This window comes from Escherichia sp. MOD1-EC6842 (assembly GCF_002965705.1).
GTDB lineage: Bacteria > Pseudomonadota > Gammaproteobacteria > Enterobacterales > Enterobacteriaceae > Escherichia > Escherichia ruysiae.
This window is the reverse complement of the sequence record NZ_PTRF01000004.1, coordinates 1-57,671: the sequence shown is the minus strand read 5'-3', so window position 1 is coordinate 57,671 and position 57,671 is coordinate 1. Positions and strand designations below refer to the sequence as shown.

At 51.7% G+C, this 57,671-nt stretch carries 45 protein-coding genes and 3 pseudogenes (1 of these 48 running past the window's edge); 19 read left to right on the top strand and 29 right to left on the bottom strand.

All coding sequences use genetic code 11. The features are described 5' to 3' along the window. Together A7Z29_RS06070 and narP are read left to right on the top strand one after the other, a co-directional pair. Nucleotides 1–451 carry the 3' portion of a hypothetical protein gene (locus tag A7Z29_RS06070; RefSeq protein ID WP_105289942.1) on the top strand. The gene continues 1,301 nt to the left of window position 1, outside the view, so the window shows 451 of its 1,752 coding nt (coding positions 1,302–1,752); its start codon lies beyond the left edge, outside the window; the stop codon is at nt 449–451. Between the two features lie 600 nt (nt 452–1,051). Further along, the gene (narP, locus tag A7Z29_RS06065; RefSeq protein WP_010348111.1) at nt 1,052–1,699 is read left to right on the top strand and encodes a nitrate/nitrite response regulator protein NarP; all 648 of its coding nucleotides are present in this window, start codon (nt 1,052–1,054) and stop codon (nt 1,697–1,699) included. Nucleotides 1,700–1,911: 212 nt separating this feature from the next. Here the strand turns inward: narP and ccmH are convergent, their stop codons facing one another. The 15 genes from ccmH to napF are packed head-to-tail and all read right to left on the bottom strand — an operon-like array spanning nt 1,912 to nt 14,051. Next, nucleotides 1,912–2,964, bottom strand: a complete 1,053-nt coding sequence (ccmH, locus tag A7Z29_RS06060; RefSeq protein WP_001211595.1) for a cytochrome c-type biogenesis thiol:disulfide oxidoreductase CcmH — start codon at nt 2,962–2,964, stop codon at nt 1,912–1,914. Further along, the gene (gene dsbE / locus A7Z29_RS06055) at nt 2,961–3,518 is read right to left on the bottom strand and encodes a thiol:disulfide interchange protein DsbE (RefSeq protein WP_000824453.1); all 558 of its coding nucleotides are present in this window, start codon (nt 3,516–3,518) and stop codon (nt 2,961–2,963) included. The genes ccmH and dsbE overlap by 4 nt, the downstream gene beginning before the upstream one ends. After that, nucleotides 3,515–5,458: a cytochrome c-type biogenesis heme lyase CcmF gene (gene ccmF / locus A7Z29_RS06050; RefSeq protein WP_000982467.1), complete on the bottom strand. Its 1,944-nt coding sequence runs from the start codon at nt 5,456–5,458 to the stop codon at nt 3,515–3,517. Before ccmF ends, dsbE begins: the two co-directional genes overlap by 4 nt. Then, nucleotides 5,455–5,934 carry a cytochrome c maturation protein CcmE gene (gene ccmE / locus A7Z29_RS06045; protein WP_001026418.1) on the bottom strand — a complete coding sequence of 160 codons (480 nt, stop codon included), beginning with the start codon at nt 5,932–5,934 and terminating at the stop codon, nt 5,455–5,457. Before ccmE ends, ccmF begins: the two co-directional genes overlap by 4 nt. Further along, nucleotides 5,931–6,140, bottom strand: coding sequence for a heme exporter protein CcmD (gene ccmD / locus A7Z29_RS06040; RefSeq protein WP_000186547.1), 210 nt, complete (start codon nt 6,138–6,140; stop codon nt 5,931–5,933). The genes ccmE and ccmD overlap by 4 nt, the downstream gene beginning before the upstream one ends. Beyond that, nucleotides 6,137–6,874, bottom strand: coding sequence for a heme exporter protein CcmC (ccmC, locus tag A7Z29_RS06035; RefSeq protein WP_001295447.1), 738 nt, complete (start codon nt 6,872–6,874; stop codon nt 6,137–6,139). Before ccmC ends, ccmD begins: the two co-directional genes overlap by 4 nt. A gap of 41 nt (nt 6,875–6,915) precedes the next feature. Next, nucleotides 6,916–7,578, bottom strand: a complete 663-nt coding sequence (ccmB, locus tag A7Z29_RS06030) for a heme exporter protein CcmB (RefSeq protein ID WP_000971739.1) — start codon at nt 7,576–7,578, stop codon at nt 6,916–6,918. After that, entirely contained in the window at nt 7,575–8,198 is a 624-nt protein-coding gene (gene ccmA, locus A7Z29_RS06025) for a cytochrome c biogenesis heme-transporting ATPase CcmA (protein ID WP_105289941.1), read from the bottom strand. The genes ccmB and ccmA overlap by 4 nt, the downstream gene beginning before the upstream one ends. Nucleotides 8,199–8,210: 12 nt before the next feature. Then, nucleotides 8,211–8,813, bottom strand: coding sequence for a cytochrome c-type protein NapC (gene napC / locus A7Z29_RS06020; RefSeq protein ID WP_000528376.1), 603 nt, complete (start codon nt 8,811–8,813; stop codon nt 8,211–8,213). 9 nt (nt 8,814–8,822) lie between these two features. Beyond that, nucleotides 8,823–9,272 (bottom strand): nitrate reductase cytochrome c-type subunit, encoded by a 450-nt coding sequence (gene napB, locus A7Z29_RS06015; RefSeq protein WP_000835177.1) that lies wholly within the window; start codon nt 9,270–9,272, stop codon nt 8,823–8,825. Beyond that, the gene (gene napH, locus A7Z29_RS06010; protein ID WP_000013515.1) at nt 9,269–10,132 is read right to left on the bottom strand and encodes a quinol dehydrogenase ferredoxin subunit NapH; all 864 of its coding nucleotides are present in this window, start codon (nt 10,130–10,132) and stop codon (nt 9,269–9,271) included. Before napH ends, napB begins: the two co-directional genes overlap by 4 nt. Continuing rightward, entirely contained in the window at nt 10,119–10,814 is a 696-nt protein-coding gene (gene napG, locus A7Z29_RS06005; RefSeq protein WP_000091291.1) for a ferredoxin-type protein NapG, read from the bottom strand. The genes napH and napG overlap by 14 nt, the downstream gene beginning before the upstream one ends. A gap of 6 nt (nt 10,815–10,820) precedes the next feature. Then, a complete protein-coding gene (napA, locus tag A7Z29_RS06000; protein WP_000778064.1) occupies nt 10,821–13,307 on the bottom strand; it encodes a periplasmic nitrate reductase subunit alpha in 2,487 nt (828 codons plus the stop codon). Further along, on the bottom strand, nt 13,304–13,567 hold the full coding sequence (napD, locus tag A7Z29_RS05995) for a chaperone NapD (RefSeq protein ID WP_000557378.1): 264 nt from the start codon (nt 13,565–13,567) through the stop codon (nt 13,304–13,306). Before napD ends, napA begins: the two co-directional genes overlap by 4 nt. After that, nucleotides 13,557–14,051: a ferredoxin-type protein NapF gene (gene napF / locus A7Z29_RS05990; RefSeq protein ID WP_105289940.1), complete on the bottom strand. Its 495-nt coding sequence runs from the start codon at nt 14,049–14,051 to the stop codon at nt 13,557–13,559. Before napF ends, napD begins: the two co-directional genes overlap by 11 nt. Before the next feature lie 108 nt (nt 14,052–14,159). Between napF and A7Z29_RS23370 the strand changes: the two genes are divergently transcribed. Together A7Z29_RS23370 and eco are read left to right on the top strand one after the other, a co-directional pair. Continuing rightward, a complete protein-coding gene (locus A7Z29_RS23370) occupies nt 14,160–14,324 on the top strand; it encodes a hypothetical protein (protein ID WP_021551082.1) in 165 nt (54 codons plus the stop codon). Nucleotides 14,325–14,456: 132 nt separating this feature from the next. Continuing rightward, nucleotides 14,457–14,945, top strand: a complete 489-nt coding sequence (gene eco / locus A7Z29_RS05980; RefSeq protein ID WP_032225728.1) for a serine protease inhibitor ecotin — start codon at nt 14,457–14,459, stop codon at nt 14,943–14,945. Nucleotides 14,946–15,094: 149 nt separating this feature from the next. Here eco and mqo read toward each other — a convergent pair whose 3' ends face one another. From mqo to ompC, 6 genes and pseudogenes are all read right to left on the bottom strand, one after another. Beyond that, the gene (gene mqo / locus A7Z29_RS05975) at nt 15,095–16,741 is read right to left on the bottom strand and encodes a malate dehydrogenase (quinone) (protein ID WP_105289939.1); all 1,647 of its coding nucleotides are present in this window, start codon (nt 16,739–16,741) and stop codon (nt 15,095–15,097) included. A gap of 217 nt (nt 16,742–16,958) precedes the next feature. Further along, nucleotides 16,959–18,602, bottom strand: a complete 1,644-nt coding sequence (gene yojI, locus A7Z29_RS05970) for a microcin J25 efflux ABC transporter YojI (protein WP_105289938.1) — start codon at nt 18,600–18,602, stop codon at nt 16,959–16,961. Between the two features lie 75 nt (nt 18,603–18,677). Continuing rightward, nucleotides 18,678–19,328 (bottom strand): DNA oxidative demethylase AlkB, encoded by a 651-nt coding sequence (gene alkB, locus A7Z29_RS05965; protein WP_105289937.1) that lies wholly within the window; start codon nt 19,326–19,328, stop codon nt 18,678–18,680. Further along, nucleotides 19,328–20,391 (bottom strand): annotated as a pseudogene (gene ada / locus A7Z29_RS05960) (bifunctional DNA-binding transcriptional regulator/O6-methylguanine-DNA methyltransferase Ada). Before ada ends, alkB begins: the two are co-directional and overlap by 1 nt. A 73-nt stretch (nt 20,392–20,464) precedes the next feature. Then, nucleotides 20,465–21,520 (bottom strand): FAD:protein FMN transferase ApbE, encoded by a 1,056-nt coding sequence (gene apbE, locus A7Z29_RS05955; RefSeq protein WP_085460952.1) that lies wholly within the window; start codon nt 21,518–21,520, stop codon nt 20,465–20,467. 111 nt (nt 21,521–21,631) lie between these two features. After that, nucleotides 21,632–22,738 (bottom strand): porin OmpC, encoded by a 1,107-nt coding sequence (gene ompC / locus A7Z29_RS05950; protein WP_105281376.1) that lies wholly within the window; start codon nt 22,736–22,738, stop codon nt 21,632–21,634. Between the two features lie 738 nt (nt 22,739–23,476). Between ompC and rcsD the strand changes: the two genes are divergently transcribed. After that, entirely contained in the window at nt 23,477–26,149 is a 2,673-nt protein-coding gene (rcsD, locus tag A7Z29_RS05945) for a phosphotransferase RcsD (RefSeq protein ID WP_085460953.1), read from the top strand. A 16-nt stretch (nt 26,150–26,165) separates the two neighbouring features. Next, entirely contained in the window at nt 26,166–26,816 is a 651-nt protein-coding gene (gene rcsB, locus A7Z29_RS05940) for a response regulator transcription factor RcsB (RefSeq protein ID WP_001516743.1), read from the top strand. A gap of 147 nt (nt 26,817–26,963) precedes the next feature. Here the strand turns inward: rcsB and rcsC are convergent, their stop codons facing one another. Next, nucleotides 26,964–29,813, bottom strand: coding sequence for a two-component system sensor histidine kinase RcsC (rcsC, locus tag A7Z29_RS05935; RefSeq protein ID WP_000876095.1), 2,850 nt, complete (start codon nt 29,811–29,813; stop codon nt 26,964–26,966). Between the two features lie 166 nt (nt 29,814–29,979). On the opposite strand from rcsC, the gene atoS reads away from it, so the two are divergent. From atoS to atoB, 6 genes are all read left to right on the top strand, one after another. Continuing rightward, complete coding sequence (atoS, locus tag A7Z29_RS05930) at nt 29,980–31,806, top strand: two-component system sensor histidine kinase AtoS (protein ID WP_105289936.1); 1,827 nt, start codon at nt 29,980–29,982, stop codon at nt 31,804–31,806. Beyond that, complete coding sequence (gene atoC, locus A7Z29_RS05925; protein ID WP_032225738.1) at nt 31,803–33,188, top strand: acetoacetate metabolism transcriptional regulator AtoC; 1,386 nt, start codon at nt 31,803–31,805, stop codon at nt 33,186–33,188. The genes atoS and atoC overlap by 4 nt, the downstream gene beginning before the upstream one ends. Before the next feature lie 194 nt (nt 33,189–33,382). Then, nucleotides 33,383–34,045, top strand: a complete 663-nt coding sequence (gene atoD, locus A7Z29_RS05920; protein ID WP_000850524.1) for an acetate CoA-transferase subunit alpha — start codon at nt 33,383–33,385, stop codon at nt 34,043–34,045. Continuing rightward, nucleotides 34,045–34,695 carry an acetate CoA-transferase subunit beta gene (gene atoA, locus A7Z29_RS05915; protein WP_000339060.1) on the top strand — a complete coding sequence of 217 codons (651 nt, stop codon included), beginning with the start codon at nt 34,045–34,047 and terminating at the stop codon, nt 34,693–34,695. Before atoD ends, atoA begins: the two co-directional genes overlap by 1 nt. Continuing rightward, on the top strand, nt 34,692–36,014 hold the full coding sequence (locus A7Z29_RS05910) for a TIGR00366 family protein (protein ID WP_000580275.1): 1,323 nt from the start codon (nt 34,692–34,694) through the stop codon (nt 36,012–36,014). Before atoA ends, A7Z29_RS05910 begins: the two co-directional genes overlap by 4 nt. A 30-nt stretch (nt 36,015–36,044) precedes the next feature. After that, a complete protein-coding gene (gene atoB / locus A7Z29_RS05905) occupies nt 36,045–37,229 on the top strand; it encodes an acetyl-CoA acetyltransferase (protein WP_105289935.1) in 1,185 nt (394 codons plus the stop codon). A gap of 73 nt (nt 37,230–37,302) precedes the next feature. On the opposite strand, the pseudogene A7Z29_RS05900 reads toward atoB, so the two are convergent. From A7Z29_RS05900 to gyrA, 3 genes and pseudogenes are all read right to left on the bottom strand, one after another. Next, nucleotides 37,303–37,752 (bottom strand): annotated as a pseudogene (locus tag A7Z29_RS05900) (YfaP family protein); the annotation flags it as partial. After that, nucleotides 37,743–37,832, bottom strand: a pseudogene (locus tag A7Z29_RS23635) (hypothetical protein); the annotation flags it as partial. The pseudogenes A7Z29_RS05900 and A7Z29_RS23635, both read right to left, overlap by 10 nt. Before the next feature lie 159 nt (nt 37,833–37,991). Continuing rightward, complete coding sequence (gene gyrA, locus A7Z29_RS05890; RefSeq protein ID WP_001281237.1) at nt 37,992–40,619, bottom strand: DNA topoisomerase (ATP-hydrolyzing) subunit A; 2,628 nt, start codon at nt 40,617–40,619, stop codon at nt 37,992–37,994. Nucleotides 40,620–40,765: 146 nt separating this feature from the next. Here gyrA and ubiG point away from each other — a divergent pair, with 146 nt between their 5' ends. Then, the gene (ubiG, locus tag A7Z29_RS05885; protein WP_000990776.1) at nt 40,766–41,488 is read left to right on the top strand and encodes a bifunctional 2-polyprenyl-6-hydroxyphenol methylase/3-demethylubiquinol 3-O-methyltransferase UbiG; all 723 of its coding nucleotides are present in this window, start codon (nt 40,766–40,768) and stop codon (nt 41,486–41,488) included. Nucleotides 41,489–41,630: 142 nt separating this feature from the next. Here ubiG and yfaL read toward each other — a convergent pair whose 3' ends face one another. Continuing rightward, a complete protein-coding gene (gene yfaL / locus A7Z29_RS05880; RefSeq protein ID WP_105289934.1) occupies nt 41,631–45,359 on the bottom strand; it encodes an AIDA-I family autotransporter adhesin YfaL/EhaC in 3,729 nt (1,242 codons plus the stop codon). 680 nt (nt 45,360–46,039) lie between these two features. Between yfaL and nrdA the strand changes: the two genes are divergently transcribed. The 3 genes from nrdA to yfaE all read left to right on the top strand — a co-directional run bounded on the left by nrdA (nt 46,040) and on the right by yfaE (nt 49,798). Beyond that, on the top strand, nt 46,040–48,325 hold the full coding sequence (gene nrdA / locus A7Z29_RS05870; RefSeq protein WP_001075191.1) for a class 1a ribonucleoside-diphosphate reductase subunit alpha: 2,286 nt from the start codon (nt 46,040–46,042) through the stop codon (nt 48,323–48,325). Between the two features lie 88 nt (nt 48,326–48,413). Then, nucleotides 48,414–49,544, top strand: coding sequence for a class Ia ribonucleoside-diphosphate reductase subunit beta (gene nrdB / locus A7Z29_RS05865; RefSeq protein WP_000332038.1), 1,131 nt, complete (start codon nt 48,414–48,416; stop codon nt 49,542–49,544). Next, a complete protein-coding gene (gene yfaE, locus A7Z29_RS05860) occupies nt 49,544–49,798 on the top strand; it encodes a ferredoxin-like diferric-tyrosyl radical cofactor maintenance protein YfaE (RefSeq protein ID WP_096979870.1) in 255 nt (84 codons plus the stop codon). The genes nrdB and yfaE overlap by 1 nt, the downstream gene beginning before the upstream one ends. A 53-nt stretch (nt 49,799–49,851) precedes the next feature. On the opposite strand, the gene inaA is transcribed toward yfaE, so the two are convergent. From inaA to glpT, 3 genes are all read right to left on the bottom strand, one after another. Then, nucleotides 49,852–50,502 carry a lipopolysaccharide kinase InaA gene (gene inaA, locus A7Z29_RS05855; protein ID WP_105289933.1) on the bottom strand — a complete coding sequence of 217 codons (651 nt, stop codon included), beginning with the start codon at nt 50,500–50,502 and terminating at the stop codon, nt 49,852–49,854. 239 nt (nt 50,503–50,741) lie between these two features. After that, nucleotides 50,742–51,818 (bottom strand): glycerophosphodiester phosphodiesterase, encoded by a 1,077-nt coding sequence (gene glpQ, locus A7Z29_RS05850; RefSeq protein WP_105289932.1) that lies wholly within the window; start codon nt 51,816–51,818, stop codon nt 50,742–50,744. 4 nt (nt 51,819–51,822) lie between these two features. Further along, on the bottom strand, nt 51,823–53,181 hold the full coding sequence (gene glpT / locus A7Z29_RS05845) for a glycerol-3-phosphate transporter (protein ID WP_105289931.1): 1,359 nt from the start codon (nt 53,179–53,181) through the stop codon (nt 51,823–51,825). Nucleotides 53,182–53,454: 273 nt separating this feature from the next. Here glpT and glpA point away from each other — a divergent pair, with 273 nt between their 5' ends. From glpA to glpC, 3 genes are read left to right on the top strand one after another with little or no spacing between them, the layout of a single operon-like run. Next, nucleotides 53,455–55,083: an anaerobic glycerol-3-phosphate dehydrogenase subunit A gene (gene glpA, locus A7Z29_RS05840; RefSeq protein ID WP_000857252.1), complete on the top strand. Its 1,629-nt coding sequence runs from the start codon at nt 53,455–53,457 to the stop codon at nt 55,081–55,083. Further along, on the top strand, nt 55,073–56,332 hold the full coding sequence (glpB, locus tag A7Z29_RS05835; protein ID WP_001209913.1) for a glycerol-3-phosphate dehydrogenase subunit GlpB: 1,260 nt from the start codon (nt 55,073–55,075) through the stop codon (nt 56,330–56,332). Before glpA ends, glpB begins: the two co-directional genes overlap by 11 nt. Continuing rightward, nucleotides 56,329–57,519 carry an anaerobic glycerol-3-phosphate dehydrogenase subunit GlpC gene (gene glpC, locus A7Z29_RS05830; RefSeq protein WP_065227295.1) on the top strand — a complete coding sequence of 397 codons (1,191 nt, stop codon included), beginning with the start codon at nt 56,329–56,331 and terminating at the stop codon, nt 57,517–57,519. Before glpB ends, glpC begins: the two co-directional genes overlap by 4 nt. The last annotated feature ends 152 nt before the right edge of the window (nt 57,520–57,671 follow it).

Genomic DNA, 57,671 nt, shown 5'->3' with positions numbered 1-57,671 from the left:
GCAAGAACCGGATTTTTTGAATAGATGTAAGACTATTAATGAGATTTTAAATAAGATTAAATCAGGCTCTTTAAAAAAATTATTAATTGCAATGGGTGTTAATAAATCAGACATCGAAAAATTCCAAACTCTGAAACTACTTCAATCATTACTTAACCTTATCGAGCCAATTATTGAACAGAATGAAGACTCATCTGTACTTAAGCACGCCACAGAATTTGCAGATTTTAAAACTCAAAATAAAAAAGTGGCATCGTTTTTTATAAATAATGATTTAAGAAATGCTGAAGCTCATGAAGCAGTAAACAAATCAATTGAGCATTTAGCAAAACTAGGATTTGATTCAGCTACTTTAGCAATTGGTTATAGTAACGCTCTTGATTTTGTATTTGACGGTGTAATTAATAGCTTATCAGAAATAAATACAAACATTGAGAAGGCATTAGAATGAATACTTATCCAGTATAGATCTGGCTAATGCATAGTTTGTATGTCACGAATAGCAGGTGATGCATCTATAATTTAAAACGAACACAGTCGCAAAATTCCCGCAGGCGGTGCCTGCGGGTGATGGGTTGTCCTGAAGAAGAAAACATGAATTTATAAAACTCCTTCAACTGACATTTTCTTGTTAGTTTCCATGTAGAGGCCAATGGAGTGGCTTCAGTAAAGCTCAACACTACTTGTGGCATGGGGAGAAACCACCACCTAAGTCATTGATGTATATAGAACGGATTTTGCTAAAAAAGCACTGTTTGTTTATACATGCGAATAGTACCTACCACCAGCGATTGCGCGGTTCTCAGCATTTTTCAAGCGGCGTCATGGGGTGTCGGGGGTCGGAGGTTCAAATCCTCTCGTGCCGACCAAAAATCCCAAGAAAACCAACCTTTAAGGTTGGTTTTTTTATATCCACAGCATTGTCTTGCTACCCTCACTTGCAGTTTTACTACATGCCCATACATAAAATGGGGTAACATTCACGCGCCTGGTAGCGTTACCAACGCTACGCTCAAACATAATGATTCTAATAAAACCTCAGGAGACTACTATGCCTGAAGCAACGCCTTTTCAGGTGATGATTGTGGATGATCATCCACTTATGCGACGCGGTGTTCGTCAGTTACTGGAGCTTGATCCTGGTTTTGAAGTGGTCGCCGAAGCAGGCGACGGCGCTAGTGCTATCGATCTGGCTAATCGACTGGATATCGACGTTATCTTGCTGGATCTCAATATGAAAGGTATGAGTGGCCTGGATACCCTCAATGCCTTGCGCAGGGATGGCGTTACCGCGCAAATTATTATCCTGACCGTATCAGATGCCTCCAGCGATGTCTTTGCACTGATAGACGCAGGCGCAGACGGCTATCTGCTAAAAGACAGCGACCCGGAAGTATTGCTGGAAGCAATTCGCGCCGGAGCAAAAGGCAGCAAAGTCTTTAGCGAACGCGTCAATCAGTACTTGCGCGAACGTGAAATGTTCGGTGCGGAAGAAGATCCCTTCAGCGTGCTGACGGAACGTGAGCTGGATGTTCTGCACGAGCTGGCGCAAGGGCTGTCGAATAAGCAAATTGCCTCGGTGTTGAATATTTCTGAGCAGACGGTAAAAGTGCACATTCGCAATCTGCTGCGTAAACTCAATGTCCGCTCACGCGTGGCGGCCACCATTCTGTTCCTGCAACAACGCGGGACACAATAAAAAATAGCCCGATGGATTTATCATCGGGCTGAGATTGATGACAAACGCAAAACTGCCTGATGCGCTATGCTTATCAGGCCTACTCAGATCGAGCAATGTATTGAATTTGCACGATTTTGTAGGCCGAATAAGGCGATCACGCCGCATCCGGCATAAACATAGCGCACGTTGTCATCCGCCTGGCTCCAATGGCGTCACCATCGGGCTTCTTCTTACTTACTCTCCTGCGGCGACAAATGCTGCATCGCCTGCGCGATACTGCGCTCAATCACCGCACGGCGAGTATCGTTGGCAGGCAAGAGTTTCAACATCATCTCCCACGCGGCAACGGCTTCGCCAAATCGCTGCTGCTCAAAGGCGTTAAACGCATACATGCTCAGCACGCGAATATTGCTGTGGTCACTTCTCACCAGTTGACGCAACAACTCGCCGCCCAGGCGGTTATCGTTGGGGTCAGAAGAACGCGTTAATGCCTCCGCGTAACCTAGCGCAGCATCACTGTTTTTCGGATCGAGGCGATACGCAGTGGCATATGCATCGGTCGCGATACTGGCGTTACCCAGCGCCATGCCAACGCGGCCCAACATAATCCAGCCTTCTATATCTCCCGGATTTTTTTGCAGTTGAGTACGCATCCCCAGCGCAAGACGTGACATCTCTTCTTCGTTGAGCGGATCGGCTTTCGGATCGAGCGCCCTGTCCAGCAACGCCGGAGCCTGTGCCGTGGCCTGCTGCCAAACTTTTACCTGCTGATAATTGCCAGTCTGGTAGTAGCTGACGCCTGCCACAATTAACGCCACCACAATACCCGGCAGATAAACAACATATCCGGCACGCTTACCTTCCGGCACGCTTTGTTCAGGAAACTCCTCCTGCGCCACATGCACCCGACGCCGCGAGCGGGAGTAAATCACCCAGCCGCCGATACCAATAGCGACAACTGGCAGCACCCACAGCAGCACGGTCAGCGGTGTTAATGGCGGATCGTAAGTGACGAAGTTGCCGTAACGCGCCACCATATAATCAACAATCTCTTTCTTGCTTTTACCTTCCTGCATCAGTTCATACACTTTCTGGCGCAGGTCAGTGGCAATCATCGAGTTGGAATCGGCAATACTGTTGTTCTGGCATTTCGGGCAGCGCAGTTCTTCCGTGAGCTGGCGGAACTGCTGTTCCTGTGCTTCATCTTTAAACTGCAACACGTCGATGGTCGCCAGCGCCGAGCCGGAGATCATCAGCATCAGCACGCCCAATAAAAACCTCATTGTGCGGCCTCCTTACTGTATTTCTCCCACAGCGGCTTGATCTCTTCTTCCCAGACGCGAGGATTGAGATCGCCCGCATGGCGATAGCGAATGATGCCGTTGCCATCGATGAGAAACGTTTCTGGCGCGCCATACACGCCAAGATCCAACCCTAACATGCCGTCGCCATCAAACAGGCTTAGCGCGTAAGGATTGCCCAGTTCTTTCAGCCAGCTAATTGCTTTCTGCCTGTCGTCTTTATAGTTCATACCCACCACGCGGATGCCCTGCGCAGAAAGCTGATTCAGATATTGATGTTCCGCACGGCAGGTCGGACACCAGGTCGCCCAGACGTTAAGCAGCACCGGTTTACCCTGAGTCAGCACGTCCGCCTGATAAAACTGACCGGGATTATCCAGTGATTCGAGGCGAAACGTCGGCACTGGCTTGCCAATGAGCGCCGATTCCAGATTGGTCGGATCATCCCCTTCGGCATTACGCGCCAGCTGCCACAGCAATGCTGCGGCAATCGCCAGGAAGATAATCAAAGGAATTAACAATACTTTGCGCTTCATACAGCCTCCGGCGCAGTTTTTTGCGGGTTCACGCGCTTGCGATAGCGAGGATCAAACAGGCACAGCAGCCCGCCCAACGCCATCATCAGCCCACCCGCCCAGATCCAGCGAACAAACGGTTTGTAGTAAAGACGAACTGCCCACGCGCCGTTTTCCAGCTCTTCGCCGAGCGCAGCGTACAGGTCACGAGTGATGCCGCCGTCAATCGCTGCTTCGGTCATCATCGACCCGGCAGTGTTGTAATAACGTTTTTCCGCATACAGCACCGTTTCCGGCTTGCCATCACGCGTTACGCCGATAGTCGCCACACCGCCACGCCAGTTCGGGCCAGTCACCTCTTTGACATCACGGAAGGTGAAGCGATATTCATGAATATCGACGCTATCGCCAGACTTCATGCGCACATCACGCTCAACGCTATAGTTCTGGCTGAAGGCAATGCCAACAATTGTCACCGCCAGTCCCAGATGAGCCGCCACCATCCCCCAATAACTGAAGGTGGTTTTCGTGCCGCGTGAAATACGCAGCGCAGCTTCCGCAATTGCCAGCACCGCAATCCAGCAGGCCATTGCCAGGCCAAGCACCGTCATCGCCACAACTTTGCTTTCGAACAGCCACGGCAACAGCAGAGACAGCACCAGCGTTGAGATGAAGGCGATAATCAACAAATTGCGGATTTTACGCGGGCGATCGCGTCCCCAGCGCACCAGAGGGCCGACGCCAAGCAACAGCGCAAACGGCACCATTAGCCAGGTAAACATGGTGTTGAAGAACGGTTCGCCAATCGAAATACTGCCCAGCCCCAGTTGTTTATGCACCAGCGGCAGCAGCGTCCCCAGCAACACCACCAGCATCGCGGCGACCAGCAAAACGTTGTTCGCTAACAGCAGAGATTCCCGCGACCACAGCGCATTATTTACGCGCGAGCGAACTTTGTGTCCACGCGCGGCAAACAGCAGCAGCGAACCGCCAATCACCAGTACCATAAAGGCGAGGATAAACATACCGCGCGCCGGATCAGACGCAAACGCGTGTACCGATACCAGCACGCCGGAACGCACCAGGAAAGTCCCCAGCAGACACAGCGAGAAGGCACTGATTGCCAACAGTAATGTCCACGCTTTGAAGCTGGCGCGTTGTTCAGTGACCGCCAGTGAGTGCATCAGCGCAGTCCCCACCAGCCACGGCATAAACGAGGCGTTTTCTACCGGATCCCAGAACCACCAGCCGCCCCAGCCGAGTTCGTAATAGGCCCATGCGGAACCAAGCACAATGCCGAGCGTCAGGAAGATCCACGCCGCCAGCGTCCACGGACGGGTAAAACGTGCGTAAGTGCTGTCCAGACGCCCACTCAACAAAGAAGCGATGGCAAAAGCAAACGCCACCGAGAAACCGACGTAGCCCATATAGAGCAGAGGCGGATGGAAGATCAGCCCCGGATCCTGCAACAGTGGGTTAAGATCGCGCCCTTCAATCGGGAAGTTCGGCAGCGTGCGGGAGAACGGGTTTGAGGTAAAGAGAATGAACAGCAAAAATCCGACGCTAACCATCCCCATTATCGCCAGTACGCGAGCAACAATATCCAGCGGAATACGCTGGCTAAAAATCGCTACCGCAAACGTCCAGCCGCTCATCAGCAACACCCACAGCAGCAGTGAACCTTCATGCGCGCCCCAGGTCGCCGCCACGCGATACCATACCGGAAGCTGGGTATTCGAGTTGCTGGCAACATAGGTGACGGTAAAGTCGTTGACCACGAAAGCATTGACCAGCACCAGAAATGCGCCAGCCACAGTCATGAACAGTAGCCAGGCAAACAAGCGGGAAGACGCCATCATGCGCGCATCTCCGCGCGCCACGCCCCATAACGGATACACGGACAGCAGCAGCGCAATTCCTAGCGCCAGGCACAGCAGCCCGTTACCAATTTCTGGCATCATGATGCTGGATCCTTATAAACACTCGCCGGGCGACGGTGATTCGCTTCCATCGCTTTTTCGACTTCTGGCGGCGTATAGTTTTCATCGTGTTTCGCCAGCACTTCTTTCGCGAGGATATGATTGCCTTTTTCCAGTTCGCCCTGCACCACAACGCCCTGCCCTTCACGGAACAGATCCGGCAAAATGCCTTCATAAGAGACATCCACTGAGCCTTCAGCGTCGTAAATGGTGAACGTTACTTTCAGCGAATTGGGATCGCGCTGCACGCTCCCCGGCATCACCATTCCGCCGACGCGCAGGCGCTGCCCGACTTCCGGCATCTGTTGGGTTTCACGTTTGCCGTAGAGAATCTCCCCCGGCGTATAAAAAAGATCGATATTCGAGCGCAGCGCATATAGCACCAGGCCAATCGTCAGCGCCAGCCCCGCCAGCACGGCACAGGCAATCCACAAGCGGTTTTTACGGCGAATATTCATGCAGCCTCCTGCTGTTGCGCAGCACGTAAACGCGCCTCACGCGCCCGCTGTTGCGCCACGCCACGCAGAATTGCGCGATGCTGCATCACCGAGTGCACGACCAAAACCACCAGCGGAATAACGGTCATCACCACCGCCAGCCAGACATAAAAGGCGTAACCGCCCATTGCGAAAAATTCATTCCAGGAAGCAAATGCAGGGGTCATTTACGGCCTCTTTTCAGTATCAGTTCACTCACCCACGGACGGCGTTTTTCCATCAGCAAAATCAAATTACGCATCCGCATCAGCGTCAGCGTGGCAGACAGCAGCAGGAAGCCGAAAATCGACCAGCGCAGCGGCGAACGCATCGCCGGATCGATACTTTGCTGCATTCGCGTTGATCCCTGATGCAGGGTGTTCCACCACTCCACGGAGTAATGAATAATCGGCAGATTCACCACGCCAATCAGCACCAGGATACCTGCCGCACGGCCCGCCAGACGGCGGTCGTCGAAGGCGTGCCACAGGGCAATCACACCCACATACAAAAACAGCAGCACCAGTTCAGAAGTCAGGCGTGCGTCCCATACCCACCAGGTGCCCCACATCGGTTTTCCCCACGCAGAACCGGTGACCAGGGCAATAAAGGTAAACACGGCACCAATGGGCGCCATCGCCGCCACCGCCAGGTTGGCCATTTTCATCTGCCAGACCAGGCCGATAAACGCGGCCACCGCCATTGAGGCATAAATCCCCATTGACCAGATCGCCGCAGGCACATGCAAGTAGATAATGCGGTAGCTATTTCCCTGTTGATAATCAGCGGGGGCAAAGCCGAATCCCCAGATCCAGCCGACGGTAAGCACAACCACACTGGCGATTGCCAGCCACGGTATAAACCAGCCACAGATTTGGTACAGCCGTGGTGGGATCGCCAGTTGATGCAGTGTTTTCCACATAGTTTCGATACCAGACTTGAACAAAAATCAGTAATCCAGCGTTATTGAATGCTGATTCTTAACGCTGCCGCCGTCGCAAAAGGACTTAATGTCGCGGTGCCTGCCAGCAACGCGCCTAAAATTGCCAGATACCCGTCAACGGGCAAATGCATCGAAGCCGCGTCCATCGCGGCGGTGGCAAAGATGAGTAATGGGATAGTCAGCGGTAACACCAGAATGCTCAATAGCACGCCGCCGCGCTTAAGCCCCACCGTCAGCGCCACGCCAGGTGCGCCGAGAAAGCCAAGCGTTGGGGTTCCCAGCAGCAGCGTCAGCGCCATCACTTGCCAGCCATAAACGTCCATTCCCAGTAGCAATGCCACCAGAGGCGAGAGGATGAGTAACGGCAGACCGGTTACCATCCAGTGCGCCATCACCTTCGCCAGCACAACGGCAGGCAAGGGTAACGGCAACAACATCAATTGTTCAAGACTGCCGTCCTGCAAATCGTCACGGAACAGTCGCTCCAGCGCCAGCAGTGAAGAAAGCAGCGCCGCAACCCAGATAACTCCCGGTGCAATACGCGCCAGCAGCTGCGGCTCCGGGCCAATACTGAGCGGAAAAAGGGTAATAACAATCAGGAAGAACCACAGCGGATTAGCGATTTCGGCACTATGGCGAAACGCCACGCGCAGCTCAAGACGGAAAATGCGCCAGAACATCATGCGGCCCTCGTTTGCGTCAGTGAAATGCGGCGAATTTTACTTTCAGCAACGTTGAGCGGCTGGTGAGTGGTCAGAATCACAATCCCCCCCTGCTCCGTATGTTGCGCCATTCGCTGGGTCAGACGATCGACGCCGTTAACGTCAATCGCGGTAAAAGGTTCGTCGAGGATCCATAACGTGGCACGGGTCAGCCACAGACGCGCTAAAGCGACGCGGCGTTGTTGCCCGGCAGAAAGTTGATTTACGGGAATATCTTCGAATCCGGCAAGCCCGGCCTGCGCCAGGGCGTCCAGACATTGTGCGGTATCACCATCGCGATGATAAAAGTGCAGATTTTCTAACGCCGTCAGCCGGGTTTTGATCCCCGGCTGATGGCCTATCCATAACAGGTTTTGATGGTAGCTGTCGCGTACCTGATGCAAGGGCTGCCCTTGCCAGAGAACGTCACCCGCATCAGGGCGAGACAACCCCGACAGCAAACGGAGAAGCGTTGTCTTCCCCGCGCCGTTGCTACCGGTGATTTGTACCCACTCTCCTGCGTTCAGCGTAAATGATAAACCACTAAATAAGGTTCGTTCATCCCGCTCACAAAGTAACTCTCTGGCTTCAAGCATACCCAAGCAATAACCCTGTTAAAAACCTGGCTCGACTTCACGCATATCGGGCAGCTTGTGCGCTATCCCTTTATGGCAATCAATACAGGTTTGCCCATCTTTCACCGCCTGGTCATGCATCTTCGCGGCAACCGATTTCTGGGCGGTTGTATCCATATACTCGAAGTTGTGACAGTTACGGCACTCCTGCGAGTTATTGTCCTTCATGCGCCGCCACTCATTCTGTGCCATCGTCAGGCGATGAGCTTCAAATTTCTGCGGCGTGTCAATAACGCCAAAAATTTTACCATACAGCTCTTTACTTGCTTTGAGCTTGCGTATCATCTTCGGCACAAACTCGTGCGGAACGTGACAATCCGGGCAGGTCGCACGCACGCCGCTACGGTTGTTGTAGTGCACGGAATCCATGTATTCCTGATACACCGTGTTACGCATTTCGTGGCAGCTAATGCAGAACTCTTCGGTGTTGGCTTTTTCCATACCGGTGTTAAAGCCGCCCCAGAAGACGATGCCGCCGACAAAACCGATCAACAGCAGCGTCCCCAGCGCCAGACGGCTGGGGGTACGCCACCATTTCCACAGGCGCTTAATCAGACCAGGCTTACGGTCAGAATTTCCCATAATAACCTCTTATTTCCCGTAACCTTTTGATGGGGTAAAGGTATTCCCCACGATTGGCGCGGTATCGGCCTGCGGCACGTGACATTGCAGACAGAAGTAACGACGCGGAGCCACTTCTGCGCCCACTTTGCCGTCGCTGTCCATAAAGTGAGTAGGACTGATACGCGGCGCGCCAGTGGTGCGATAACTTTCGACACCGTGGCACTGCAAGCAGCGGTTGGTATTGGTCGTTACCTGATAACCTTCAACGCTATGCGGGATCATTGGCGGCTGATTCACATAGTTCAGCGGCATTCGTTCCTGCTCTTTTGGCATCCGAATGGCCCCTTCCTGCGTCCCGGATACTTCCGGCGACTGGCTAAAATCGACGCCATTAGCCGCCCAAACTGCGCCGCTCACCACCAGGGCCAGCATCGCCGTCCATTGACACAGCGCCTTCTTCAGGTCATGGCTTTTCATGATTTCGCTCCCGAACTCCATCGTGTAGTTATTGTAAATACATCCTCAGAACAGACATCCACGCAGCGACCGCACGTCATGCAATCGCGGCTGGTGACCTGCACCGGGCTTTGTTCATCCAGCACCGGGGCACGTAGCACATGCGGTTCCGGGCAAACATGAAAACAATCCATACAGCGGTTACATTTCTGCCGATCGGTGGCCGCAACGGTAATCACACCTTTGCTACCCAGCACGCCATACAGTGCACCAACCGGACAAATGTGCCCGCACCAGCCGTGTTCAACGACCAGTAGATCAAATAAAAACAGCGCGAGAATAAGCAGCGCGCCGCTACCGAAGCCCATTACCAGGCTACGCCCCATCAGGGAAACGGGGTTGATCCATTCCCAGATGAGCGTGCCAGTTAAGGCCGAACCCACCAGAATGACCACCAACAGCACGTAGCGAATGTGGCGCGGGATCGTCGCAGACTGATTAAGGTCAAAACGCCGGCGCAACCAGTTCGCTAAGTCGGTAATCGGGTTCAGCGGGCAGACCCAACTGCAAAATAATCGCTTTCCTGCCAGGGCGTAGAGCACGGTGATAATTACCGCACCGGTCAACGCCACCGTGGCAGGCAGATGACCGCTGGCAAGACTTTGCAGCGTCATCAGCGGATCGGTCAGCGGAACGGTGTCGAATAACAGGCTACTGCTGTAGTTGCCGTGCAAAATCCACACACCAAACCACGGGCCGCTCAAAAACATCCCCAGCACGAAGAACTGACAAAGGCGACGCAATACCAGCCAACGGTGACTGCGCCACCAGCCTTTTTTCTCCAGCGCCTCGCGCCCGGCGTCACGTTTACGATTTGCCATTGTTCCCCTCCAGCCAGCCGAAGCGGTAATGGTGACCTAACTCCCCTTTCGCCAGTGACAGCGGTAACACCTTGATTGCCGGTTGTTCCAGCACGCACACTTTTTCGCACTTACCGCAGCCGGTACAGGCGTCGCTGTGAACCGTCGGCAGAAAGCGTGCGTGCTTACCAGTACGCGTGTTGCGCTCCAGCTCCAGGGTGATTGCCTCATCAATTTTCGGGCATTCGCGATAACAAACATCGCAGCGCAGCCCCTGAAAGTTGAGGCAGTTCTCCTGATCCACCAACACCGCCAGCCCCATTCGCGCGTCGTCGATCGATTCGATCTCACGATCCAACGCACCGCTCGGGCACACTTTGGCGCACGGAATGTCCTCACACATTTCGCAAGGAATATCCCGTGCGACAAAATATGGCGTGCCCGCCGACAGGCCAGAAGCCAGCGTCGCCAGTTTTAAGGTGTCATAAGGGCAAGCCTGAACACACTGACCGCAACGCACACAGGCACTGGCAAAGGCGTTCTCGTTTATGGCTCCGGGCGGGCGCAACCGCACGCCAGATGCGCGTGCGGTTTGCTGTTGTAACCCCAGCGCCACACCCACGGCAGCCAGCCCGCCTGCTGTGCGAACGACATCGCGCAGAAAGCGGCGGCGACCATTTTGAGGTTTCGCTGACCGGGACATAATGGCTTACACCTTCTCCAGTTTGACCGCGCACTTCTTGAAGTCCGTCTCTTTCGAGAGCGGATCGGTCGCGTCCAGCGTCAGTTTGTTAACCAGCTGTGCGGCATCGAAGAACGGCATGTACACCAAGCCCTGCGGCGGACGGTTACGACCGCGCGTTTCGACAATCGAGATCACTTCGCCACGGCGAGAAACCACTTTCACTTTGTCGCCACGACGCAGATCGCGCGCTTTCGCATCCAACGGGTGAATAAACAGGACCGCTTCCGGGAAGGCGCGGTGCAGTTCCGGTACACGGCGAGTCATACTGCCGGTATGCCAGTGCTCCAGAACGCGTCCGGTAGAGAGCCACAGGTCGTACTCTTCATCCGGTGCCTCCGCCGCCGGTTCGAACGGCAGCGCGAAGATCACCGCTTTGCCATCCGGTTTACCGTAGAACTTGTAGCCTTCGCCCGCTTTCACGTACGGGTCGTTACCTTCGCTGTAACGCCACTGCGTTTCTTTACCGTTCACTACCGGCCAGCGCAGACCGCGTGCTTTGTGGTAATCATCGAACGGTGCCAGATCGTGACCGTGACCGCGACCAAACCATGCGTACTCTTCGAACAGCCCTTTTTGCAGATAGAAGCCCAGCTCGCGGGATTCATCGTTCAGCTGATCTTCCGCCAGTTCGGATAGCGGGAATTTGCTCACTTCCGGGGTGGCATACAGAACTTCGTACAGCGTTTTGCCACGCAGTTCCGGTTTCTTCGCCAGCAGCTCTTCCGGCCATACTTCTTCAGTTTTGAAGCGGCGGGAGAACTGGACTAACTGCCAGAGATCCGATTTCGCTTCGCCCGGTGCCTGTACCTGCTGACGCCAGAATTGAGTACGGCGTTCGGCGTTACCGTAAGCCCCCTCTTTCTCTACCCACATTGCGGTCGGCAGGATCAAGTCGGCGGCCAGCGCACTGACTGTCGGATACGGATCGGAGACGATGATGAAGTTGCGCGGATCGCGCCAGCCCGGCATACGCTCTTCATTGATGTTCGGCCCGGCCTGCATGTTGTTGGTACACATGGTCCAGTAAACATTCAGCTTGCCGTCTTTCAGCGCACGGTCTTGTGCTACCGCATGCAGACCGATTTTCGCCGGAATGGTGCCGCTCGGGATATTCCACTTCTTCTCGCAGATATCACGATGTTTCTCGTTAGTTACCACCATGTCCGCAGGCAGACGGTGAGCAAAGGTGCCCACTTCACGCGCAGTACCACACGCGGAAGGCTGCCCGGTCAGGGAGAACGGACCGCAACCCGGCTGGGAAATTTTGCCGGTCAGCAGGTGCAGGTTGTAGACCAGGTTGTTGGCCCACACGCCACGAGTATGCTGGTTGAAGCCCATCGTCCAGTAGGAGATGACTTTCTTGTTCGGATCGGCATACAGCTGCGCCAGTTGTTCTAACTGGTCTTTCGGCACGCCGGTCATTTCGGCAGTTTTTTCCAGCGTATACTCAGCAACGAAGGCTTTGTAATCTTCAAAGCTCATCGGTTCGGAGGCGTCAGAACCTGGATTCTTCGCTGCTTTTTCCAGCGGATGGGTCGGACGTAAACCGTAGCCGATGTCCGTCGCCCCTTTGCGCAGGTTAACGTGTTTGCTGAAGAAGTCCTGATTTATCGCATTGTTTTGAATGATATAGTTGGCGATGTAGTTCAGGATCACCAGGTCAGATTGCGGCGTAAAGATGATGCCGTTATCCGCCAGTTCGAAGCTACGATGCTGGTAGGTAGAAAGCACCGCCACGGTGACGTTCTGGTTAGAGAGACGACGGTTAGTGATGCGCGACCAGAGGATCGGGTGCATCTCCGCCATGTTTGCGCCCCACAGCACAAACGCGTCAGCCTGTTCGATGTCGTCATAGCAGCCCATCGGCTCATCCATACCAAAGGTACGCATAAAGCCAACCACCGCCGACGCCATACAGTGACGCGCGTTCGGGTCGATGTTGTTCGAACGGAAGCCCGCTTTGAACAACTTGGACGCGGCATAACCTTCCCAGATAGTCCACTGACCAGAACCGAACATACCGATCGATTCCGGCCCTTTTTCTTTCAGGGCGGTTTTGAATTTCTCTTCCATCACATCGAAGGCTTGATCCCAGGTGATTGGGGTAAATTCGCCTTCTTTGTCATATTTACCGTTTTTCATACGCAGCAGCGGCTGCGTCAAACGGTCTTTACCGTACATGATTTTGGGCAGGAAATAGCCCTTAATGCAGTTCAGACCACGGTTAACCGGTGCGTCCGGGTCGCCCTGACAGGCCACCACACGCCCCTGCTGCGTTCCGACCAGAACGCCGCAACCAGTACCGCAGAAACGGCACGGCGCTTTATCCCATTTAATGGCTTCCTGCTGACCAACAACGGCGCGGGCAACGCCCGGCACGCTGAGACCGGCAGCCGCCGCAGCGGCCGCAACGGCGTTAGCTTTCATAAAGCTACGACGACTGAGTTTCATGGTGTTTCCTCACCTTGCTCTTCCTGCTGGTGATAAACCAGCGACACCGCCAGCACGCCCTCTACGTTGCGTACTGACTCAATGGTTTGGATCAGCGTTTCGCTGTCTTCTGCTTCCACCACCACAATCAACTGACCGCTCGGCGCGTCGCTGACAGCAACTTCACAGCCGGGAAAGGCGTTCAGTTGGGTGCTGATGTCTGAAATTCGTTCGCTTTTGGCCTGCACGACCAGGCTGCAAACTTGCCAGTTAGTGTGCATGGAGATACTCCGCAGTTATGGCTGATACCGGACAACTGGCTGCACATGCTCCACATCCGTTGCAAAGTTGGCTATTAAGTTGCGGCTGGTAGATCCCGGAGAGCGTCGGGCGAAAGATAATTGCCATTGGCTCACAGCTATCCTGACAGCGGCGGCATTCAACTGACTGATACGCCAGGCACGCCTCCCCGATGGTGAACAGCAAATCCCAGGCCCTGGTGTAGCGCGGAGAAAATAGCGATTCGGGGCAAGCCTGCGCGCAGGCGTAACAGAAGCTGCACTCGTTATTTTTGAAATTAACGCTCGGATAGCCGCCCGCGCCGCGTTGCAGAATGTTGTTTTCACAAGCATTAATACAGGCGTCGCAGCGGGTGCAATGGGTCAGAAAATGAGATTCATCACCGGACCAGGGCGGACGGATACCGTTACTGGCTTTGCGCCAGCGACCAGTGAGTATGCCCCGACGGGATGCATCAATCTTCACATTGACCTTCCATCATTAACGCGCTCTGAAAACTGAGAGCGACCAAATAAACCGCATAATTAATAAGCCATTTTTATAGCCGCTAAGATATTAAAGGATGTGTCAAAGATGCATACCCCGATCGGGGTAAAACCTGTAGCAGGATCAAAAGAGTGGTGGGAAGAGTGGCAAAAACGGGCTTTTGCTCACATCTCAAATGGTTATAAACATATTTATATAGCGATTAATTCACCAGAAATATTTCTCCAGGCTTCGCCATTCATCAGAATTTAACACTAAAAGGGCAGGTAAAATTGTCTGAATATTCTTTAGGTTATTCATAAAGCAAATTAATAAATCTGATGAATATGTTAACCTTCAGCGACATCATCGGTGAAAACCTATAAATGAAGAAGGAAAGCAAAAATGAAGACCATTCTACCTGCAGTATTGTTTGCCGCTTTCGCTACCACCTCCGCCTGGGCGGCAGAGAGTGTCCAGCCACTGGAGAAAGTAGCGCCTTATCCACAAGCTGAAAAAGGCATGAAGCGTCAGGTGATTCAGTTAACTCCGCAAGAAGATGAATCTACCCTGAAAGTAGAACTGTTAATCGGTCAGACGCTGGAAGTCGATTGCAATTTGCATCGTCTCGGCGGGAAGCTGGAAAGCAAAACGCTGGAAGGCTGGGGCTATGATTATTATGTCTTTGATAAAGTAAGCTCCCCGGTTTCGACGATGATGGCCTGCCCGGATGGCAAGAAAGAGAAGAAATTTGTCACCGCGTATCTGGGCGATGCTGGAATGCTGCGTTACAACAGTAAGCTGCCGATCGTGGTGTATACGCCAGACAATGTGGATGTGAAGTACCGCATCTGGAAGGCGGAAGAGAAAATTGACAACGCGGTAGTTCGCTAAACTGCTGTGAGGTGCGGCACCCCGTAGGCCGAATAAGACGGTTACGCCACATCCGACATCTGGCGCACGAGCCGGTTGCCTGATGCGACGCTGACGCGTCTTATCAGCATACGCCACATCCGGCATACCATGCCGGATGTGGCACATCATTACAACGCAATATCCGCCACTTCTTTTTGAACGGGTTGCGGTTTCAACTGCGGTTTCGGCGTACTGTCTGCCGCCTGCGGCTTATCGTATTTCAGCCCCAGCACTTCGCTGGTGTACTGCAACTCGCGTTCTGTTGCCGCCACATCGCCGTTCAGCTTACGGCCATAAGACGGAACGATCGCTTTCAACGTGGCCTGCCATCGCGGACTGGAAACACGATCACCAAATACTTTTTCCAGCAGATTCAACATAATCGGCGCGGCAGTTGACGCCCCCGGCGATGCCCCCAGCAGCGCGGCAATGGTTCCTTGCTGGTCGCTGACCACTTCTGTACCCAGACGCAGCACGCCGCCTTTCTCGGCATCGCGTTTGATAATCTGCACACGCTGTCCTGCTTGCCACAAACGCCAGTCCTCTTTTTTCGCCTGCGGATAGTACTCTTTCAACGCTTCAAAACGATCCTCTTCACTCAACATCACCTGACTTACCAGATATTTCACCAGATCGAAATTATCCAGCCCGACGTGCATCATCGGCATCACGTTAGAGGTGGTGGTGGAACTCATCAGATCCCACAGTGAACCGTTTTTGAGGAATTTAGTTGAGAAGGTGGCAAATGGCCCAAACAGCACTACGCGTTTACCGTCCAGCACACGGGTATCGATATGCGGAACCGACATCGGTGGTGCGCCAACGGATGCTTTACCGTAAACCTTCGCCAGATGGTGATTAACCACGCCCGGGTTTTCCGAAACAAGGAACTGACCGCCCACCGGGAAACCGGCATAGTCTTTCGCTTCTGGAATACCCGATTCCTGTAACAGCTTCAGCGCCGCACCGCCCGCGCCGATAAAGACAAATTTCGCGCGGATGTTCTGTGCAGTGCCATTTTTCAGATCGGCAACGGTGACGGTCCAGGTGTTATCGTCATTACGTTTGAGGGCGCGGACTTCACTGCTGAGTTGCAGCGAGAAGTTAGATTTCTTCTGCAAGGAAGCAATTAACTGGCGGGTGATCTCGCCGTAGTTCACATCAGTGCCGATTTCTGTGCGTGTAGCCGCCACTTTCTGCTGCGGATCGCGCCCTTCCATCACTAACGGAGCCCACTCTTTGATTTGCGCGTGATCTTCAGAGTAACGCATACCGCGAAACAGCGAACTTTGTTGCAATGCCGCATAGCGGGCACGCAGGAAATTGACGTTATCTTCGCCCCAGACAAAGCTCATGTGCGGAACGGTATTGATAAATGAACGCGGAGTACGCAGCACGCCGCGCTCGACCTGGTGCGCCCAGAACTGGCGGGAAATCTGGAATGCTTCATTAATGGCGACTGCTTTTTCAATACTGATGCTGCCATCGGCGTTTTGCGGGGTGTAATTGAGTTCCATCAGCGCAGAATGCCCCGTTCCGGCGTTGTTCCAGCCGTTCGAACTCTCCTGCGCGACACCCTCCAGGCGCTCTACCATGGTCATCGACCACTCTGGCTCCAGCTCGCGTAAATAAGTCCCCAATGTGGCGCTCATAATGCCGCCGCCAATCAACAGTACATCAGTTTCCTGCTCCTCGGACGCTTTCGCTTTTGCCGCCATCGAAACGGCATTAAGCCCCACGGCCATCGAGAAGAGCATGGCAGTCACTTTTTTCATCTTGTTAATGCCTTACTTTTAGTCGCTTTATTGCAGGTGAGATTTGCGCGGCATCAACGGTAACACTTAAGTAACAACATTTAAATAATGTTTATAAATTATATTCTAATTTTAGAAACATTATAATTTCGTTGATTAATTATAGGGTTATTAGAAACGAAGGGATTTTTAGAATATTTACCTGGCGGCAGCAAGCCGCCAGGTCAGCGTCAAAATATTATGCCGTCCGGGCAACGGCATCACGCGAAGCAGCATCGCGCTCTTCGCCTGTCAGTTCGCTAAGTTGCCCGTTGCGCATTTCCAGCAGGCGGTCAGCGTGGATAAAGTAATGATCATCATGACTGATGGCGAAAATAGTTTTTCCCATCTCCTGCATCAGCGGTAGCAGCACCTGATAAAACTCACGGCGGAAGTGTGGGTCTTGATCCGCCGCCCATTCATCCAGCAGGATAATATCGCGTTCTTCTGCCAACGCCAGCAACAGCGCCACGCGTTTTTTCTGCCCTTTTGATAACTTCAGGTTAACAATACGCCCGTTACTTAACTCCAGCTTATGAGCCATTTTCAACTGCGCCAGCCACTTCTCAACCAGTTGCGGATTAGCAGGTTTACCCTCCGGCCCCAGCAGTTGATCAAACAGCCAGACATCGGTAAACACGGCCGAAAACAGTTTGCGATAATCTTCCGGTTTTTCGCCGCTGATGGGTTTACCATCCAGCAAAATTTCACCGCTTTGCGGCTGATACAACCCCGTCAGCAACATCGCCAGCGTCGATTTTCCGCTACCGTTGCCACCAATCAGAAACAACAGTTCGCCACGTTTAATGGTGAGGTTGAGTGGGCCAACGGAAAACGCGTTGTCCTGATAACTAAACGTCACGTTACGTAGCTCCAGCGTTTGCCAGTCAGGAAACGCCTGCGGGCGTGGAAACTCCGCTTTGAAAGGCGCGAGCGCGAATTTGTTCAGCTTGTTAAACGCCACCTGAGCCGTCAGCAGCGTCGGTAATGCGCCAACCGCAGAAAGCAGCGGCGTGCGCAGGAATAACAGCGTCAGCGAATAGGTCGCGGCAACGTTGGTATCAGCCCAACCGAGACTGTTCGCCATCCAGAACACCAGGCCGATAGCACCCAACATCATGATGTTTGACCAGTTCACAGCACTAAGATGGAAGGTGTCTGCGCGGATAATATGATGGCGATACTCTTGCGCATCAGGAATGTAGAGGTTGTTAAACACATACTCGGCGCGTTCACGGTTCAGGGTCAGCTCTTTGCGCCCTTCCAGAACGGTTTGAAAATCCGTGTACAGCTTGTCTTCGGTTTCACGCAGGGTCGCCATATGTTTGTATACCCGCGCCACCAGCACAAAACCGCCCCAGATGGTGACCGCCATCCAGATAGCCGTTACCAGCAACATTTTGCCCGACAGCATCCACAAATACGCCGCTGAACCGATAGTGAGAATAATCCCCTGCACCAGTTCCGGCAAACGAACAAAAGCAATGGTGATATTGCGCACATCGCTGGTTAACCCCGCCAGCAATGAGGCGCTACCGAGTTGTTCGATACGCTCAACGTGGGTATCCAGAATCCGCTTGATAAATTCGCTACGCAGTCGGTAAACGAAGTGGTGCCCCAAAGTGGTGAGTGCCAGTTGCGATCCCAGCGTCACTGCCATTAGCAACAGCAATAAACCCAGAAACTCCGGCAGCACCAGCAGACTGTTATCCGCCGTTTCGATAAGGCGCTGATTGATAAAAGCAATTAAGCCAATGCCTAATGCCGCACTGGCGAGGCTTAGCGCCATCACACTGATAAATGGCCAGCGATACTGCCGCCAGACAAGTACAAGAAGTTCCATGCAGAAAACCCGGACAATGAATTACAGCCCGCAGTTTAAACATCTCCGCGCTCACAGCAATAATAATTCTTATTTTTATTCTTTTTTACCTGCCTGACGGAATGTCAGATTGTAGCGGCAGTCGGCGGTGAGTGGATGAAAGCCCGCTTTGAGTGGTTGAATGCCGTGATAAAACAGCCGCGATTCACCGCCCCAAACCACCACGTCGCCATGCTCCAGCAACAGTCGTTTTAGCGGATCATTACGTTTGAGGCCACCAAATTGAAAAATCGCGGGTAAGCCCAGAGAAACAGAAACAATCGGTGCGCGCAGATCCGGTTCGTCTTTATCCTGATGTAACGACAGTTTCGCGCCAGGGGCATAGCGGTTGATAAGACAAGCATCTGGCTGGAAATCTGGATAGCCCGCCGCCGTAGCCGCACGTTGACATAAATTATGAAAACTCTGCGGCATGGCGGGCCACGGTTTATTTGTTTGCGGATCAATGGGCGAATAGAGATAACCCTGCCGATTGGTGGTCCAGCCCAGACGCCCGCAGTTGGTCATTGCCACCGACATGGTATATCCGCCGGGGGTAACCATCTGGCGAAACGGCGACTGGCGGGCGACGCCATTAATATCGCGGATCAGTTGTTCCGCAACGTTAAAGGCAAAGCGCCGTAAAATTGCCGCGCCAGGTGCCAGAGGTTCTTGCCACGGTTCAGCATCAGCAAACAGATCCAACATTATTTTTCCTCGTTTTCAGCTTCACGGCGTAGCAACTGTGCTTTACGCGCCCCCCCCAGCGGTAACCGGAAAGTGTGCCATCACCACGTACCACCCGATGACAAGGTATAACGATCGCTAACTTATTGGCGGCGCAGGCACTTGCCACGGCACGTACCGCTTTCGGTTTGCCGATGGTGTTTGCCAGTTGCTGATAACTCACAGTTTCACCGCAAGGAATGGTACGCAGCGCCTGCCAGACTTGCTGTTGAAAAGCGGTGCCGCGAATATCCAGCGGCAACGTCAGCGGCGTATCGCGCTGATTGAGGCTGGCGATCACTTCGCGTAGGCGTTGCTGAAATTCCTCACCCGCCGGTTCGTCGCTGGCAGCGGGAAACATCTGCCGCAGTTCACTGATTAATGTCGCGTCATCATCACCCAGTAATATCGCGCAAATCCCCCGCTCGCTTTCTGCCACCAGGCAACGACCCAGCTCACAATCAGCCAGCGCATAACGCACAGCCAGGCTTTCGCCACCGTGACGAAACTGTTTAGCCGTCATGCCCAGCGTTTCATCGGCTTTACGGTAGTAACTGCTGCCGTCGGGGAATCCGGCATTGAGAATCGCCTGAGTCACGCTCTCCCCTTTTGCCAGAGATTCCCGTAAACGACGAGCGCGCCAGGCCTGCTGCCAGGCTTTAGGCGTCATTCCGGTCGTCGCTTTAAACAATCGATGCAAATGGAACGGACTCATCGCCACCTGGTCGGCTAAGGCTTCCAGCGTTACAGGCGTTTCCTGTTCCAGCAGTCGGCAGGCGTGGGTAATTTTATCAAGGCGATGTTGCTGGGGATTGGCTTTGTCTGGCTGACAACGTTTGCAGGGGCGAAAGCCAGCGGCAAGCGCCTCGCTGGCATCCGTATAGAAAGAAACGTTTTCCCGCAAGGCATGTCTGGCGCGGCAAGACGGACGGCAAAAGATGCCCGTGGTGCACACGGCGAAGACAAATTCGCCGTCGGCGTTCGGGTCGCGGGCTAAGACAGATTGCCAGCGTTGATCATCAGTTAAGCGTGTGGCGTTTTTCATCATCAGCTCCCTGGTTAAGGATAGCCTTTAGTCTGCCCGGTCACCATCGCGCAAAAACCAACAATCTTGCGCTTTAATTTTTTTCGCTAATAAGGAAGCTTTTAAACTGCGGCGACATCCAGGTTTTAAAGCTATCGCCCTCTTTGGTGATCATATAGACCGCCAGCCCTTCCCGACGAACGACTTCTTTGGCTTTCTCCGGCCCGAGCACCATCAAACCTGTATCCCAGGCGTCGGCTTCCAGCGCCGTCGGGGCAATCACGGTCACGGAGACCAGATTGTGCTCAATGGGACGCCCGGTTTGCGGATCGATAACATGGGAAAGGCGTTTGCCGTCCAGTTCGTAATAGTTGCGATAGCTGCCGGAGGTGCTAATCCCGTGACCGTTGATATCCACCACGGCCTGAACCGCGTTCTCTTTATCGGTCGGTTTTTGGATCGCCACCCGCCACGGCTGCCCTTCGCCGTTCATGCCACGGCTGTTCAGCGCGCCCCCCACCGACACCAGATAGCGGGAAATACCTTCCTGCTCCATTAAGCGTGCCAGATGATCTGCCGCATAACCTTCGCCGACGGTGGAGAGATCGACATATAAATCCGGCAGATCTTTTTGCAGATATTGCTGATGCGACTGATTAATGACCGTCAGGTGCTGCAAACCTGTTTTGGCTTTCATCGCGTCGATCTGTTCCTGGTTCGGGATTTGTACTGGCTGTTGTTCCGGGCCAAAGCCCCACAGATTCACCAGCGGCCCGACAGTAATATCCATCGCGCCATCGGTTTTGGCGCCAATGCGCAGCGAGGTGGTGATGATATCGGCCATCGCTTCACTTACCGGCCACGGTGACAAACTTTTCGAATCGTTAAAGCGCATCAGCGCGGAGTCTTTTTTATAGGTCGAAAGCAGCTGATCGTCGGCGTTCAGCTGGGTCTGAATCTTCTCTTTAAGTTCAGCACTGCGTTTGGCGTCAATGCCAGGGATGCTGGCACGCCAGAAGGTTCCCATCGTTTTGCCTTCAAGAACGGTAACTTCAGTAGCGTGGGGTTTGGCGGGTTGTGTTTTTTGATCGCAACCAACAAAGAAGAGCGCGGCAGCCAGCAATGCCACGCGGGTAAAGCTTATTTCCATACGTGATTATCCTCATGCGAACGGTCGCAAGAGTACACCAAAAAACTGCGTTTGTACGCTGAAAACAATGAAAAAAGGGCCCGCAGGCCCTTTGTTCGATATAAATCGAGATTAGAACTGGTAAACCAGACCCAGAGCTACGATGTCATCAGTGTTGATGCCAGCAGCGCGGGTGAACTGGTTGTCGTCCAGCAGGTTGATTTTGTAGTCAACGTAGGTGGACATGTTTTTGTTGAAGTAGTAGGTAGCACCAACATCAACATATTTCAGGATATCTTCGTCGTCGTAGTTACGACCAGCAACGACACCCAGGTTTTTACCTTTAGACTGCAGGTATGCTACAGACGGACGCAGACCGAAGTCGAACTGGTACTGAGCAACAGCTTCGAAGTTCTGTGCTTTGTTCGCCCAACCCAGGGAACCTACGCGAGTTGCGTTGTAGGTCTGGGTGTACTGAGCAGCCAGGTAGATGTTGTTAGCGTCGTATTTCAGACCACCGGTGTAGGTTTCAGCACGGTCGCCGTTACCGATGTACAGCGGGCTGTTCTGATCATCAGTACGTTTGGAGCTGGAAACTGCAGCACCGATACCGAAGCCTTCGTAATCATAAGTGATAGAACCGCCAACGCCGTCGCCGTTCTGACGCAGAGCACCACGACCGTTGTTGGTCATGCCTTCGCCGCTTACGCTGCCGTTTTTACCCTGGTACTGAACAGCAAAGTTCAGACCGTCAACCAGACCGAAGAAGTCGGTGTTACGGTAGGTCGCGAAGCCGTTACCACGCTGCTGCATGAAGTTGTCAGAACCGTAAGTGTCGCCACCGAATTCTGGCAGTACGTCGGTCCAGGAAGTTACGTCGTAAACAACGCCGTAGTTACGACCGTAGTCGAAAGAACCAACGTCCTGGAATTTCAGACCAGCGAATGCTACACGGGTCCAGGAGTTTTCTTTGTTGTCTTCAGAGGTATTGCCCTGGATCTGATATTCCCACTGGCCGTAACCGGTCAGCTGGTCAGTAACCTGAGTTTCGCCTTTGAAACCAAGACGTACATAGGTCTGGTCGCCGTCTTCTGACTTGTTGTCAGAGAAATAGTGCAGGCCGTCTACTTTACCGTACAGATCTAATTTGTTGCCGTCTTTGTTGTAAACTTCAGCAGCGTTTGCTGCGCCTGCTACCAGCAGAGCTGGGACCAGGAGGGACAGTACTTTAACTTTCATGTTATTAACCCTCTGTTATATGCCTTTATTTGCTTTTTTATGCCACTGCATACTGATTAACCCTCATTAATCAGTCGGCAAGTCCATTCTCCCCAAAAATGCAGAATAATCCAACACGAATATGATACTAAAACTTTTAAGATGTTTCATTTGTCGCTATAGATGTTTCAAAATGTAAATATGATGGAACTTTTTAAGATTCTTGATGATTGGCGAAATAAGCACCTAACATCAAGCAATAATAATTCAAGGTTAAAATCAATAACTTATTCTTAAGTACTTGATAGCACTGAATGCCAAAACAAAATCTTCACTCGCAACTAAAATATGTCTCGCTATCATCATTAACTTTATTTATTACCGTCATTCATTTCTGAATGTCTGTTTACCCCTATTTCAACCGGATGCCTCGCATCCGGTTTTTTTTTACCCTTCTTTACACAACTTTTATTTTTTTGTACTACCGCTGGAAAATTATAACGCTTGTTAATAATTCACAAAAAATTAACAAGATATAATTCCCGCCATCTTTTCTTTATCCGTAATTAATTTCGCTCTTCTTTTTTGCAGATTATTTGTACAGCAGAATGCGGTGTGTACATCTATTTCTCATCTGGCAGAACGAGACATATCGTTGAGGAAGAGAGAGTCATCTATCGGGTAATAGTCTGGAATTTCGCACTGTACCCTTTATACTGCCCTATCACTTCGCGAAGTTTTAACAGGTCATAAACACGAATGCGTCAGAAAGAGACAACGGCCACGACCCGCTTTTCACTCCTACCGGGGAGCATTACCCGCTTCTTTTTACTGTTGATCATTGTGTTGCTGGTGATGATGGGTGTAATGGTACAAAGCGCAGTCAACGCCTGGCTGAAAGATAAAAGCTACCAGATTGTCGACATTACTCATGCTATACAAAAGCGCGTCGATACCTGGCGTTACGTGACCTGGCAGATCTACGACAACATCGCTGCAACGACTTCACCTTCCACCAGTGAAAGTTTGCAAGAGACGCGTCTGAAACAGGATGTCTACTATCTGGAAAAACCGCGTCGCAAAACAGAAGCCCTGATCTTTGGTTCTCACGACAACTCAACGCTTGAGATGACCCAACGAATGTCTACTTATCTGGACACATTATGGGGCGCAGAAAATGTACCGTGGTCGATGTATTATCTGAACGGTCAGGATAACAGCCTGATTCTTATCTCGACCTTGCCGTTAAAAGATCTCACCTCCGGATTTAAAGAATCGACTGTCAGTGACATTGTTGATTCTCGTCGCGCGGAGATGCTGCAGCAGGCTAATGCCCTGGATGAACGTGAAAGTTTTTCTAACCTGCGCCGTCTTGCCTGGCAGAACGGTCATTATTTTACCTTGCGTACAACCTTTAACCAGCCGGGACATCTGGCAACAGTGGTTGCATTTGATCTGCCTATTAATGATTTAATCCCGCCAGGGATGCCGCTGGATAGCTTCCGTCTTGAACCAGAAGCAGGTACTGCGGGTAACAATAATAATGAGAAAGAAGCAACGGATAGCGTCAGCATTAACTTTAATAGTTCGAAGATTGAAATCTCTTCGGCGCTCAACTCCACCGATATGCGGCTGGTCTGGCAGGTTCCTTACGGCACTTTGCTGCTGGATACATTGCAAAATATTCTGCTGCCACTGCTGCTGAATATCGGTTTGCTGGCACTGGCGCTTTTTGGTTACACCACCTTTCGCCATTTCTCCGGGCGCAGCACAGAAAGCGTTCCCAGCACCGCAGTGAATAACGAACTGCGTATTTTGCGAGCAATAAATGAAGAGATTGTGTCACTGCTGCCACTCGGTCTGCTGGTTCACGATCAGGAATCGAATCGCACAGTTATCAGCAATAAGATTGCCGACCATCTGCTGCCGCATTTGAATCTGCAAAACATCACCACCATGGCAGAACAGCATCAGGGGATTATTCAGGCGACCGTCAATAACGAGCTGTATGAAATTCGCATGTTCCGCAGCCAGATAGCGCCGCGTACGCAAATCTTCATCATTCGCGATCAGGATCGCGAGGTGCTGGTGAACAAGAAACTCAAGCAGGCGCAGCGCCTGTATGAGAAAAACCAGCAGGGCCGGATGGCCTTTATGCAAAACATTGGCGATGCGCTGAAAGAACCCGCACGGTCACTGGCGGAGAGTGCGGCTAAACTCAACTCCCCGGAAAGCAAACAACTGGCAAATCAGGCTGATGTGCTGGTGCGCCTGGTCGATGAAATTCAGCTAGCGAATATTCTTGCGGACGATAGCTGGAAGAGCGAGACCGAGCTTTTCTCCGTACAGGATTTAATCGATGAAGTAGTGCCCGCAGTGCTACCAGCAATGAAACGCAAAGGCCTGCAACTGCTGATTAACAATCATCTGAAAGCACACGATATGCGCCGTGGCGATCGCGATGCTTTACGCCGTATTTTGCTGCTGTTGATGCAATATGCCGTCACCTCAACGCAACTGGGGAAAATTACCCTTGAGGTTGATCAGGATGAATCCTCTGACGAACGTCTGACTTTCCGCATTCTTGACACCGGAGATGGTGTAAGTATTCATGAAATGGATAATTTGCACTTCCCGTTCATCAACCAGACCCAAAGCGATCGCTATGGCAAGGCGAACCCGCTGGCATTCTGGTTAAGTGATCAACTAGCGCGAAAACTGGGCGGTCATTTAAATATTAAAACGCGGGACGGGCTTGGCACACGATACTCCGTGCATATAAAAATGCTCCCTGCTACCCCGGACGTTGAAGAGGAAGAAGAACGTTTACTGGATGATGTCACCGTGATGGTGGATGTAACTTCCACAGAAATTCGGAATATTGTCACTCGCCAGTTAGAAAATTGGGGTGCAACCTGTATCACACCCGATGAAAGATTAATTAGTCAGGATTATGATATCTTTTTAACGGATAATCCGTCTAATCTTACTGCCTCTGGCTTGCTTTTAAGCGATGATGAGTCTGGCGTACGGGAAATTGGGCCTGGTCAATTGTGCGTCAACTTCAATATGAGCAATGCTATGCAGGAAGCGGTCTTACAATTAATTGAAGTGCAACTGGCGCAGGAAGAGGTGACAGAATCGCCTATGGGTGGAGATGAAAATGCACAACTCCATGCCAGCGGCTATTATGCGCTCTTTGTAGACACAGTACCGGATGATGTTAAGAGGCTGTATACTGAAGCAGCAACCAGTGACTTTGCTGCATTAGCCCAAACGGCTCATCGTCTTAAAGGCGTGTTTGCCATGCTAAATCTGGTACCCGGCAAGCAGTTATGTGAAACGCTGGAACATCTTATTCGCGAGAAGGATGTCCCAGGAACAGAAAAATACATCAGCGACATTGACAGCTATGTCAAGAGCTTGCTGTAGCAAGGTAGCCTATTACATGAACAATATGAACGTAATTATTGCCGATGACCATCCGATAGTACTGTTCGGTATTCGCAAATCACTTGAGCAAATTGAGTGGGTGAATGTTGTCGGCGAATTTGAAGATTCCACAGCACTGATCAACAACCTGCCGAAACTGGATGCGCACGTGTTGATTACCGATCTCTCCATGCCTGGAGATAAATACGGTGACGGGATCACCTTGATCAAATACATCAAGCGTCATTTCCCTAGCCTGTCGATCATTGTTCTGACCATGAACAACAACCCGGCAATTCTTAGCGCGGTACTGGATCTGGATATCGAAGGAATCGTCCTGAAGCAAGGCGCGCCTACAGATCTGCCGAAAGCCCTCGCCGCGCTGCAAAAAGGCAAGAAATTTACCCCGGAAAGCGTATCTCGTCTGCTGGAGAAAATCAGCGCCAGTGGTTACGGTGACAAGCGTCTCTCACCTAAAGAGAGTGAAGTACTGCGCCTGTTTGCAGAAGGTTTTCTGGTTACCGAGATTGCTAAAAAGCTCAACCGTAGCATCAAAACCATCAGCAGCCAGAAGAAATCCGCGATGATGAAGTTGGGTGTCGAGAACGATATCGCCCTGCTGAACTATCTCTCTTCTGTGACCTTAAGCCCGGCAGATAAAGAGTAATCTCCCGACAGGCCAGATAAGCACCGACCGCCGGATGCGGCGTGAACGCCTTATCCGGCCTACAAATCCCAATATTTCAATACATTACACAAACATAGGCCTGATAAGACGCGCCAGCGTCGCATCAGGCATTTGCTCCGACCGCTCCTACGATTTCCGCGCTTTCCTGACCCTCTCGGCATACATCGTCAGCGTCTGTTTTATGACATCCAGCGTCACGGGCTTCGACAGACAGCTATCCATACCGGACTCCAGACACCGCTGCTTCTCTTCAGCCAACGCATTGGCAGTCACCCCGATTACCGGCAACGTTAGCCCTAACTGACGAATACGTTGCGTTAACCGGTAACCGTCCATATTCGGCATGTTGACGTCGCTAAGCACGATATCGATATGATTCTTGCTTAGTACATTAAGCGCATCGACGCCATCATTTGCCGTTTTACACTGATAACCCAACGATCCGAGCTGATCGGCTAGTAAGCGACGGTTAATCGGATGATCGTCAACCACCAGAATCATCATGTCGTCATTGCTAGTGGAATCTTTGTCCATCAATGGCAGAACGTTGGCAGGATCATCATTTTCAATTTCTATCCGATAGATACGCGCCAGTAGCACAGGCAGTTCATGCGACGAGGCGACGCTATGCACCCACTCACCGGGCGCTTTCTCCAGCGGAATACCAATATGCCGACGGCAGAACGTCACCACCGCTCTACCCTGCCATTTTTCGCTCAGCGCCTCATCCGTAATCAACACATCCTCTGGTGAGGGTTCCTGACCTTCGTATGTTGTAACGATTACACCACTGCGCTGCAAACTGGTTTCGATAAACTGGTATAGTGACGCATTACGTACCGCCAACCAGCAGCGTTTACCCGTTAATCCTTCGACACCTTTTTTATGTGGATATTGCGCACCATACAACGGAATACGCACCGTAAACTGGCTTCCCATGCCTGGTTCAGACTCCACCGAGATGTCACCGTCCATCATGCTGATCAATTTTTCACAAATCGCCAGCCCCAGACCGGTTCCCTGGAAGTTACGCTGTACGCCCGTCCCTACCTGGAAGAAGGGATCAAAAAGCCGCACCACTTCTTTCGCCGGAATACCCACGCCAGTATCGCGAACACGAATAGAAAGATAATCACCATCAGCACGGACATGCAGAACAATGCAGCCGGTATCGGTAAATTTAATGGCGTTACTCAACAGATTGGAGATAACCTGCTGTAAACGCATCGGATCGCCGTTTAAAGCTACCGGCACATCCGGTTCAATAAAGCAGTACAAACCAAGCTGCTTTCGCACCACCAGCGGCAAATAGTTGGCGGTGATATGGTTCATCACTTCACGCGGTGAAAACTCACGTGGCTCTATCTTTAACTGTTCCGATTCAATCTTCGAGAAATCGAGAATGTCGCTGATAATTTTCAACAGCAGGCTGGAAGAGTTATTCATTGCCGTCACCAGACGGTCAACGCCTTTCGGCAACTCTTTGGTTTGCAACAGATCCAGGTTACCGATAATGCCATACAGCGGCGTTCGCAACTCGTGGCTGACGGTAGCAAGGAACATCGATTTCGACTGACTCGCCTGTTCTGCTGCCTGCGCCATCTCTTGCAACGACTCTTCCATCTTCACGCGCGAAGAAACATCGACCAGTACGCAAATCGCCACGTTTTCATTACGATAGCGAGAATGAACAAAGCTGATTTGCAGATTAGTATTGTTGCTGGTCAGGACATCGACAAAATTGACCTGCTGCCCGCAGATAATTTGCGTCAGCCGCTGGCGATCCTCATGCGTAAGCATGTTGAGATAGGTATGCGCCAGTTCGTTACTCAAAATATTGACGCCATCAGCGGTGCGCAAAATACAGATCCCCACCGGTGCGGAGGCGACAATCTTGCGATTAAACTGCTCGTGTTCTTCCAGACGCTGGGCGTCACTTTCTGCCGGAATGAAAATACGCCGCTCGTACATCCGCGCGAGGGTGAACAGCGCCGCACCAGCAATCACATTCAGCAAAATAGCGTTAAGTATCAGCATACGAATGCGTTCCAGCACCTGATCTACGGGCACCGAGTAAACAATACTTAACGATGATGGCGGCAGATTTTTCTTCAGCACCAGCTCATGGAAGCCTGGTGTATAACCAAACCAGGAACGTTCCTGCATCCAACGCGGTTCAGCCTCGATTTTGCTTTCTGGTCCGGTCAACGAAATCAGGGTATGACCATTCTCATCAAGGATAGTAACCCCCATCGGTAATGTACCTGGTAAGAAGAAGTTCTCCATCCGAATGGTTTGTTCAACGCCCAGCAAGGCCTGCAAACGGTTCGCCAGATACACCGGCGTCAGCGCGTAAAAATATCCAACGCCAGGACGCGGGCCTTCGCTGATCCAATAAAGGTTGCTGCCGCTGTCATCCTGCGGAGCATTACGATACTTATTGATGCGCTCATGCAGAGCTTTCAGGGCGGTGTCGCGTTCAACCGGCATATCACGCAGGCCAAAGTTTGCCATGCAGAGGTTATCGCTGCCGATCAAAAATACGCGGTTGAGATCGTAAGCTGCAGAGAAATTATCGCGCCAGTAGCGCATAAACCACGCCAGTGACTCCAGAGAGCCACGCCAGGTGTTACTCATCGCGGAACAATCGGAATCAGCAAACAACGGTTCGAACACCGGCACATCCGCTTGCGTTTCTCGCCCACGCGGGGAAAGCACGCCGTTTTCTACAGATAAGCGATTTTCAGCAATGTACTTCAGCTCTTTCATCACGTCAGAAGTGCGCTGAATAAACCGCTGAGCCTGATCGGAACTCAGGTTAAATTCCTGACGAATCTCAGATTCTCGCTGATGCAGGGCATTGACGATATAAAACACTGATGAAAAAGCAATCAGCAACCAGAGCAATAACGCCAATGCTCTGAACATATAGCGCGAGACTTTCAGGGTTGTGCGAAAAGAAGCAAGGTATTTCAAAGGGGCGAAGCTCCGCCTCAGGTGACCGATGGAGTGTGGTTAAGGTAGCGGTAAAAGCGTGCCACCGCAATGTTCTCTCTTCTCGGTAATATGATACACCGCCGAGAAATCATCACCTTAACCCCCGATAATCGTCATATATCGGACAAGATTGATGGATTTCAGCATGCATTATATGAAGTGGATTTATCCACGCCGCTTACGCAATCAAATGATCCTGATGGCAATCCTGATGGTCATTGTCCCAACGCTTACTATTGGTTATATCGTAGAAACGGAAGGACGTTCAGCAGTCTTATCTGAAAAAGAGAAAAAACTTTCTGCCGTGGTCAACCTGCTTAATCAGGCGCTAGGCGATCGCTACGATCTCTACATCGACTTACCGCGTGAAGAGCGTATCCGCGCATTGAATGCAGAGCTTGCCCCCATTACCGAAAATATTACTCGCGCCTTTCCTGGCATAGGCGCTGGTTATTATAACAAGACGCTGGATGCGATAATCACCTACGCGCCTTCATCGCTATATCAGAATAATGTGGGCGTGACTATTGCTGCGGATCACCCTGGTCGCGAAGTTATGCGTACAAATACCCCTTTGGTTTATTCAGGCAGGCAGGTGCGCGGCGATATTTTGAATTCAATGCTCCCCATTGAGCGTAATGGTGAAGTCCTCGGTTATATCTGGGCCAATGAATTAACCGAAGATATTCGCCGCCAGGCCTGGAAAATGGATGTGAGGATTATCATTGTACTCACCGCCGGTTTGCTGATAAGCCTGTTGTTGATTGTACTTTTCTCCCGTCGCCTGAGCGCCAATATAGATATCATCACCGATGGCCTCTCGACTCTGGCGCAAAATATTCCCACTCGATTACCACAATTGCCCGGTGAAATGGGGCAAATCAGTCAGAGTGTTAACAACCTCGCCCAGGCACTGCGTGAAACGCGGACACTTAACGATCTGATTATTGAAAACGCTGCCGATGGCGTCATTGCCATCGACCGCCAGGGTGATGTAACCACCATGAACCCAGCAGCAGAAGTCATCACTGGCTATCAACGTCATGAACTGGTAGGGCAGCCTTACTCCATGTTGTTCGACAATACTCAGTTCTACAGTCCAGTTCTGGATACGCTGGAACATGGCACCGAACACGTGGCGCTGGAGATCAGTTTTCCAGGCCGTGACCGCACCATTGAACTCAGTGTCACTACCAGTCGTATTCATAACACGCACGGTGAAATGATAGGTGCTTTGGTGATTTTCTCTGATTTAACTGCCCGCAAAGAAACCCAGCGCCGCATGGCGCAAGCAGAACGCCTCGCCACACTGGGTGAGCTGATGGCTGGCGTGGCGCATGAAGTACGTAATCCGCTAACGGCTATTCGTGGTTATGTACAGATCTTGCGCCAACAAACCAGTGACCCAATACATCAGGAATATCTGTCCGTAGTACTCAAAGAAATCGATTCAATTAACAAAGTTATTCAGCAATTGCTCGATTTTTCACGCCCACGCCACGGTCAATGGCAACAAGTCAGCCTCAATGCATTGGTTGAAGAAACTCTGGTACTGGTGCAAACCGCCGGCGTACAAGCGCGGATCGACTTCATAAGCGAACTGGACAATGAATTAAGCCCGATTAGTGCCGATCGCGAACTGCTCAAACAGGTACTCCTGAATATCCTGATCAATGCCGTCCAGGCTATCAGTGCACGAGGGAAAATTCGCATTCGAACCTGGCAGTACAGCGACTCACAACAGGCCATTTCGATAGAAGACAACGGCTGTGGCATTGATCTCTCGCTGCAAAAAAAGATCTTCGATCCCTTTTTCACCACCAAAGCCTCAGGAACCGGGCTTGGTCTGGCGTTAAGTCAACGCATCATTAATGCCCATCAGGGGGATATTCGCGTCACCAGTTTGCCGGGCTACGGCGCAATCTTCACCCTTATTTTACCGATCAACCCGCAGGGAAATCAGACCGTATGACCGCTATTAATCGCATCCTTATTGTTGATGATGAAGATAATGTTCGCCGTATGCTGAGCACCGCTTTTGCACTACAAGGATACGAAACACATTGTGCGAACAACGGACGCACCGCATTACACCTGTTTGCCGATATTCACCCCGACGTGGTGTTGATGGATATCCGTATGCCTGAGATGGACGGCATCAAGGCACTAAAGGAGATGCGCAGCCATGAGACCCGGACACCCGTTATTCTGATGACGGCCTATGCTGAAGTGGAAACCGCCGTCGAAGCACTACGCTGCGGTGCTTTCGACTATGTTATCAAACCGTTTGATCTCGATGAGTTGAATTTAATCGTTCAGCGCGCTTTACAACTCCAGTCAATGAAAAAAGAGATCCGTCATCTGCACCAGGCACTGAGCACCAGCTGGCAATGGGGGCACATTCTCACCAATAGCCCGGCGATGATGGACATCTGCAAAGACACCGCCAAAATTGCCCTTTCTCAGGCCAGCGTCTTGATTAGCGGTGAAAGCGGCACCGGGAAAGAGTTGATTGCCAGAGCGATTCACTACAATTCGCGGCGGGCAAAGGGGCCGTTCATTAAAGTCAACTGCGCGGCGCTGCCGGAATCGTTGCTCGAAAGTGAACTGTTTGGTCATGAAAAAGGTGCATTTACTGGTGCACAAACCTTGCGTCAGGGATTATTTGAACGTGCCAACGAAGGTACTCTGCTCCTCGACGAAATTGGCGAAATGCCGCTGGTACTGCAAGCCAAATTACTACGCATTCTGCAGGAACGGGAATTTGAACGGATTGGCGGCCATCAGACCATAAAAGTTGATATCCGCATCATTGCTGCCACCAACCGCGACTTGCAGGCAATGGTAAAAGAAGGCACCTTCCGTGAAGATCTCTTTTATCGCCTTAACGTTATTCATTTAATACTGCCGCCTCTGCGCGATCGCCGGGAAGATATTTCCCTGTTAGCTAATCACTTTTTGCAAAAATTCAGTAGTGAGAATCAGCGCGATATTATCGACATCGATCCGATGGCAATGTCACTGCTTACCGCCTGGTCATGGCCGGGAAATATTCGAGAGCTTTCCAACGTCATTGAACGCGCCGTCGTAATGAACTCAGGTCCGATCATTTTTTCTGAGGATCTTCCGCCACAGATTCGTCAGCCAGTCTGTAATGCTGGTGAGGCAAAAACAGCCCCTGTCGGTGAGCGTAATTTAAAAGAGGAAATTAAACGCGTCGAAAAACGCATCATTATGGAAGTGCTGGAACAACAGGACGGAAACCGAACCCGCACCGCTTTGATGCTGGGCATCAGTCGCCGTGCATTGATGTATAAACTCCAGGAATACGGTATCGATCCGGCGGATGTATAACACCAAAACTTGCTATGCAGAAATTTGCACAGTGCGCAAATTTCTGCATAGCCAATCATCCTCCTTCTTAATCCCCACCTTATTTATCCTTTTATATTCAATCAGTTAAAAACAACATCAAATATTCTCATTCTGGCACTCCCCTTGCTATTCCCTGACTGTACCCACAACGGTGTATGCAAGAGGGATAAATAATGAAAACAAAATTGATGACATTACAAGACGCCTCCGGCTTCTTTCGTGACGGCATGACCATCATGGTGGGCGGATTTATGGGGATTGGCACTCCATCCCGCCTGGTTGAAGCATTACTGGAATCTGGTGTTCGCGACCTGACATTGATAGCCAATGATACCGCGTTTGTTGATACCGGCATCGGTCCGCTCATCGTCAATGGTCGAGTCCGCAAAGTAATTGCGTCACATATCGGCACCAACCCGGAAACAGGTCGGCGCATGATATCTGGTGAAATGGACGTCGTTCTGGTGCCACAAGGTACGCTAATCGAGCAAATTCGCTGTGGTGGCGCTGGACTTGGTGGTTTTCTCACTCCAACCGGTGTCGGCACCGTCGTAGAGGAAGGCAAACAGACACTGACACTCGACGGCAAAACCTGGCTGCTTGAACGCCCGCTGCGCGCCGACCTGGCGCTCATTCGCGCTCATCGTTGCGACACACTTGGCAACCTGACCTATCAACTTAGCGCCCGCAACTTTAACCCCCTGATTGCCCTTGCGGCTGATATCACGCTGGTGGAGCCTGATGAACTGGTCGAAGTCGGCGAGCTGCAACCTGACCATATTGTCACCCCTGGTGCCGTTATCGACCACATCATCGTTTCACAGGAGAGCAAATAATGGATGCGAAACAACGTATTGCACGCCGTGTGGCACAAGAGCTTCGTGATGGTGACATCGTTAACTTAGGGATCGGTTTACCCACAATGGTCGCCAATTATTTACCGGAGGGTATTCATATCACTCTGCAATCGGAAAACGGCTTCCTCGGTTTAGGCCCGGTCACGACAGCGCATCCCGATCTGGTGAACGCTGGCGGACAACCATGCGGCGTTTTACCCGGCGCAGCCATGTTTGACAGCGCCATGTCATTTGCGCTGATCCGTGGCGGTCATATTGATGCCTGCGTGCTCGGTGGTTTGCAGGTAGACGAAGAAGCCAACCTCGCGAACTGGGTAGTGCCTGGAAAAATGGTGCCCGGTATGGGTGGCGCGATGGATCTGGTGACCGGGGCGCGCAAAGTGATCATTGCCATGGAACATTGCGCCAAAGATGGTTCACCGAAAATTTTGCGCCGCTGCACCATGCCGCTCACTGCGCAACACGCGGTGCATATGCTGGTCACTGAACTGGCTGTCTTTCGTTTCATTGACGGCAAAATGTGGCTCACCGAAATTGCCGACGGGTGTGATTTAGCCACCGTGCGTGCCAAAACCGAAGCTCAGTTTGAAGTAGCCGCCGATCTGAATACGCAACGGGGTGATTTATGATTGGTCGCATCTCGCGTTTTATGACGCGCTTTGTCAGCCGGTGGCTTCCCGATCCTCTGATCTTTGCCATGTTGCTGACGTTGCTAACGTTCGTGATCGCGCTTTGGTTAACACCACAAACGCCGATCAGCATGGTGAAAATGTGGGGGGACGGTTTCTGGAACTTGCTGGCGTTCGGTATGCAGATGGCGCTGATCATCGTTACCGGTCATGCCCTTGCCAGCTCTGCTCCGGTGAAAAGCTTGCTGCGGACTGCCGCCTCCGCCGCAAAAACACCCGTACAGGGCGTCATGCTGGTCACTTTCTTCGGTTCCGTCGCTTGTGTCATCAACTGGGGATTTGGTCTGGTTGTCGGCGCAATGTTCGCCCGTGAAGTCGCCCGGCGAGTACCTGGCTCTGATTATCCGTTGCTCATTGCCTGCGCCTACATTGGTTTTCTCACCTGGGGTGGCGGCTTCTCTGGCTCAATGCCTCTGTTGGCTGCAACACCGGGCAACCCGGTTGAGCATATCGCCGGGCTTATCCCGGTGGGCGATACTCTGTTCAGTGGTTTTAACATTTTCATCACTGTGGCATTGATTGTGGTGATGCCATTTATCACCCGCATGATGATGCCAAAACCGTCTGACGTGGTGAGTATCGATCCGAAACTACTCATGGAAGAGGCTGATTTTCAAAAGCAGCTACCGAAAGATGCTCCACCGTCCGAGCGACTGGAAGAAAGCCGCATTCTGACGTTGATCATCGGCGCACTCGGTATCGCTTACCTGGCAATGTACTTCAGCGAACATGGCTTCAACATCACCATCAATACCGTCAACCTGATGTTTATGATTGCGGGTCTGCTGCTACATAAAACGCCAATGGCTTATATGCGTGCTATCAGCGCGGCAGCACGCAGTACCGCCGGTATTCTGGTGCAATTCCCCTTCTACGCCGGGATCCAACTGATGATGGAGCACTCCGGTCTGGGCGGACTCATTACCGAATTCTTTATCAATGTTGCGAACAAAGACACCTTCCCGGTAATGACCTTCTTTAGTTCTGCACTGATTAACTTCGCCGTTCCGTCTGGCGGCGGTCACTGGGTTATTCAGGGACCTTTCGTGATACCCGCAGCCCAGGCGCTGGGCGCTGATCTCGGTAAATCGGTAATGGCGATCGCCTACGGCGAGCAATGGATGAACATGGCACAACCGTTCTGGGCGCTGCCAGCACTGGCAATCGCCGGGCTCGGTGTCCGCGACATCATGGGCTATTGCATCACTGCCCTGCTCTTCTCCGGCGTCATTTTCGTCATTGGTTTAACGCTGTTCTGACGGCAACTCTACAGACAGAAGGAATATAAAATGAAAAATTGTGTCATCGTCAGTGCGGTACGTACTGCCATCGGTAGTTTTAATGGTTCACTCGCCTCCACCAGCGCCATCGATCTGGGGGCAACAGTAATTCAGGCCGCCATTGAACGCGCAAAACTCGATTCACAACACGTCGATGAAGTGATTATGGGTAACGTATTGCAGGCCGGGCTGGGGCAAAATCCGGCTCGTCAGGCACTGCTAAAAAGCGGACTGGCAGAAACGGTGTGCGGATTTACGGTCAACAAAGTATGTGGTTCTGGTCTGAAAGGCGTGGCGCTTGCCGCCCAGGCAATTCAGGCCGGTCAGGCACAGAGCATCGTAGCGGGTGGAATGGAGAACATGAGTTTAGCGCCCTATTTACTCGATGCAAAAGCACGCTCTGGTTATCGTCTTGGAGACGGACAGGTTTATGACGTGATCCTGCGCGATGGCCTGATGTGCGCCACTCACGGTTATCATATGGGTATTACCGCCGAGAACGTTGCCAAAGAGTACGGAATTACCCGTGAAATGCAGGATGAACTGGCGCTACATTCACAGCGTAAAGCGGCAGCAGCCATTGAGTCCGGTGCTTTTACCGCCGAAATTGTCCCGGTAAATGTTGTCACACGGAAGAAAAACATCGTCTTCGATCGCGATGAATTCCCGAAAGTAGATTCTACTGCAGAAGCTCTTGCTGCATTGCGCCCGGCCTTCGACAAAGCCGGAACGGTCACCGCCGGGAACGCGTCTGGCATTAACGATGGGGCTGCCGCACTGGTGATTATGGAAGAATCTGCGGCGCTGGCGGCAGGCCTAAAACCACTGGCACGCATTAAAAGCTATGCCAGCGGTGGCGTGCCCCCTGCATTGATGGGTATGGGGCCAGTACCTGCCACGCAAAAAGCGTTACAACTGGCGGGGCTGCAACTGGCAGACATTGATCTCATCGAAGCCAATGAAGCATTTGCCGCGCAGTTCCTTGCCGTTGGGAAAACCCTGGGCTTTGATCCTGAGAAAGTGAATGTCAACGGCGGAGCCATCGCGCTGGGGCATCCTATCGGTGCCAGCGGTGCACGTATTCTGGTCACACTATTACATGCAATGCAGGCTCGCGATAAAACGCTGGGTCTGGCGACGCTGTGCATTGGCGGCGGTCAGGGAATTGCGATGGTGATTGAACGATTGAATTAACGAACAAAAATGCCCGATAGCGAAAGTCATCGGGCGTTTTCTTAAACATCGACAGTGAAAGTAACCTCATTAATTACCAGTCAAAACTTTTCACCAGCGTCAGCTCGCCAGCATTACGCATCGGTACAATAAATGTTTCCTGTTTCTCATTGACCGATCCTTCATCGGTGATCAGCGTCAGTTGGGCAGTGGTTAATTCCGTTTCGCTGCGTCCGCCATAGTAGTTGATATACACCTGATAACGCCCGTGAACTGGCGCTGGCATGGCGAAAATCTCGGGTCCGTACCCCGTCGTGACATCCATATCCAGTGCGCCACTGTTTTTCAGCACCGTGTTACCGTACCAGGCGTGTTCGCCATCAGGCGTAACGACATGAAGATCGAGGTCGGTATTATCCGTATCCCACGAGAGAACCAGCCGTAAACGTGCACGAATCGTTCCTGTACCCGGCGTTGAGTAAAACTGCATTTTTTGTCGGCTTTGCCCATCCGGGCTGATGACCTGCACGCTGTTGCTGCCTTCAATGCCCAGACGCCAGCGGAAAGTAGGGCTATTGCACCAAAACCTACAAGGCCATAAAACCGCCAGCCTTTCGCTTTTTTTCACCACTCATTGCCACATTCCTTGTGTAAAGCCAGCCATTTTTTATGGGCGATGCACAACTTTATCGCGCCCTAATACGACAAAAGCCCAGACTTTGCAGCCTGGACTTTTCAATTTAAAAAAGGGAGATGGCTCCCTTTTGACATGAAGAAATAAAATTATTCTTCTTCTGGCTCGTCGTCAACGTCCACTTCCGGAGCGATTTCATCGTCCCCTTCCGCAGCACTGCCATCGATGGTATCCAGATCTTCCTCGTCAACCGGTTCAGCAACACGTTGCAGACCCACTACGTTTTCATCTTCCGCAGTACGGATGAGGATCACGCCCTGGGTGTTACGGCCCACGATGCTGATTTCCGAAACGCGGGTACGTACCAGCGTACCGGCATCGGTGATCATCATGATCTGATCGCAGTCATCAACCTGTACCGCACCAACCACTAAACCGTTACGTTCAGTCACTTTGATGGAGATAACCCCTTTCGTCGCACGCGACTTAGTTGGGTATTCCGCCACCGCAGTACGTTTACCGTAACCATTTTGTGTTGCAGTAAGGATTGCGCCATCGCCACGCGGTACGATCAGAGACACGACTTTATCGCCTTCGCCTAAACGAATACCGCGAACACCCGTAGTGTTGCAGCCCATCGCACGGACAGAAGACTCTTTAAAGCGCACCACTTTACCTTCGGCGGAGAACAGCATTACTTCGTCTTCGCCACTGGTCAGATCAACGCCGATCAGCTCATCGCCTTCAACCAGCTTGATCGCCACTTTACCGGCGGTACGCAGACGGTTGAATTCGGTGAGGACGGTTTTCTTCACAGTACCGTTAGCAGTCGCCATGAAGACTTTCACGCCTTCTTCAAACTCGGTCACAGGCAGGATCGCGGTGATACGTTCGTCCTGTTCCAGCGGCAGCAGGTTGACGATCGGACGACCACGTGCACCACGAGAAGCTTCCGGCAACTGATAAACCTTCATCGAATAGACGCGACCACGGCTGGAGAAGCACAGAATATGGTCGTGGGTGTTCGCCACCAGCAGTCGGTCGATAAAGTCTTCTTCTTTAATACGTGCGGCAGATTTACCTTTCCCGCCACGACGCTGCGCTTCGTATTCCGAAAGCGGCTGGTACTTCACGTAGCCCTGGTGAGAGAGCGTCACGACTACATCTTCCTGAGTGATCAGATCTTCCAGGTTGATGTCTGCGCTGTTGGCAGTGATTTCAGTACGACGTTTGTCGCCGAACTGTTCACGAACCAGTTCCAGCTCTTCGCGGATCACTTCCATCAGACGATCGGCGCTACCCAGAATACGCAGCAGTTCCGCGATCTGATCCAGCAGCTCTTTGTATTCGTCGAGCAGTTTTTCGTGCTCAAGGCCGGTCAGTTTCTGCAAACGCAGATCCAGAATTGCCTGAGCTTGCTGTTCGGTCAGGTAGTACAGACCGTCACGCACGCCGAACTCTGGCTCCAGCCATTCCGGACGCGCAGCATCGTCACCCGCACGCTCCAGCATCGCGGCAACGTTGCCCAGCTGCCACGGATTAGCAACCAGCGCGGTTTTCGCTTCTGCAGGCGTCGGCGCATGACGGATCAGTTCAATGATCGGGTCGATGTTCGCCAGTGCTACGGCTAATGCTTCAAGGATATGAGCACGATCGCGGGCTTTACGCAGTTCGAAAATGGTACGACGGGTCACCACTTCGCGACGGTGACGGACAAACGCAGCGATAATGTCTTTCAGGTTCATGATCTTCGGCTGACCATGGTGCAATGCCACCATGTTGATACCGAAAGAAACCTGCAACTGGGTCTGGGAGTAGAGGTTGTTGAGCACAACTTCACCGACCGCATCGCGTTTAACTTCAATCACGATGCGCATACCGTCTTTGTCAGACTCGTCACGCAGCGCGCTGATGCCTTCCACGCGTTTTTCTTTTACCAGTTCCGCAATCTTCTCGATCAGGCGCGCTTTGTTCACCTGATACGGAATTTCGTGGACGATAATGGTTTCACGCCCGGTTTTGGCGTCAACTTCCACTTCGGCACGAGCGCGGATATACACCTTGCCGCGACCGGTACGGTAAGCTTCTTCAATACCGCGACGACCGTTAATGATTGCCGCCGTCGGGAAGTCCGGCCCCGGGATGTGTTCCATCAGCCCTTCAATGCTGATGTCTTCATCATCAATATACGCCAGACAACCGTTGATGACTTCCGTCAGGTTGTGTGGCGGGATGTTGGTTGCCATACCTACGGCGATACCGGAAGAACCGTTCACCAGCAGGTTAGGAATTTTGGTCGGCATGACGTCCGGAATTTTTTCCGTACCGTCATAGTTATCAACGAAATCGACCGTCTCTTTTTCGAGATCGGCCATCAGTTCATGGGCAATTTTCGCCAGACGGATTTCCGTATAACGCATTGCCGCCGCAGAGTCGCCGTCGATAGAACCGAAGTTACCCTGACCGTCTACCAGCATGTAACGCAGCGAAAATGGCTGCGCCATACGGACGATCGTGTCATAGACCGCCGAGTCACCATGGGGATGGTATTTACCGATTACGTCACCAACGACACGGGCAGATTTTTTATAGGCTTTGTTCCAGTCATTGCCTAGTACGTTCATGGCGTAAAGTACGCGACGGTGTACCGGCTTCAGGCCATCTCGGACATCTGGCAGCGCACGGCCAACAATGACCGACATCGCATAATCCAGATAGGAGCTCTTCAGCTCTTCCTCAATGTTGACCGGTGTAATTTCTCTCGCAAGGTCGCTCATCTAACCGCTATCCCTCTACTGTATCCCGGATTCAAAGGTCGCAAATTATAACACAGCCGCGCAGATTGAGGTAAACCAATACGCTTTATTCACATCCAATGCCTGATATACTCGATTGCCTTGCCAATTACGGAGTAGAAGTGCCAATGAATGCCGAAAAATCGCCGGTAAACCATAACGTAGACCACGAAGAGATCGCTAAATTTGAAGCCGTCGCCTCCCGCTGGTGGGATCTGGAAGGCGAGTTCAAACCACTGCACCGCATTAACCCGCTGCGTCTGGGCTATATTGCCGAGCGTGCTGGCGGTTTATTTGGCAAAAAGGTGCTCGATGTCGGTTGTGGCGGCGGCATTCTGGCTGAGAGTATGGCGCGCGAAGGCGCGACGGTGACCGGCCTGGATATGGGTTTTGAACCGCTACAAGTTGCAAAGCTACACGCGCTGGAAAGCGGTATTCAGGTGGAGTACGTGCAGGAAACCGTTGAAGAACACGCAGCAAAACATGCCGGACAGTATGATGTGGTGACCTGCATGGAGATGCTGGAGCACGTCCCCGATCCACAGTCAGTGGTTAGAGCCTGTGCGCAACTGGTGAAACCGGGCGGCGATGTCTTTTTCTCCACGCTTAACCGCAACGGCAAGTCATGGCTGATGGCGGTGGTCGGCGCGGAATATATTTTGCGCATGGTGCCCAAAGGCACGCATGATGTGAAGAAGTTTATTAAACCGGCAGAACTGCTGGGCTGGGTGGATCAGACCAGTCTTAAAGAGCGCCATATGACCGGGCTACATTACAACCCAATCACAAATACTTTTAAGCTCGGCCCCGGCGTGGATGTGAACTATATGCTGCACACGCAGAATAAGTGAGATTGTTGACCGGATTCATCTGGCAACCGTACCAATGCCTGATGCGACGCTTGCTGTGTCTTATCAGGCTTACAAATGACTCCCCCGTAGGTCGGATAAGGCGTTTACGCCGCACCCGGCAACGATGCCGGGCGGACAACAATTACCATTTCACCGTCATCGACAAAAATCCTGCCGTCTGGGCAAAATCATCACTTCCCTTCTGCCATGCGACGCTGCCGCGCAGGGAAACTCGCTGGCTAATATTGCCTGTTATCCCCACTTTTATTTCACCACGCTGCTTCGCTGCATCGTCGCTGATATTGCTGCCATCGTCTTCAATTTCCGCCGAATGGGGATGGTGATAATAATTCAGATCCAGGGTTGGCGTGATATGGAAAGCATTACGCCATTCGCTATGTATCCCGACACGCGTCTGAATATCATCGCCCTGCGATTGCGACACCCGCGCACGGTTAGCGGCGGTAAAATCATTCTGCTGCACGCCCTGATAAATCACCTGCGCCTGTGGTTCGATTACCACACCATGCCCCGGTAACCACTGATAGCCAGCTTCCAGCGAGGCGACAATACCCGACGAGTGGTAATGATCCGCGCCATCGCCTTGTTCGGAAACATCATTGCTAAACCACGCGTATTGCAGCCAGCTATCCAGCCACGCCCCCTGCTGCTGGCTACCATGCTGAAACCAGCTCGAAGTCAGCCCAACGGCATAACCGTGGTTCTGGTTATCGGCGCGAGTTCCAGTCATATTCGAGCGGCTGTCGCCCTGGTTATCGCTGTAGCCACCGACAATCCCAAGCATCCATTCGCCATCATCGCCCCAGCGCCCCCTAAACAGATCACCGCTAAGCTGCACCGTAGAGGTGTCTTCATGCTGAGCCAGTTGCCCCGCAGCCGTGTAATGATAACGTCCGCCGATAATGCGCAAATGCAGCGTCTGACCGTTGCTACCTGCGTGATCGTGTCGCTCCATCACAAACGCCTGATTTGCCGCCCGAAGGTTATTAAGATATCCACCAATTTTTGCATTCAACACCGGCTGATAAGCGGGCGTGGGATCCGGATCGGGAGTCGGATCTGGATCAGGTGGCGATGGAGGCGTGACTTTTTGTGATCGCAAATACCAGTCGTTGTTATCTTCCACCAGCGTGTAGTCATACGCTCCCATATTTACGTAGCCGCTGCCCGCCAGACTGAACTGCGCGTTATTTTGAAATTGTGTGGGATCGCCAGCGAAATCAACCAGTTTTATACCTGTAGATGTCGGATCGCCAATGCCAGTAATGGGGTTAACCACCACGGTCGTGTTGCCAGCGGTATTACCGTTCAACACCAACCGGTCGCTTACCGAGTCATCGCCCTTTAATTCGCTGTCGAGCAACAACGTACCGCCACCGTTGTAATCACCGTTTACGATCAGGGTATCGCCAGCGACGCCATTTTGCAGGCTGACCGCGCCGAAAGTATTGCTCAGATCACCATTGATCGTCACGCCAGGAAGATAAGTCAGGCTGTCAGTTTCAAGGTTGGTATTAAGCTCGCCCGTTAACGTAACGCCATCGGTGACATTCACCAGCGTACCGCCACCGTTAAATAATGAGGCGTCGAGCGCCACAGACGTATCCTGCCCGGTTAAACGCAAAACCGTGCCATCGCTGATGTCGATAGTGCCACTGGAACTGGCATCAATAGACTGAATATCCTGATCCGCGCCAGTCTCGAACGTTGCCCCGTCACCAACCCACAGCGACGAAGCGTAAGGAAAGATATCCGCAACATCACCTTTCAGCGTACCTTCTTCCACTCGCACTGCCGACTGCGCCGTGCCGCTGGCAGTCAGTTCCAGCGTGCCTGCACCGGTTTTCGTCAGTGTGGTTCCCGCGTCCTGGTGCTGTCCACTGCTGTCGGCGATCAATGCGCCCCACTGCGTCACAGCACCATCATCAACCACAATTTCGCCATCAGCGCGCATTTCGATATCACGCCCATGACCAGCCATCGCAGAGCGAGTATCGACATCAGCCGTAATCTCCATCGCGCTATCTTGTTGATTATCAGTGAAGATAACCTGGCGGTTATAGTGAGTATCACCAAGCTGAGAATTGTTGCTCACTACCAGCGTGCCGGAAGCGATTTGTGTTGTGCCGAGGTATTGATTGTCATTCGCCAGGCTTACCTGTCCATAGCCTGCATCTACCACTACATAGACGCCTTTTTTCCCGTCATCGCCAATATGCAAATCCTCACCACTATAAAGATCGACAACGTCCTGCTGACCAATCACCGTACCGCCGTTACCACTGATTTCCAGCCCATCGTTCTCTGACATACCGCTCTGCCAGGTGGTGAAATCGGAAAGATCTAATACGCCACCGTTTAATACAATTGACTGCGGATCGTCCTGCATCGCCGCCAGATCCGCCGCGTTTCCCGCCAGCGAGAGGATTGCGCCATCTTCTACCACGACATCGCCGGTCAGTGCCATCGACGACGCCCCCGCCAGCGCATAGCTACCATTTTCGGCAATGGTCAGTTGCCCTTCACCTTCAATAGTTCCGCTAAACCCGCCGGCATTTACCGTCACGTTACCGCCAGCATCAATATTTAAAGTGCCATTCTGAAAACCCGTCAGTGAGTGAACAAAAGTCTGCTGTGTTGCGCCAACGTTAAGTTCTGCCTGATCATCCCGATGACTGATACTGCCGACCATCAGTCCATAGCAATTTTGTGGATTACTCTGGCAACGATCATCGCCAACATTCATCAGCGAATTGCTACGCCCCAGCGTCACTTCACCGTTTTCAACCCGCATCTCGCCGGTAAAATTATTATTATCCGCATTAAGCACCAGTTCGCCTGCGCCGGTTTTGCTGATACTTCCGGTTCCGGCAATGGAATCGAGCGCACCATCGTTGCTCAGGTCACCAATAATCAACGTTTTATTACCAGCGATATCAAACCTGACCTGACTTGAATCGATGTACATAAAGCCGCCCGCCGATGCAGATGGCGCATCGCCATATCCTGCGGCACTGTTGTTCTCATCCATCAAAACGCCACCGTTGTAGCTGTAGCTGGCATCAACCGAAATATCAATAAGATAGGGAGAGTTCGTACTACTGCTATAAATTGCGCCACCGTAACCTTCAGCAATATTATCTGTAAACGTGGTGTTATTAATTATTGTGAACTCTGATGGGTGAATGGTTTCCGTATTATTATCAGTGATATCGATAGCGCCACCATCGCCATCACTGTAACTTGTTGATGTATATGCCCGATTATGATTAAAAATCGTATTATTTAAGTAAATATTATTATTAATCGAATAAATTGCGCCACCTTTGCCGTCGTTAGCAATATTACCTGTAAATACAGCATTGGTAACGCTAAGATCAATATCACCAGCGTCATTTGTACCCGCAGAATAGATTGCCCCGCCATATCCTCCTGCCACATTACTGTCGAAGATAACCTGAGTAAGATTCAGTGTTGAGTTTTCTTTCGCAAAAATAGCACCTCCATTATTATATTCACCACTCACGGTATTATTTTCGAACAGAGTCATACCTGTTCCACCTTGTGCTGACAATATGAAATCAGCTCCTTGTTGTAAAAATACCGCCCCGCCACTGGCATCATTTGCCATAGAGGAAAAAATAAGCCATTGCCCGTCAGCAACACTCCAGGTCTGCATACTACCTGAGAGGCTCTGGCGACTGGCCAGGCAACTGGTAGAAACATTAACCCCCTGACATGAAGACAGAATCTGCGACGCCGCGTTTGCACGCGTAAACACGCAAGCAACGACAGCCAGGAAAATTAACAGATATCCTTTCCTGATAAAAATAATCCATTTTTTATTCATGATCTGACAGCCTGTGAGAAATAACAGGCTATCATTAAAAGGCATATTGCGATTGTAGATAACAACCAATTGTAAACAAGAAATTTTTAAAATAAGCGTACCAGCAATAATATTTACAGAAAGGAATTAATTATTTCTTTCAAAGTTTACCTGATTATTAAACAATGATAATTAAAACATATTAAACTGATTAATTCATTTCTTGTTTACCTGGAATAATCAATATCGCAAACTTTTATTTTACATCTACTGATTAAAAAATATCTGTTTCGTGAACCACACCTCTTTACATTTGCTCACATCATAAACATAACAATAAGTGTCGACGTGATATGAGTTTGTGATGGTATCAATTTTCGCCACATCTGACATAAGCGCAATAAATAACCTGGATCAATAATTATCTTAAATTGAACGTTCAAGAAATCACCGAACGGTTATTTTTAACAATTTTTTCTCTTCCCATTGACTTTCCCGAACACCTTGTCTGACCTAAGGTGCGTGGAAGCCGCCTTTTCCGTCGCGAGTTATCCACAAAGTTATACACTTGCAAGAGGGCCATTTTCACACTATCTTGCAGTGAATCCCAAACATACCCCCTATATATAGTGTTTGTAGCGACTTCCCTCACTACAGGTAGTCTGCATGAAACTATTTCGGAAAGAACAGGTACTACATACATGAATCAGAATCTGCTGGTGACAAAGCGCAACGGTAGCACAGAGCGCATCAATCTCGACAAAATCCATCGCGTTCTGGATTGGGCGGCAGAAGGACTGCATAACGTTTCGATTTCCCAGGTCGAACTGCGCTCCCACATTCAGTTTTATGACGGTATCAAGACTTCTGACATCCACGAAACCATTATCAAGGCTGCCGCAGACCTGATCTCCCGTGAAGCACCGGATTATCAGTACCTCGCCGCGCGCCTGGCAATTTTCCACCTGCGTAAAAAAGCCTACGGCCAGTTTGAGCCGCCTGCGCTGTATGACCATGTGAAGAAAATGGTCGAAATGGGCAAATACGATAATCATCTGCTGGAAGACTACACGGAAGAAGAGTTCAAGCAGATGGACACGTTTATCGATCACGACCGTGATATGACCTTCTCTTACGCTGCCGTTAAGCAACTGGAAGGCAAATATCTGGTACAAAACCGCGTAACCGGCGAGATCTACGAAAGCGCCCAGTTCCTGTATATTCTGGTTGCTGCCTGCCTGTTCTCAAACTATCCGCGTGAAACCCGTCTGCAATATGTGAAGCGTTTTTACGACGCGGTTTCCACATTTAAAATTTCGCTGCCGACGCCAATCATGTCCGGCGTGCGTACCCCGACTCGTCAGTTCAGCTCCTGCGTACTGATCGAATGCGGCGACAGCCTGGATTCCATCAACGCGACTTCCAGCGCGATTGTAAAATACGTTTCCCAGCGTGCGGGTATCGGTATCAACGCCGGGCGTATTCGTGCGCTGGGTAGCCCGATTCGCGGTGGCGAAGCGTTCCACACCGGTTGTATTCCGTTCTACAAACATTTCCAGACGGCGGTGAAATCCTGCTCTCAGGGCGGTGTGCGCGGCGGTGCAGCAACGCTGTTCTACCCAATTTGGCATCTGGAAGTAGAAAGCCTGCTGGTGCTGAAAAACAACCGTGGGGTTGAAGGCAACCGCGTGCGTCATATGGACTACGGGGTACAAATCAACAAACTGATGTATACCCGCCTGCTGAAAGGTGAAGATATCACCCTGTTCAGCCCGTCCGATGTACCAGGGTTGTACGACGCGTTCTTCGCCGATCAGGAAGAATTTGAGCGCCTGTACACCAAATATGAGAAAGACGACAGCATCCGCAAACAGCGTGTGAAAGCCGTTGAGCTGTTCTCGCTGATGATGCAGGAACGTGCGTCTACCGGTCGTATCTATATTCAGAACGTTGACCACTGCAACACCCACAGCCCGTTTGATCCGGCTATTGCACCAGTGCGCCAGTCTAACCTGTGCCTGGAAATCGCCCTGCCGACCAAACCACTCAATGACGTCAACGACGAAAACGGTGAAATCGCGCTGTGTACGCTGTCTGCTTTCAACCTGGGCGCAATTAATAGCCTGGATGAACTGGAAGAGCTGGCGATTCTGGCGGTACGCGCACTCGACGCGTTGCTGGATTATCAGGACTACCCGATCCCGGCAGCCAAACGCGGAGCGATGGGTCGTCGCACGCTGGGTATTGGTGTAATCAACTTCGCTTACTACCTGGCGAAGCACGGTAAACGCTACTCCGACGGCAGCGCCAACAACTTGACGCATAAAACCTTCGAAGCCATTCAGTATTACCTGCTGAAAGCGTCTAACGAGCTGGCGAAAGAGCAAGGCGCGTGTCCGTGGTTTAACGAAACCACTTACGCGAAAGGCATCCTGCCGATCGATACCTACAAGAAAGATCTGGATGCTATCGCCAATGAACCGCTGCATTACGACTGGGAAGCGTTGCGTGAGTCAATCAAAACGCACGGCCTGCGTAACTCCACGCTTTCTGCTCTGATGCCGTCCGAGACCTCTTCGCAGATCTCCAACGCCACTAACGGTATTGAGCCGCCGCGCGGTTACGTCAGCATTAAAGCGTCGAAAGACGGTATTCTGCGCCAGGTGGTGCCTGACTACGAACACCTGCACGACGCCTATGAGCTGCTGTGGGAAATGCCGGGTAACGATGGCTACCTGCAACTGGTGGGTATCATGCAGAAATTTATCGATCAGTCGATCTCTGCTAACACCAACTACGATCCGTCACGTTTCCCGTCAGGAAAAGTGCCGATGCAGCAGTTGCTGAAAGACCTGCTCACCGCCTACAAATTCGGGGTCAAAACGCTGTATTATCAGAACACCCGTGACGGCGCTGAAGACGCGCAGGACGATCTGGTGCCGTCAATCCAGGACGATGGCTGCGAAAGCGGCGCATGTAAGATCTGATAATCCCCCAGCCTTTGCACCAAACCGTCCCCTCTCCCCTTGCGGGAGAGGGTTAGGGTGAGGGGTAATAAAACCACAGGACACATTCATGGCATATACCACCTTTTCACAGACGAAGAATGATCAGCTCAAAGAACCCATGTTCTTTGGTCAGCCGGTCAACGTGGCTCGCTACGATCAGCAAAAATATGAAATCTTCGAAAAATTGATCGAAAAGCAGCTCTCTTTCTTCTGGCGCCCGGAAGAAGTTGACGTCTCCCGCGACCGTATCGATTATCAGGCGCTGCCGGAGCACGAAAAACACATCTTTATCAGCAACCTGAAATATCAGACGCTGCTGGATTCCATTCAGGGTCGTAGCCCGAACGTGGCGCTGCTGCCGCTGATTTCCATTCCCGAACTGGAAACCTGGGTAGAAACCTGGGCGTTTTCGGAAACAATTCACTCCCGCTCCTACACGCACATCATTCGTAATATCGTTAACGATCCGTCTGTTGTGTTTGACGATATCGTCACCAACGAGCAGATCCAGAAACGCGCGGAAGGGATTTCAGCTTACTACGACGAACTGATCGAAATGACCAGTTACTGGCATCTGCTGGGCGAAGGCACTCATACCGTCAACGGCAAAACAGTGACCGTTAGCCTGCGCGAGCTGAAGAAAAAACTGTATCTCTGCCTGATGAGCGTTAACGCGCTGGAAGCGATTCGTTTCTACGTCAGCTTCGCTTGCTCTTTCGCATTCGCTGAACGTGAGCTGATGGAAGGCAACGCTAAAATTATTCGTCTGATTGCCCGTGACGAAGCCCTGCACCTGACCGGTACTCAGCATATGCTGAATCTGTTACGCAGCGGCGCGGACGATCCTGAGATGGCGGAAATTGCCGAAGAGTGTAAACAAGAGTGCTATGACCTGTTTGTCCAGGCGGCACAGCAAGAGAAAGATTGGGCGGATTATCTGTTCCGTGACGGTTCGATGATTGGTCTGAATAAAGACATTCTCTGCCAGTACGTCGAGTACATCACTAATATCCGTATGCAGGCGGTTGGTTTAGATCTGCCGTTCCAGACGCGCTCCAACCCGATCCCGTGGATCAACACCTGGCTGGTGTCTGATAACGTACAGGTTGCTCCGCAGGAAGTGGAAGTCAGTTCTTATCTGGTCGGACAGATTGACTCGGAAGTAGACACCGACGATTTGAGTAACTTCCAACTCTGATGGCTCGCGTTACCCTGCGCATCACTGGCACACAACTGCTGTGCCAGGATGAACACCCTTCCCTGCTGGCGGCGCTGGAATCCCACAATGTGGCAGTTGAGTATCAGTGCCGCGAAGGCTACTGCGGCTCCTGTCGCACGCGCCTTGTTGCAGGCCAGGTTGACTGGATTACCGAACCGTTAGCCTTTATTCAGCCGGGGGAAATTTTGCCCTGTTGTTGCCGGGCAAAAGGCGATATTGAAATCGAGATGTGATTGGGTACTAGCGCCAGATGCGACGCTTATGCATCTTATCTGGCCTACAACGATTACATGGCAGAATAATACGCTTTCACCTGCTCCCAGTCGGCTTTGGGGATCGGTTCCAGATATTTCTCCAGCTGGCGGAAGTCATGATGAATCGCCTTATGGCGACGCAGACGACGGCGACTTTTCTCCAGATCAAGAAAACCGGCTTCTGCCTTACCTTCTGTTTTCACATAGATATGGCGAACATAACAGCAACCATGCTGACGATTAACGCTATGCATCTTTTTAAATGCCAACGCCACCGCTTTCAACATGGCTTGCCGCACATCGTCGGAATAAGGCGTTACTGCGTGTTGTGAATACCAGTCAGCAATGCTGACAAATCCCGCCATATCTTCTGTCACCAGCAACGCGCGCCATTCGCCATCAATTTTCACCGCTTCTCCAAAAACGATTTTCGGCACAATCACGCCAGCGCGCTTCAGATCTTTTATTACAGCTATCTCCCGAACAATCGTCGGACGCCCAAACGGATAGCGGATAGAATGAAACAAGTGGTGAGTCATGCGCTTCACGTACAACTTTTTGCCGTTGTGCTCGACGCATTGCACCCCGCTCATACCGTTGCGGCGGTAATTCGGCTCCTCAACCCAGTCACCTTCTGTAGCCCACCAATGATTGAACTCATCGTGCTTTGCTGAAACTGCCATACCCTGTCGCCTGTCTTTATTGTTAACGACAATGACTATAGGTGTTTACCTTAAGAAAAACTTAATAAAAAGTGTTTCTTAATGGATTTCTTTTGCCGGGAACAAGTCATCCCGCTCCAAATAACAGCAAGTAAGGATAATCAACAGATTTTATTAAAGAATTAACTATGTCCACTATATGTAGGGGGGTGGATGAAGAGTGGCATCGGATGGCGCATAAGTGCCATCCGACACTGAATTTACTCTTTATTGAGGAATTTTACTGCCTTATCCGGGAAGTCCGTAAACAACCCATTAACACCTGCTTTGTTATACAGAGCGTCATACAGTTGATTCACATCGGTCGTATATGCCGGCAGTTTATCTGACCGCACGGTATAAGGATGCACTACCAGTTTATTCTGCTGAGCATCTTTCACCATTCCAGTCAGTTTGATATTGCCCGGCTGTGATGTCTCATCAATCACCATATGGTAATCGGGGCCAATACCGTCGGCATATTCCGCCACCTGCTTCATGGCACCCGGCTTAAACATCCAGTCATAGCTGTAATTTACCCAGGTTCCGTCCGGCTGCTTCTGCTGAGTTTCATTCCAGTCAGTATAAGCAATCAACTGAACCAGATTGAGATCCATGCCCATTTTCGGTTCCAGCTCATTTTTAATGCGTTTCAGCTCATCAGCATCAAAGCATTGCAAATAAACTTTGTCCCCTTTGCTGGTGTAACCATATTTTTTCAACACTTCCAGCGTTTTTGCCGCAATATCCTTCCCTTCCTGATGATGGAACCACGGCGCTTTAATTTCTGGATAGATGCCAATATTTTTCCCCGTCGAGTGATTTAATCCCTGAATAAATTCAATCTCTTCTTCGAAAGTGTGGACACGAAAGTCAGACTTACCCATCGGGAATCGCCCGGGGAAAGTCTGCACTTTTTTGCCGTTTACAATATCGAAACCTTCGGTAAATTTCAGAGACTTAATTTCATCCAGCGTGAAATCTATCGCGTAGTAGCGACCATCTTTACGCGCCCGATTCGGAAAACGATCGGCGACATCAGTAACGCGATCAAGATAGTGGTCATGCAGGACGACCAGATGGTCGTCTTTGGTCATTACCAAATCCTGCTCCAGATAGTCAGCCCCCTGTGCATATGCCATCGCTTTTGCTGGCAGCGTATGCTCCGGTAAATAACCACTGGCGCCGCGATGGGCTATTACAATTTTCTCGCTATTGTCTGCCGCCATTGCACTGCTTCCCATGATCATTCCACTCATCATGATCGCCATGCTAAGGTTTTTCAGCGTCAATTTCATGCCATTAGCCTCCGTTGCGTTTTTGCAGTAATTCCTGATGGCGACGTTTTTCGCCAACCATCACAACAATCAACAAGATAACCGCCAGAATGCTGCCGCCAATCATTACCATAAAGCCGCCATCCCAGCCGAAGAAGTCCACGGTGTAGCCAACAATCGCACTCGCCGCCACAGAACCGCCAAGATAACCAAACAGTCCGGTAAAGCCTGCCGCCGTACCTGCCGCTTTTTTCGGTGCCAGTTCCAGCGCGTGCAGACCGATCAGCATGACAGGGCCATAAATCAGGAAGCCAATGACAATCATACAAATCATATCTACGGTCGGGTTGCCCGCCGGGTTCATCCAGTAAACGATAGTTGCGATGGTCACCAGAGTCATAAAGAAGACGCCGGTTGCACCACGGTTGCCACGGAAGACTTTATCCGACATCCAGCCGCACAGTAGGGTGCCCGGAATGCCCGCGTACTCATAAAGGAAATAGGCCCAGGAAGATTTATCCAGCGCGAAGTGTTTCACCTCTTTCAGGTAAGTTGGCGACCAGTCGAGGATGCCGTAGCGAAGCAAATAAACGAACACGTTGGCGATAGCGATGTACCACAGCAGTTTGTTCGGCAGTACGTACTGCATGAAAATCTGCTTCGCGGTCAGTTCCTGTTCCGCTTTTTCGTTATAGTCGTCCGGGTAATCATTTTTGTACTCTTCGATCGGCGGCAGACCACAGGATTGCGGGGTATCGCGCATCATAGCAAAAGCGAAAAGCGCCACCAGAATGGCACAGAAAGCAGGCATATAAAGCGCCGCGTGCCAGTCATTGAACCAGGCCATCCCCAGCAAGAATAACAGCGGCGGAATACCACCACCGACGTTATGCGCACAGTTCCACACCGATACAATGCCGCCACGTTCTTTCTGTGACCACCAGTGCACCATGGTACGACCACACGGCGGCCACCCCATCCCCTGGAACCAGCCGCAGAGGAACAGCAGCACGAACATCACCGCAATGCTGGAAGTCGCCCACGGCACAAAGCCCATAAACAGCATCACTGCCGCAGCAAGAATCAAACCTGCTGGCAGGAAAACGCGCGGATTCGAGCGATCCGATACCGAGCCCATGATGAATTTCGAAAATCCATAGGCGATTGAGATCCCTGAAAGCGCAAAACCTAAATCGCCACGCGAGAATCCCTGCTCCACCAGGTAAGGCATTGCAAGAGCAAAGTTCTTACGAACCAGATAGTAAGCGGCATAACCAAAGAAGATCCCCAGGAAAATTTGCCAGCGCAATCGACGATAGGTCGGGTCGATCTCCGCAGCAGGTAAGCGCGCTTTATGTGGCGCTGGTTTAAAAATACTCAACATTTATAGCCTCCGTGGCCCATGGTCTTATTTATGATTAACAGCCTGATTCAGTGGAAGAACCTGCTGTTTTTTTGAGTTGCCGCGATGTTAAGAAAACATTCATAAATTAAATGTGAATTACCGCACACATTATTAAATAAGATTGCCAAAATGTTCCGAAAGGCGCATGAAATCACGTTTCACTTTCGAATAATGAGCGAATATGCGCGAAATCAAACAATTCATGTTTTTACTATGGCTAAATGGTAAAAAACGAACTTCAGAGGGATAGCAATGAAAACTCGCGACTCGCAATCAAGTGACGTGATTATCATTGGCGGCGGCGCAACGGGAGCCGGGATTGCCCGCGACTGTGCCCTGCGCGGGCTGCGCGTGATTTTGGTTGAGCGCCACGACATCGCCACAGGCGCGACCGGGCGTAACCACGGTCTGCTGCACAGCGGCGCGCGCTATGCGGTAACCGATGCGGAATCGGCCCGCGAATGCATTAGTGAAAACCAGATCCTGAAACGCATTGCACGTCACTGCGTTGAACCAACCAACGGCCTGTTTATCACCCTGCCGGAAGATGACCTCTCCTTCCAGGCCACTTTTATTCGCGCCTGCGAAGAAGCAGGGATCAGCGCAGAAGCTATAGACCCGCAGCAAGCGCGCATTATCGAACCTGCCGTTAACCCGGCACTGATTGGCGCGGTGAAAGTTCCGGATGGCACCGTTGATCCATTTCGTCTGACCGCAGCAAACATGCTGGATGCCAAAGAACACGGTGCCGTTATCCTTACCGCTCATGAAGTCACGGGGCTGATTCGTGAAGGCGCGACGGTGTGTGGTGTTCGTGTACGTAACCATCTCACCGGCGAAACCCAGGCACTTCATGCACCTGTGGTGGTTAATGCCGCCGGGATCTGGGGGCAACATATCGCAGAATATGCCGATCTGCGCATTCGTATGTTCCCGGCGAAAGGATCGCTGCTGATCATGGATCACCGCATTAATCAGCATGTGATCAACCGCTGCCGTAAACCTTCTGATGCCGATATTCTGGTTCCCGGCGATACCATTTCGCTGATTGGCACCACCTCTTTACGTATTGATTACAATGAGATCGACGACAACAGAGTGACGGCAGAAGAAGTGGATATTCTGCTGCGTGAAGGGGAGAAACTGGCTCCGGTGATGGCGAAAACGCGTATTCTGCGAGCCTACTCTGGCGTGCGCCCGTTGGTTGCCAGCGATGACGACCCAAGTGGGCGTAACGTCAGCCGTGGTATTGTGCTGCTCGACCATGCTGAACGCGATGGCCTTGACGGATTTATCACCATCACCGGCGGCAAACTGATGACCTATCGGCTGATGGCGGAATGGGCTACCGACGCGGTATGTCGCAAACTGGGCAACACGCGCCCCTGCACTACCGCCGACCTGGCACTACCTGGCTCACAGGAACCGGCTGAAGTCACCCTGCAAAAAGTCATCTCTCTGCCAGCGCCACTTCGCGGTTCAGCGGTTTATCGTCATGGCGATCGCACGCCTGCCTGGCTGAGCGAAGGCCGTCTGCACCGCAGCCTGGTCTGTGAGTGCGAAGCCGTTACCGCAGGCGAAGTGCAATATGCAGTAGAAAATTTGAACGTTAACAGCCTGTTAGATTTGCGCCGTCGTACCCGTGTGGGAATGGGCACCTGCCAGGGCGAACTCTGCGCCTGCCGCGCCGCCGGACTGCTGCAACGCTTTAATGTCACCACATCTGCGCAATCTATCGAGCAACTTTCCACCTTCCTGAACGAACGCTGGAAAGGCGTGCAACCTGTTGCCTGGGGCGATGCGTTGCGCGAAAGCGAATTTACCCGTTGGGTTTATCAGGGACTGTGTGGTCTGGAGAAGGAGCAGAAAGATGCGATTTGATACTGTCATTATGGGCGGCGGTCTTGCCGGATTACTCTGCGGCCTGCAACTACAAAAACACGGGCTGCGTTGTGCGATTGTCACTCGTGGTCAGAGCGCGCTGCATTTTTCGTCCGGGTCGCTGGATTTACTGAGCCATCTACCGGACGGTCAACCGGTGACAGACATTCACGATGGCCTGGAATCTTTGAGCCATCAGGCTCCTGCCCATCCTTACAGTGTTCTCGGCTCACAGCGCGTGCTCGATCTCGCTTGCCGGGCGCAGGCATTGATCGCTGAAAGCGGTGCACAATTGCAGGGTAGCGTTGAACTGGCTCACCAGCGGGTTACACCGCTCGGCACTCTGCGCTCAACCTGGCTAAGTTCGCCAGAAGTCCCCGTCTGGCCGCTGCCAGCGAAGAAAATATGTGTGGTGGGAATTAGCGGCCTGATGGATTTTCAGGCGCATCTTGCGGCGGCTTCGTTACGTGAACTGGATCTTTCGGTTGAAACCGCAGAAATTGAACTGCCGGAACTGGATGTGCTACGTAATAACGCCACCGAGTTCCGCGCGGTAAATATTGCCCGTTTCCTTGATAACGAAGAAAACTGGCCGCTGTTGCTTGATGCGCTTATCCCTGTTGCCAACACCTGTGAAATGATCCTGATGCCCGCCTGCTTCGGCCTGGCTGATGACAAACTCTGGCGCTGGCTGAACGAACAATTGCCCTGTTCATTAATGTTACTGCCGACACTGCCACCTTCCGTGCTGGGCATCCGTCTGCAAAACCAGTTGCAGCGCCAGTTCGTGCGCCAGGGCGGTGTATGGATGCCGGGCGATGAAGTGAAAAAAGTGACCTGCAAAAATGGCGTAGTCAGTGAAATATGGACACGTAATCACGCCGATATTCCGCTACGTCCGCGCTTTGCGGTACTTGCCAGCGGCAGTTTCTTTAGCGGCGGGCTGGTCGCGGAACGTAACGGCATCCGCGAGCCGATTCTCGGCCTTGATGTGCTGCAAACCACCACGCGAGGTGAGTGGTATCGAAGTGATTTTTTTGCGCCGCAACCGTGGCAGCAGTTCGGTGTAACCACTGATGAGACGCTACGTCCGTCGCTGGCAGGCCAGACGGTAGAAAACTTGTTTGCCATCGGTTCAGTGCTGGGCGGATTTGATCCTATCGCTCAGGGATGCGGCGGCGGCGTTTGTGCTGTCAGTGCATTACATGCTGCTCAACAGATTGCCCAACGCGCAGGAGGCCAACAATGAACGATACCAGCTTCGAAAACTGCATTAAGTGCACCGTCTGTACCACCGCCTGCCCGGTGAGCCGGGTAAATCCTGGCTATCCGGGGCCCAAACAGGCCGGGCCGGACGGTGAGCGTCTGCGTTTAAAAGATGGTGCACTTTATGACGAGGCGCTGAAATATTGCATCAACTGCAAACGTTGCGAAGTCGCCTGCCCATCCGATGTGAAGATTGGCGATATCATCCAACGCGCGCGGGCGAAATATGACACCACGCGCCCGTCGCTGCGCAATTTCGTTTTGAGTCATACCGACCTGATGGGTAGCGTTTCTACGCCGTTCGCGCCTATCGTCAACACCGCTACCTCGCTGAAACCGGTGCGGCAGCTGCTTGATGCGGCGTTAAAAATCGATCATCGCCGCACGCTGCCGAAATACTCCTTCGGCACGTTCCGTCGCTGGTATCGCAGCGTGGCGGCTCAGCAGGCGCAATATAAAGACCAGGTCGCCTTTTTCCACGGCTGCTTCGTTAACTACAACCATCCGCAGTTAGGCAAAGATTTAATTAAAGTGCTCAACGCGATGGGCACCGGCGTGCAACTGCTCAGCAAAGAAAAATGCTGCGGCGTACCACTGATCGCCAACGGCTTTACCGATAAAGCACGTAAACAGGCAATCACGAATGTAGAGTCGATCCGCGAAGCTGTGGGGGTAAAAGGTATTCCGGTGATTGCCACCTCCTCAACCTGTACATTTGCCCTGCGCGACGAGTACCCGGAGGTGCTGAATGTCGACAACAAAGGCTTGCGCGATCATATCGAACTGGCAACCCGCTGGCTGTGGCGCAAGCTGGACGAAGGAAAAACCTTGCCACTGAAGCCACTGCCGCTAAAAGTGGTCTATCACACCCCGTGCCATATGGAAAAAATGGGCTGGACGCTCTACACCCTGGAATTGTTGCGCAAAATCCCAGGACTTGAGCTAACAGTGCTGGATTCCCAGTGCTGCGGTATTGCAGGAACCTACGGTTTCAAGAAAGAGAACTACCCCACCTCACAAGCCATCGGTGCGCCACTGTTCCGCCAGATAGAAGAGAGCGGCGCGGATCTGGTGGTCACCGACTGCGAAACCTGTAAATGGCAGATTGAGATGTCAACCAGCAAACGCTGCGAACATCCAATGACATTACTGGCACAGGCACTTGAATAATCTTCACTGGCAGGACGTGAAAACCTCCTGCCATTCATATCCACGCTGAATATTTCAGAATAACTGCTCTCTATTTTTTTACTTAACTTCACATTTCCATGTATTGACACTCGCTATCTAAAAGTAGCTTTATTATGTCCCTTCAGAAACCA

Excerpts from the sequence above, each read along its gene's own strand:
- narP (WP_010348111.1), top strand. The coding sequence starts at position 1,052 with ATGCCTGAAGCAACGCCTTTTCAGGTGATGATTGTGGATGATCATCCA.
- ccmH (WP_001211595.1), bottom strand. The coding sequence starts at position 2,964 with ATGAGGTTTTTATTGGGCGTGCTGATGCTGATGATCTCCGGCTCGGCG.
- dsbE (WP_000824453.1), bottom strand. The coding sequence starts at position 3,518 with ATGAAGCGCAAAGTATTGTTAATTCCTTTGATTATCTTCCTGGCGATT.
- ccmF (WP_000982467.1), bottom strand. The coding sequence starts at position 5,458 with ATGATGCCAGAAATTGGTAACGGGCTGCTGTGCCTGGCGCTAGGAATT.
- ccmE (WP_001026418.1), bottom strand. The coding sequence starts at position 5,934 with ATGAATATTCGCCGTAAAAACCGCTTGTGGATTGCCTGTGCCGTGCTG.
- ccmD (WP_000186547.1), bottom strand. The coding sequence starts at position 6,140 with ATGACCCCTGCATTTGCTTCCTGGAATGAATTTTTCGCAATGGGCGGT.
- ccmC (WP_001295447.1), bottom strand. The coding sequence starts at position 6,874 with ATGTGGAAAACACTGCATCAACTGGCGATCCCACCACGGCTGTACCAA.
- ccmB (WP_000971739.1), bottom strand. The coding sequence starts at position 7,578 with ATGATGTTCTGGCGCATTTTCCGTCTTGAGCTGCGCGTGGCGTTTCGC.
- napC (WP_000528376.1), bottom strand. The coding sequence starts at position 8,813 with ATGGGAAATTCTGACCGTAAGCCTGGTCTGATTAAGCGCCTGTGGAAA.
- napB (WP_000835177.1), bottom strand. The coding sequence starts at position 9,272 with ATGAAAAGCCATGACCTGAAGAAGGCGCTGTGTCAATGGACGGCGATG.
- napH (WP_000013515.1), bottom strand. The coding sequence starts at position 10,132 with ATGGCAAATCGTAAACGTGACGCCGGGCGCGAGGCGCTGGAGAAAAAA.
- napG (WP_000091291.1), bottom strand. The coding sequence starts at position 10,814 with ATGTCCCGGTCAGCGAAACCTCAAAATGGTCGCCGCCGCTTTCTGCGC.
- napA (WP_000778064.1), bottom strand. The coding sequence starts at position 13,307 with ATGAAACTCAGTCGTCGTAGCTTTATGAAAGCTAACGCCGTTGCGGCC.
- napD (WP_000557378.1), bottom strand. The coding sequence starts at position 13,567 with ATGCACACTAACTGGCAAGTTTGCAGCCTGGTCGTGCAGGCCAAAAGC.
- A7Z29_RS23370 (WP_021551082.1), top strand. The coding sequence starts at position 14,160 with ATGCATACCCCGATCGGGGTAAAACCTGTAGCAGGATCAAAAGAGTGG.
- eco (WP_032225728.1), top strand. The coding sequence starts at position 14,457 with ATGAAGACCATTCTACCTGCAGTATTGTTTGCCGCTTTCGCTACCACC.
- mqo (WP_105289939.1), bottom strand. The coding sequence starts at position 16,741 with ATGAAAAAAGTGACTGCCATGCTCTTCTCGATGGCCGTGGGGCTTAAT.
- yojI (WP_105289938.1), bottom strand. The coding sequence starts at position 18,602 with ATGGAACTTCTTGTACTTGTCTGGCGGCAGTATCGCTGGCCATTTATC.
- alkB (WP_105289937.1), bottom strand. The coding sequence starts at position 19,328 with ATGTTGGATCTGTTTGCTGATGCTGAACCGTGGCAAGAACCTCTGGCA.
- apbE (WP_085460952.1), bottom strand. The coding sequence starts at position 21,520 with ATGGAAATAAGCTTTACCCGCGTGGCATTGCTGGCTGCCGCGCTCTTC.
- ompC (WP_105281376.1), bottom strand. The coding sequence starts at position 22,738 with ATGAAAGTTAAAGTACTGTCCCTCCTGGTCCCAGCTCTGCTGGTAGCA.
- rcsD (WP_085460953.1), top strand. The coding sequence starts at position 23,477 with ATGCGTCAGAAAGAGACAACGGCCACGACCCGCTTTTCACTCCTACCG.
- rcsB (WP_001516743.1), top strand. The coding sequence starts at position 26,166 with ATGAACAATATGAACGTAATTATTGCCGATGACCATCCGATAGTACTG.
- atoS (WP_105289936.1), top strand. The coding sequence starts at position 29,980 with ATGCATTATATGAAGTGGATTTATCCACGCCGCTTACGCAATCAAATG.
- atoC (WP_032225738.1), top strand. The coding sequence starts at position 31,803 with ATGACCGCTATTAATCGCATCCTTATTGTTGATGATGAAGATAATGTT.
- atoD (WP_000850524.1), top strand. The coding sequence starts at position 33,383 with ATGAAAACAAAATTGATGACATTACAAGACGCCTCCGGCTTCTTTCGT.
- atoA (WP_000339060.1), top strand. The coding sequence starts at position 34,045 with ATGGATGCGAAACAACGTATTGCACGCCGTGTGGCACAAGAGCTTCGT.
- A7Z29_RS05910 (WP_000580275.1), top strand. The coding sequence starts at position 34,692 with ATGATTGGTCGCATCTCGCGTTTTATGACGCGCTTTGTCAGCCGGTGG.
- atoB (WP_105289935.1), top strand. The coding sequence starts at position 36,045 with ATGAAAAATTGTGTCATCGTCAGTGCGGTACGTACTGCCATCGGTAGT.
- gyrA (WP_001281237.1), bottom strand. The coding sequence starts at position 40,619 with ATGAGCGACCTTGCGAGAGAAATTACACCGGTCAACATTGAGGAAGAG.
- ubiG (WP_000990776.1), top strand. The coding sequence starts at position 40,766 with ATGAATGCCGAAAAATCGCCGGTAAACCATAACGTAGACCACGAAGAG.
- yfaL (WP_105289934.1), bottom strand. The coding sequence starts at position 45,359 with ATGAATAAAAAATGGATTATTTTTATCAGGAAAGGATATCTGTTAATT.
- nrdA (WP_001075191.1), top strand. The coding sequence starts at position 46,040 with ATGAATCAGAATCTGCTGGTGACAAAGCGCAACGGTAGCACAGAGCGC.
- nrdB (WP_000332038.1), top strand. The coding sequence starts at position 48,414 with ATGGCATATACCACCTTTTCACAGACGAAGAATGATCAGCTCAAAGAA.
- yfaE (WP_096979870.1), top strand. The coding sequence starts at position 49,544 with ATGGCTCGCGTTACCCTGCGCATCACTGGCACACAACTGCTGTGCCAG.
- inaA (WP_105289933.1), bottom strand. The coding sequence starts at position 50,502 with ATGGCAGTTTCAGCAAAGCACGATGAGTTCAATCATTGGTGGGCTACA.
- glpQ (WP_105289932.1), bottom strand. The coding sequence starts at position 51,818 with ATGAAATTGACGCTGAAAAACCTTAGCATGGCGATCATGATGAGTGGA.
- glpT (WP_105289931.1), bottom strand. The coding sequence starts at position 53,181 with ATGTTGAGTATTTTTAAACCAGCGCCACATAAAGCGCGCTTACCTGCT.
- glpA (WP_000857252.1), top strand. The coding sequence starts at position 53,455 with ATGAAAACTCGCGACTCGCAATCAAGTGACGTGATTATCATTGGCGGC.
- glpB (WP_001209913.1), top strand. The coding sequence starts at position 55,073 with ATGCGATTTGATACTGTCATTATGGGCGGCGGTCTTGCCGGATTACTC.
- glpC (WP_065227295.1), top strand. The coding sequence starts at position 56,329 with ATGAACGATACCAGCTTCGAAAACTGCATTAAGTGCACCGTCTGTACC.